The 57,671-nt window shown below is 66.2% G+C and carries 48 protein-coding genes and 1 tRNA gene (2 of these 49 running past the window's edge); 31 read left to right on the top strand and 18 right to left on the bottom strand.

Annotated features, from left to right (window positions below):
- Together U0025_RS23695 and U0025_RS23700 are read left to right on the top strand one after the other, a co-directional pair.
- Window positions 1–975 carry the 3' portion of a sugar-transfer associated ATP-grasp domain-containing protein gene (locus U0025_RS23695; protein WP_004210210.1) on the top strand. 117 nt of this gene lie to the left of the window's left edge, so 975 of the gene's 1,092 nt are visible here — the last part of the coding sequence; its start codon lies beyond the left edge, outside the window; the stop codon is at window positions 973–975.
- Window positions 972–2,069 carry a glycosyltransferase gene (locus U0025_RS23700; protein WP_004210211.1) on the top strand — a complete coding sequence of 366 codons (1,098 nt, stop codon included), beginning with the start codon at window positions 972–974 and terminating at the stop codon, window positions 2,067–2,069. The genes U0025_RS23695 and U0025_RS23700 overlap by 4 nt, the downstream gene beginning before the upstream one ends.
- Here U0025_RS23700 and U0025_RS23705 read toward each other — a convergent pair.
- Complete coding sequence (locus U0025_RS23705) at window positions 2,066–3,115, bottom strand: AraC family transcriptional regulator (RefSeq protein WP_004210212.1); 1,050 nt, start codon at window positions 3,113–3,115, stop codon at window positions 2,066–2,068. The two genes, U0025_RS23700 and U0025_RS23705, sit on opposite strands and share 4 nt — an antisense overlap.
- A 125-nt stretch (window positions 3,116–3,240) precedes the next feature.
- Between U0025_RS23705 and U0025_RS23710 the strand changes: the two genes are divergently transcribed.
- From U0025_RS23710 to U0025_RS23735, 6 genes are all read left to right on the top strand, one after another.
- Window positions 3,241–4,218 (top strand): enoyl-CoA hydratase/isomerase family protein, encoded by a 978-nt coding sequence (locus U0025_RS23710; protein WP_004210213.1) that lies wholly within the window; start codon window positions 3,241–3,243, stop codon window positions 4,216–4,218.
- 14 nt (window positions 4,219–4,232) lie between these two features.
- On the top strand, window positions 4,233–5,219 hold the full coding sequence (locus U0025_RS23715; RefSeq protein ID WP_004210214.1) for a helix-turn-helix transcriptional regulator: 987 nt from the start codon (window positions 4,233–4,235) through the stop codon (window positions 5,217–5,219).
- A 13-nt stretch (window positions 5,220–5,232) separates the two neighbouring features.
- Window positions 5,233–6,558 (top strand): aromatic ring-hydroxylating oxygenase subunit alpha, encoded by a 1,326-nt coding sequence (locus U0025_RS23720; protein ID WP_004210215.1) that lies wholly within the window; start codon window positions 5,233–5,235, stop codon window positions 6,556–6,558.
- 6 nt (window positions 6,559–6,564) lie between these two features.
- Window positions 6,565–7,758, top strand: a complete 1,194-nt coding sequence (locus U0025_RS23725) for an FAS1-like dehydratase domain-containing protein (RefSeq protein WP_004210216.1) — start codon at window positions 6,565–6,567, stop codon at window positions 7,756–7,758.
- A complete protein-coding gene (locus U0025_RS23730) occupies window positions 7,755–9,401 on the top strand; it encodes a class I adenylate-forming enzyme family protein (RefSeq protein ID WP_004210217.1) in 1,647 nt (548 codons plus the stop codon). Before U0025_RS23725 ends, U0025_RS23730 begins: the two co-directional genes overlap by 4 nt.
- 83 nt (window positions 9,402–9,484) lie before the next feature.
- Window positions 9,485–10,453 carry a nucleoside hydrolase gene (locus tag U0025_RS23735; protein ID WP_004210219.1) on the top strand — a complete coding sequence of 323 codons (969 nt, stop codon included), beginning with the start codon at window positions 9,485–9,487 and terminating at the stop codon, window positions 10,451–10,453.
- Here U0025_RS23735 and U0025_RS23740 read toward each other — a convergent pair.
- On the bottom strand, window positions 10,450–10,764 hold the full coding sequence (locus tag U0025_RS23740; protein ID WP_037491990.1) for a Rieske (2Fe-2S) protein: 315 nt from the start codon (window positions 10,762–10,764) through the stop codon (window positions 10,450–10,452). The genes U0025_RS23735 and U0025_RS23740 overlap by 4 nt on opposite strands.
- 151 nt (window positions 10,765–10,915) lie before the next feature.
- On the opposite strand from U0025_RS23740, the gene U0025_RS23745 reads away from it, so the two are divergent.
- Genes U0025_RS23745 through U0025_RS23755 form a run of 3 tightly spaced genes read left to right on the top strand, consistent with a single transcriptional unit; the run spans window position 10,916 to window position 13,859 of the window.
- Window positions 10,916–11,383: a hypothetical protein gene (locus tag U0025_RS23745; protein ID WP_004210222.1), complete on the top strand. Its 468-nt coding sequence runs from the start codon at window positions 10,916–10,918 to the stop codon at window positions 11,381–11,383.
- Window positions 11,380–13,098: an FAD-dependent oxidoreductase gene (locus U0025_RS23750; RefSeq protein ID WP_004210225.1), complete on the top strand. Its 1,719-nt coding sequence runs from the start codon at window positions 11,380–11,382 to the stop codon at window positions 13,096–13,098. Before U0025_RS23745 ends, U0025_RS23750 begins: the two co-directional genes overlap by 4 nt.
- On the top strand, window positions 13,095–13,859 hold the full coding sequence (locus tag U0025_RS23755; RefSeq protein ID WP_004210226.1) for an SDR family NAD(P)-dependent oxidoreductase: 765 nt from the start codon (window positions 13,095–13,097) through the stop codon (window positions 13,857–13,859). The genes U0025_RS23750 and U0025_RS23755 overlap by 4 nt, the downstream gene beginning before the upstream one ends.
- Window positions 13,860–13,942: 83 nt before the next feature.
- Here the strand turns inward: U0025_RS23755 and U0025_RS23760 are convergent, their stop codons facing one another.
- From U0025_RS23760 to U0025_RS23795, 8 genes are all read right to left on the bottom strand, one after another.
- The gene (locus U0025_RS23760; RefSeq protein ID WP_004210228.1) at window positions 13,943–14,806 is read right to left on the bottom strand and encodes a Rossmann-like and DUF2520 domain-containing protein; all 864 of its coding nucleotides are present in this window, start codon (window positions 14,804–14,806) and stop codon (window positions 13,943–13,945) included.
- Window positions 14,807–14,838: 32 nt separating this feature from the next.
- Window positions 14,839–15,699 (bottom strand): class I SAM-dependent methyltransferase, encoded by an 861-nt coding sequence (locus U0025_RS23765; protein WP_004210230.1) that lies wholly within the window; start codon window positions 15,697–15,699, stop codon window positions 14,839–14,841.
- Between the two features lie 68 nt (window positions 15,700–15,767).
- Window positions 15,768–16,967 (bottom strand): CaiB/BaiF CoA transferase family protein, encoded by a 1,200-nt coding sequence (locus U0025_RS23770; protein ID WP_004210232.1) that lies wholly within the window; start codon window positions 16,965–16,967, stop codon window positions 15,768–15,770.
- Window positions 16,964–18,076, bottom strand: coding sequence for a CaiB/BaiF CoA transferase family protein (locus U0025_RS23775; protein WP_004210234.1), 1,113 nt, complete (start codon window positions 18,074–18,076; stop codon window positions 16,964–16,966). The genes U0025_RS23770 and U0025_RS23775 overlap by 4 nt, the downstream gene beginning before the upstream one ends.
- Window positions 18,073–20,160: a hydantoinase/oxoprolinase family protein gene (locus U0025_RS23780; RefSeq protein ID WP_004210236.1), complete on the bottom strand. Its 2,088-nt coding sequence runs from the start codon at window positions 20,158–20,160 to the stop codon at window positions 18,073–18,075. Before U0025_RS23780 ends, U0025_RS23775 begins: the two co-directional genes overlap by 4 nt.
- The gene (locus U0025_RS23785; protein ID WP_004210238.1) at window positions 20,157–21,962 is read right to left on the bottom strand and encodes a hydantoinase B/oxoprolinase family protein; all 1,806 of its coding nucleotides are present in this window, start codon (window positions 21,960–21,962) and stop codon (window positions 20,157–20,159) included. Before U0025_RS23785 ends, U0025_RS23780 begins: the two co-directional genes overlap by 4 nt.
- Before the next feature lie 9 nt (window positions 21,963–21,971).
- On the bottom strand, window positions 21,972–23,381 hold the full coding sequence (locus tag U0025_RS23790; RefSeq protein ID WP_004210239.1) for an aromatic ring-hydroxylating oxygenase subunit alpha: 1,410 nt from the start codon (window positions 23,379–23,381) through the stop codon (window positions 21,972–21,974).
- Window positions 23,378–24,670, bottom strand: coding sequence for an amidohydrolase family protein (locus U0025_RS23795; RefSeq protein ID WP_037490918.1), 1,293 nt, complete (start codon window positions 24,668–24,670; stop codon window positions 23,378–23,380). The genes U0025_RS23790 and U0025_RS23795 overlap by 4 nt, the downstream gene beginning before the upstream one ends.
- A gap of 179 nt (window positions 24,671–24,849) precedes the next feature.
- Here U0025_RS23795 and U0025_RS23800 point away from each other — a divergent pair, with 179 nt between their 5' ends.
- From U0025_RS23800 to U0025_RS23810, 3 genes are read left to right on the top strand one after another with little or no spacing between them, the layout of a single operon-like run.
- Window positions 24,850–25,167: a 2Fe-2S iron-sulfur cluster-binding protein gene (locus U0025_RS23800; protein ID WP_004210242.1), complete on the top strand. Its 318-nt coding sequence runs from the start codon at window positions 24,850–24,852 to the stop codon at window positions 25,165–25,167.
- Window positions 25,164–26,444: a cytochrome P450 gene (locus U0025_RS23805; protein WP_004210244.1), complete on the top strand. Its 1,281-nt coding sequence runs from the start codon at window positions 25,164–25,166 to the stop codon at window positions 26,442–26,444. Before U0025_RS23800 ends, U0025_RS23805 begins: the two co-directional genes overlap by 4 nt.
- Before the next feature lie 5 nt (window positions 26,445–26,449).
- Entirely contained in the window at window positions 26,450–27,289 is an 840-nt protein-coding gene (locus tag U0025_RS23810; RefSeq protein WP_004210245.1) for an SDR family NAD(P)-dependent oxidoreductase, read from the top strand.
- Here the strand turns inward: U0025_RS23810 and U0025_RS23815 are convergent.
- Window positions 27,271–28,476 carry a TetR/AcrR family transcriptional regulator gene (locus U0025_RS23815; protein ID WP_312312942.1) on the bottom strand — a complete coding sequence of 402 codons (1,206 nt, stop codon included), beginning with the start codon at window positions 28,474–28,476 and terminating at the stop codon, window positions 27,271–27,273. The two genes, U0025_RS23810 and U0025_RS23815, sit on opposite strands and share 19 nt — an antisense overlap.
- Window positions 28,477–28,702: 226 nt before the next feature.
- Here U0025_RS23815 and U0025_RS23820 point away from each other — a divergent pair, with 226 nt between their 5' ends.
- From U0025_RS23820 to U0025_RS23850, 7 genes are all read left to right on the top strand, one after another.
- Window positions 28,703–30,967, top strand: coding sequence for a TonB-dependent receptor (locus U0025_RS23820; RefSeq protein WP_004210248.1), 2,265 nt, complete (start codon window positions 28,703–28,705; stop codon window positions 30,965–30,967).
- Window positions 30,968–30,990: 23 nt separating this feature from the next.
- Window positions 30,991–32,082, top strand: coding sequence for a tyrosine-protein phosphatase (locus U0025_RS23825; RefSeq protein ID WP_004210249.1), 1,092 nt, complete (start codon window positions 30,991–30,993; stop codon window positions 32,080–32,082).
- Window positions 32,083–32,202: 120 nt separating this feature from the next.
- Complete coding sequence (gene astD / locus U0025_RS23830; protein ID WP_004210250.1) at window positions 32,203–33,615, top strand: succinylglutamate-semialdehyde dehydrogenase; 1,413 nt, start codon at window positions 32,203–32,205, stop codon at window positions 33,613–33,615.
- A 362-nt stretch (window positions 33,616–33,977) separates the two neighbouring features.
- Window positions 33,978–36,704 (top strand): TonB-dependent receptor, encoded by a 2,727-nt coding sequence (locus U0025_RS23835; RefSeq protein ID WP_004210252.1) that lies wholly within the window; start codon window positions 33,978–33,980, stop codon window positions 36,702–36,704.
- A gap of 105 nt (window positions 36,705–36,809) precedes the next feature.
- Entirely contained in the window at window positions 36,810–37,502 is a 693-nt protein-coding gene (locus tag U0025_RS23840) for a DUF6250 domain-containing protein (protein WP_004210254.1), read from the top strand.
- Window positions 37,503–37,525: 23 nt separating this feature from the next.
- Window positions 37,526–40,234: an exo-rhamnogalacturonan lyase family protein gene (locus U0025_RS23845; RefSeq protein ID WP_004210255.1), complete on the top strand. Its 2,709-nt coding sequence runs from the start codon at window positions 37,526–37,528 to the stop codon at window positions 40,232–40,234.
- A 14-nt stretch (window positions 40,235–40,248) separates the two neighbouring features.
- Entirely contained in the window at window positions 40,249–41,571 is a 1,323-nt protein-coding gene (locus U0025_RS23850; protein ID WP_004210257.1) for an oligogalacturonate lyase family protein, read from the top strand.
- A 21-nt stretch (window positions 41,572–41,592) separates the two neighbouring features.
- Here U0025_RS23850 and U0025_RS23855 read toward each other — a convergent pair whose 3' ends face one another.
- Window positions 41,593–42,162 carry a helix-turn-helix domain-containing protein gene (locus U0025_RS23855; protein WP_004210258.1) on the bottom strand — a complete coding sequence of 190 codons (570 nt, stop codon included), beginning with the start codon at window positions 42,160–42,162 and terminating at the stop codon, window positions 41,593–41,595.
- 133 nt (window positions 42,163–42,295) lie between these two features.
- Between U0025_RS23855 and U0025_RS23860 the strand changes: the two genes are divergently transcribed.
- The 3 genes from U0025_RS23860 (at window position 42,296) to U0025_RS23870 (ending at window position 44,628) form a co-directional block, all read left to right on the top strand.
- On the top strand, window positions 42,296–42,967 hold the full coding sequence (locus U0025_RS23860; RefSeq protein WP_037490921.1) for a murein L,D-transpeptidase catalytic domain family protein: 672 nt from the start codon (window positions 42,296–42,298) through the stop codon (window positions 42,965–42,967).
- 239 nt (window positions 42,968–43,206) lie between these two features.
- On the top strand, window positions 43,207–43,938 hold the full coding sequence (locus U0025_RS23865) for a hypothetical protein (protein WP_004210260.1): 732 nt from the start codon (window positions 43,207–43,209) through the stop codon (window positions 43,936–43,938).
- Between the two features lie 27 nt (window positions 43,939–43,965).
- A complete protein-coding gene (locus U0025_RS23870; protein WP_323156744.1) occupies window positions 43,966–44,628 on the top strand; it encodes a hypothetical protein in 663 nt (220 codons plus the stop codon).
- Between the two features lie 5 nt (window positions 44,629–44,633).
- Here U0025_RS23870 and U0025_RS23875 read toward each other — a convergent pair whose 3' ends face one another.
- Together U0025_RS23875 and U0025_RS23880 are read right to left on the bottom strand one after the other, a co-directional pair.
- Window positions 44,634–45,308 (bottom strand): hypothetical protein, encoded by a 675-nt coding sequence (locus U0025_RS23875; RefSeq protein ID WP_004210264.1) that lies wholly within the window; start codon window positions 45,306–45,308, stop codon window positions 44,634–44,636.
- Window positions 45,309–45,504: 196 nt separating this feature from the next.
- Window positions 45,505–45,702 carry a hypothetical protein gene (locus tag U0025_RS23880; protein ID WP_004210265.1) on the bottom strand — a complete coding sequence of 66 codons (198 nt, stop codon included), beginning with the start codon at window positions 45,700–45,702 and terminating at the stop codon, window positions 45,505–45,507.
- 293 nt (window positions 45,703–45,995) lie between these two features.
- Here U0025_RS23880 and U0025_RS23885 point away from each other — a divergent pair, with 293 nt between their 5' ends.
- Both U0025_RS23885 and U0025_RS23890 read left to right on the top strand, forming a co-directional pair.
- Window positions 45,996–46,532, top strand: coding sequence for a DUF4136 domain-containing protein (locus U0025_RS23885; protein WP_004210267.1), 537 nt, complete (start codon window positions 45,996–45,998; stop codon window positions 46,530–46,532).
- Window positions 46,533–46,545: 13 nt separating this feature from the next.
- Window positions 46,546–47,178 (top strand): YidH family protein, encoded by a 633-nt coding sequence (locus tag U0025_RS23890; protein ID WP_004210268.1) that lies wholly within the window; start codon window positions 46,546–46,548, stop codon window positions 47,176–47,178.
- 39 nt (window positions 47,179–47,217) lie between these two features.
- On the opposite strand, the gene U0025_RS23895 is transcribed toward U0025_RS23890, so the two are convergent.
- Window positions 47,218–47,847: a DNA-3-methyladenine glycosylase family protein gene (locus tag U0025_RS23895; RefSeq protein ID WP_004210270.1), complete on the bottom strand. Its 630-nt coding sequence runs from the start codon at window positions 47,845–47,847 to the stop codon at window positions 47,218–47,220.
- A 76-nt stretch (window positions 47,848–47,923) separates the two neighbouring features.
- Here U0025_RS23895 and U0025_RS23900 point away from each other — a divergent pair, with 76 nt between their 5' ends.
- Complete coding sequence (locus U0025_RS23900; protein WP_004210272.1) at window positions 47,924–48,241, top strand: 2Fe-2S iron-sulfur cluster-binding protein; 318 nt, start codon at window positions 47,924–47,926, stop codon at window positions 48,239–48,241.
- 9 nt (window positions 48,242–48,250) lie between these two features.
- Here the strand turns inward: U0025_RS23900 and U0025_RS23905 are convergent, their stop codons facing one another.
- Together U0025_RS23905 and rlmB are read right to left on the bottom strand one after the other, a co-directional pair.
- Window positions 48,251–49,018, bottom strand: coding sequence for a hypothetical protein (locus tag U0025_RS23905; protein WP_004210273.1), 768 nt, complete (start codon window positions 49,016–49,018; stop codon window positions 48,251–48,253).
- Window positions 49,019–49,103: 85 nt separating this feature from the next.
- Window positions 49,104–49,844, bottom strand: coding sequence for a 23S rRNA (guanosine(2251)-2'-O)-methyltransferase RlmB (rlmB, locus tag U0025_RS23910; RefSeq protein WP_004210274.1), 741 nt, complete (start codon window positions 49,842–49,844; stop codon window positions 49,104–49,106).
- Between the two features lie 103 nt (window positions 49,845–49,947).
- Between rlmB and U0025_RS23915 the strand changes: the two genes are divergently transcribed.
- The 4 genes from U0025_RS23915 (at window position 49,948) to katG (ending at window position 55,255) form a co-directional block, all read left to right on the top strand.
- Window positions 49,948–50,033 (top strand) — tRNA-Tyr (locus U0025_RS23915).
- Between the two features lie 85 nt (window positions 50,034–50,118).
- Window positions 50,119–50,439, top strand: coding sequence for a DMT family transporter (locus U0025_RS23920; RefSeq protein ID WP_004210275.1), 321 nt, complete (start codon window positions 50,119–50,121; stop codon window positions 50,437–50,439).
- A 161-nt stretch (window positions 50,440–50,600) separates the two neighbouring features.
- On the top strand, window positions 50,601–52,886 hold the full coding sequence (locus U0025_RS23925) for a glycoside hydrolase family 3 N-terminal domain-containing protein (RefSeq protein WP_004210276.1): 2,286 nt from the start codon (window positions 50,601–50,603) through the stop codon (window positions 52,884–52,886).
- Between the two features lie 131 nt (window positions 52,887–53,017).
- Entirely contained in the window at window positions 53,018–55,255 is a 2,238-nt protein-coding gene (katG, locus tag U0025_RS23930) for a catalase/peroxidase HPI (protein ID WP_004210278.1), read from the top strand.
- A 316-nt stretch (window positions 55,256–55,571) separates the two neighbouring features.
- Here katG and U0025_RS23935 read toward each other — a convergent pair whose 3' ends face one another.
- On the bottom strand, window positions 55,572–57,671 hold the 3' portion of the coding sequence (locus U0025_RS23935) for a TonB-dependent siderophore receptor (protein WP_004210279.1). The gene runs 99 nt beyond the window's last position; the window shows 2,100 of its 2,199 coding nt (coding positions 100–2,199); its start codon lies off the right edge, out of view — the gene reads right to left on this strand; its stop codon occupies window positions 55,572–55,574.

Below are 57,671 nucleotides of genomic sequence, written 5' to 3' on the forward strand. Positions count from 1 at the left end.
GCGAGCGGGCGCAGTGGCTGGGCGGCGTCGGAACGGCGCCTGCTGTGCGATGCGGTGCGGGCGCAGGGGATCAGCATGCGCGATCGCAAGGGGCTGCATCGGCTGCTCAATCCCGGTGCCTTCCCGGCCGAGGCCAATCCGCTCAAGAACAAGCAGCTTTTCGCCCGGAAAGCTGCTGCCGCCGGCTTGCCGCTGCCCGACAGCTTCACGCTGGAGACGAGTGATATCGCCAGCTGGCTGCATGGCCAGAGCGTCATCATCGCCAAGCCCAGCTACTGCTCCAAGGGGCAAGGCGTGGTGCGTTTCGCAAAGAAGGGCGGGCGCTGGGAAGGCGCGGAAGGGCCGATCGCCGACGATGCGCTGCGCGCGCGCCTGCTGGCGATCTGGGCGGCCGGCGGGGTGATCCAGCGCTGCCTGGCCACCCATGAAGCGCTGGCGGACATGTCGCCGGGCGCGCTGCCGACCTTGCGGGTCGTTACCTGTCTGGACGAGGTCGGCACGCCCGAGGCCTGCGCGCTGGCGCTGCGCCTGTCTGCCGGCGGCGGGCGCCCTGTGGATAATTTCAACGCCGGCAATCTGGTGCTGTCGGTCGATGCCGACGGGCGCTGCGGCCCTGTGTGGCAGGCGGCACCGGACGGCGCGCCGATCCGCTTCGACCGGCATCCGCTGACCGGTGCGCCCATTAGCGGCCGGCCGGTGCCCGATCTCGATGCCGCCGTGGCGCTGGCGTTGCGGGCGCATCTCGCCTTTCGATCGGGCTTTACCGTGATCGGCTGGGATATTGGCCTGACGCCGGACGGCCCGGTGCTGGTCGAGGGCAACTGGAACCCCGGCACCGACATCATGCAACTGGTGAGCGGCCGGGGGCTGGCCGACAGCCGGCTGGGCGCGCTCTATTGCCATCATCTGCGCCATTTGCCGCCGCAGCGCTGGCAGGCGGCCGGCGCGATCGAGCGCGACGCGCGCCGGGCGTGATCATCCTCTATGTCCATGCGCTGGCCGCGACCGGCGTGGTGCGCAATGTCCGTATCCTGGCCGCCGAACTGGTGGCGCGCGGTTTGGCGGTCGAACTGGTGACGGCGCTGCCGGGTGGCGAGGGCGTGACCGGCGTGCCGCATCATGCGCTGCTGGCCGGGCCAAACCCGTCGCGCCCGCGCGAAAAGCTGCAGGCGATCGCGGCGCTGCGGCGGCATTTGCGATCGCGGGGGCAAGCGACGCTGATTTCGGCGGGCAATCATGGCCATGGCACCGCCTGGGCGGCGAGCCAGGGGCTGCGCGACGTGCGGCGCATCTATCGCATCAGCAACGACATCATGCGCAATGCGGCGGGGGCGCCATCAGGTGGGCTCGGGCGCCTCAGCCGCACCGCGATGGCGCGGCTGCTGGCGCGCGACGCCGATCATCTGGTGCTGGTGTCGCCGACCCTGGCGGATACGCCTGCTTTTGCCGGCGCGGCGCGGGCGGGCAAGGTGGCGGTAATCCCCAATGGCATCGATGCCGATGCCGCCCGCTTCCTGGCGGACGGGCCAGTGCCGCATCGCTGGATGGGCCGACAGCCGCCGGTGATCCTCGCGATCGGCCGGCTGGCGCCGCAGAAGAATTTCGCGACCTTGCTCGCGGCCTTTGCACTGCTGCGGCGGGAGCGACCCGCGCGGCTCATCATCCTGGGCGAAAGCCGCGACCGCGCCTGCGACAGCCTGCGGGCGCAGGCGAAGGCGCTCGGTATGGCTGATGATCTCGACCTGCCCGGCACGGTCGACAATGTCTTTCCCTGGCTGGCCCATGCCGATGCCTTTGTCCTGCCCAGCTGGTGGGAGGGATCACCCAATGTCCTGTTGGAAGCGATGGCCGTGGATGTGCCGATCGTCGCGTCGCGTAGCGCCGGCAACGCCGTCGACCTGCTCGATGATGGACGGTGCGGCCTGCTGGTGGACCCCGCCGATGCGGCGGCGATGGCCGATGCGCTGGCACGGCAGCTCGATCTCGCCACCGCGATCCGCCCCGGCGACCGGATCGATCATTTCGGCCTGGAGGCGCTGTCCGATGCCTGGGTGCGGCTGCTGCGCTAGGCGTTACGAAACTGCCGCGGCGTCTGCCCGGTCCAGCGCTTGAACGCACGGCCGAAGCTGGTCTGTTCGGCATAGCCCAGCCGCTCCGCCACCTCGTCGATCGGCATCGGCGTCTGGCGCAGATAGATGCGGGCGAGTTGCTCGCGCTGTTCCTCGACCAGATCGCTGAAATGCAGGCCATGGGCGGCAAGCCGGCTCTGCAGCGTCCGCACCGACAGGCCCATCCGGTCGGCGCAGCGCTCGATCGCACATGTCCCCGCCGGCAGCGCGCCGCGCACATAGGATCGCGCCCTTTCCGCCATGTCGGCATGGTTGAACAGGCGCAGCCGACCCAGATAGCCGCCGACCAGCCGATAGGTCAGCCGATTGGCCGTCGCGATCGGCGTGTCGAGCAAGGCGGCGGAAAAGCCGATCGCGTTGCCCGGCGCGCGCGGGCGGACGGCCGTGCCCAGCAACGCCTCTATCTCGATCAGTTCGCGCGGGCTGGGGTCGGCGGAACATTGCACCCAGGCGGCACGGAAGCGCTGGCCGCTGACGGTCCGCAACAGCAGCAGGATCAGCATCATCGCCTGATAATTGGCCTGGTCGTTGAAGCCGAGATCGGCGCCGACCACCCAGCGCAGTTCGGCCATGCCGCCATCGTCCACCAGTTCCAGCTGCGCCTCGGGCGAATGGGCGACCGGCAGATAGCGGATCAGGCTGGCGATCGCGGCGCGCAGGTCCGGCGCGGCGCGGCAGACGGCGGTGACGCTGCCGAAAATGTCGGCATCCTGGGTGGCGGCAAGGTGCAGGCCGAACAGCGGATCGTCGAACAGCAGGCTGCAATATTCGAACATCGCCGCCACCTGCTGGCAGGCGATATGGCTGTCGGGATCGGCCAGCACCATCGGGTCGAGGCCATGCTGGGCGAGAATGCGGCGCGGCGCCCCACCGCGCGCGCGGACATAGTCGGAAAAGCCACGCAGATTGGCCGCGCGCATCTGGCCGGCGGCCGGTACCGCTTCCAGCGGACCCTCCAGCCCGAAGAAAAAATCCTGCTCCTCCATCGCGCGCCTGTCTGCCTGCTTGCTACTTCGCTGCGTATCATATCGATAAAGCTGCGCCTAATGCCAATACGCCATCGCCGCCCCGTGCCAGCCTGCCGGGCATAAGAAGGATGGGAGAGGGCGGCATGGCCAGGGCAAGCGCGGCAGCGCTGAAGCGCGAGGCGGCGCAGTTCGTGCATTATGAGAAGGACCGGGCGCGCAAGATCGCGACCATCACCTTCGACCGGCCGGGCAAGGCGAACACGACGACGATCGGCATGCGCCTGCTGTTCGGCGAGATCGTCCACAAGGCGAATATCGACGATGATGTGAAGGTGCTGGTGATCCGTGGCGCCGGCCAGGATCTGGGATCGGGCGGCGACATCAACGAACATGGCGACATGTATCTGCATCCCGGCGCGGAGGATGATTTCCTGCCCGACCTGGAGATTGACGATCCCGACGTGCGCTATCCGCCGCCCGGTTCCTATCGCTTCCTTCATGGCCTGACCGACCATTATGCCAAGGGCTATGCCGGCAACCGGCCGCTGCAGGAATTCAAGAAGATCAGCATCGTCGAGGCCAAGGGCTATTGCTATGGCTGGCATTTCTACCAGTGCGCCGACGCCGACCTGATCGTATCGTCCGACGATGCGCTCTTTGGCCATCCCTCCTTCCGCTACGCCGGATGGGGGCCGCGCATGTGGCAATGGCTGGAAATGGTCGGCATCCGCCGCTTTTCCGAAATGCTGTTCACCGGCCGCCCCTTCACCGCCGCCGAGATGATGGACTGCAACTTCGTCAACGCCGTCGTGCCGCGCGACGCGCTGGAGGCGGAGACCGACAAATATGCCGATGCCTGCGCCCGCACTCGGCCGCTCGACGTGGTGGTCGCGCAGAAGACCTTCATCGAGGCCTATAAGCAATATCGCGGCGAATATATGGGCAGCCTGCTCACCGGCTGGCTGGAAGGCATGCTGCCGCTGATGAAGAGCGACCGGCCGACCGATATCGATCTGGGCGCCGGCGGCTTCGACCAGGGCATTGCCCATACCGTCAAGAATAACGACCTCAACTACCCCCCGGAATGGCGGCTGAGCCGCGCCGGGCGGGCACAGCGCTGAAAGGAGCGGATGCGATGATCGAGACGCTCTTCGCCCTTGACCGGGGCAATTATCGCGAATGCCAGCACCTGTTTCGCGGCGAACGCGAGCAGGAATATTATCGCGGCGATTACTGGATGGAGGAAGGCTCCGTCATCGACGTGGAGGCGCGGCGCAAGTCCGCCGGCCCCAGCGCCGCGATCCTGCTGCGATCGGCCACCCGCCTCTTCTTCCGCCGCACCCGCCAGCATATCCGCGAGGATGGCACCGACCTCACCGTCCTGTGGTTCGTGAAGCGCGGCCGGCTGGTCTTTTCCAACCAGCTTGGCAGTCGGGCCGCCCAATATGGCGATTTTCTGATGACGCGCTCGACCACGCCCTTCCTGATCGAATGCCAGCCCGATGCGCAGGGCGTACATGAGGTGCTGCATGTGACGGTGCCGACCCATGTGCTGCGCGGCTTCGTTGATTGCGATGCCGGGGCGGGCATATTGCTGCCGATGCAGCGGGCGGAACTGGGGATCGCCGATGGCATCCTAGCCGGCCTGTTCCAGCGCGACGCCGATGTGGCGGAGGAAACCACGCGGACGCTGGTGGAGGCGGCGCTGGCGGTGATCGGCCAAGGGTTGCGCCATGATCTGCGCGCGGTGCCGCCGCGTCCTTCCGTCGCGGAGAAGCGCTTTGCCGATGTTCGCCGCTTCGTCGAGGTGCATCTGTCCGATCCGGGCCTGTCCGCCGCGATGACGGCCAAGGGCTGCGGCATTTCACCGCGCTATCTCACCACCCTGCTCAAGCAGAATGGCACCAGCTTTTCCGACCTGATCTGGCAGCGCCGGCTGGAGCAGGCGCGGGCCTGGATGGCGCGATCCGACGCAGCGAGCATCTCGATCAGCGAGATCGCCTATGCCGTCGGCTTCAAGAGCCCGGCTCATTTCAGCCGCATGTTCAAGCGCGTCTATGCCCGCAACCCCAGCGACTATCGCGCGGAGGCTGCGCCGCCGCCGCCGGTTGCGCTGCATTGAGCGGCAGGGACACATGACCATGCAAGGGAGCATTACTGAGCCACCGGTCCTGATCGGCAACACCGCCTATGTCTCGCAATCCTATGCCGATGCCGAGGCCGCGAAACTATGGCCCAAAGTCTGGCAGGTCGCCTGCCGGGAAGAGGAAATCCCTGAGGTCGGCGACTATGTCACCTATGACATTGTCGACGACTCGATCATCGTCGTGCGCGCCGCGCCCGACCGGATTGCCGCCTATTTCAACGTCTGTCGCCATCGCGGTAGGCAACTGACCGAAGGCTGCGGCAATGCGAAGCGGCTGGTCTGCCCCTTCCATGCCTGGAGCTGGGATCTGGACGGCAACAATGTCGGCGTGGTCCGCAAGGATGCCTGGGGCGACTGCCTGAAGGCCGATGACCTGCGCCTGCGCGACGTGCGCGTCGACAGCTGGGGCGGCTGGGTGTTCGTCTGCATGGACCCGGACGCGCCGCCGCTGCGTGACTATCTGGAGCCGGCGGCATCAATGCTCGACCCGTTCGAGCTGGAGCAGATGCGCTATCGCTGGCGCCAATGGCTGCATTTTCCGTGCAACTGGAAGGTCGCGATCGAGGCGTTCAACGAGGGCTATCATGTTGCCGGCACCCATCCGCAACTGACCAGATATTCGCCCAAGCCGACCTGGAGCGACGGGCGTGGCATCCATGGCGTGTTCGGGTCGCAGGCGCGCGAGGGCACGGGTGGCGCGACCGCCGGCGCGGCGGGCGCGGCGGACATGCGCCAGGGGCTGGCGGATTCGCTCAACCAGCTCTGGGAGGAAGTGAACGGCACCACCACCGAAACGATGGTGCGGGTCGCCAATCTGCTGGTCGAGGAACTGCCCGAAGAGACGCCGCCGGGCGAGGTGCAGATGCACCTGATGCGCCGCACGGTGGAGGAGGACGCCAAGCGCGGGGTGAACTGGCCGCGCATCGACCCGGCCCATTTCGCGGCGGCGGGCAATGTCTGGCACATCTTCCCCAACACGGTCGTGATCCACGGACCGACCTTCGCGCTCTGCTATCGCGCACGGCCCGACGGCCATGATCCCAATCGCTGCATCTTCGAGGTCTATACGCTCGAACGCTTCCCCGAGGGCACCGAGCCGCGCCCCGCCAATCTCCACAAGCCCGACATGGACGAGGCAAGCTGGCGCAAGGTGCTGTGCCAGGATTTCTCGAACATGGGGGCGGTGCAGCGCGGCCTGCGCTCGCGCGGCTGCGACGGGCTGCGGCCCAGCCCGGTCGAGGAACGGGCGATCATCAATTTCCACCGCGTGCTGGCCGACTATCTCGGCACCGGCGCGCCGCAAGTGATCGAGTAGGACATCATGGCCGATATGGATGTGCAGGACAGCAAGCTGACGCTGGATACCAGGGATGTCGACCAGTGGGTCGGCAAGCCGGTGATCTTCGCCGAGATGTGGGATCCTTGCAACGCGACCGACATTCGCCGCTGGGTGCAGGCGATGGATTATCCCAACCCGATCCATTGGGACGAGAATTTCGCCCGCGCCTCCCGCTTCGGCGGCATCGTCGCGCCGCAGAGCTTCACCGTGGCGATGGACTATGGCCATGGTTGTCACCCGGCCTGCGTGGGCAAGGTGCCGGGCACCCACCTGATCTTCGCCGGCGAGGAATGGTGGTTCTACGGCACCCCCGTCCGCCCCGGCGACAAGCTGGTGCAGAGCCGCCGCTTCGACGGTTATTCGATTGCTGACACCGGCTTTGCCGGCCCGACCATGTTCGCGCGCGGCGACACCATCCACCGCAACCAGCATGGCGCGCTGGTGGCCAAGGAACAGGCGACTGCGATCCGCTATCTGGTCGAGGAAGCGAACAGGCGCGGCGTCTATGCCAAGGAGAAGCGGAGCCCCCGGCGCTGGACCAAGGCGGAACTGACCGACATCCACAAGGCGCGCCACGACTGGATCCTGTCCAACCGCGACGGCCATTCGCCCGCCTATGCAGATGTAAAGGTGGGCGATCGGCTGCCGCGCCGGGTGATCGGGCCGCATTCGGTGGTCAGCTTCGCCAATGAGTGCCGCGCCCATCGCCAGAATATCTGGGGGACTTGGGCGTGGAACGCGCCTGAAGGCATTCATGATCCCGCGACCGAGGATGCCGGCTTCGGCGCCGACATGAGCTATGACCATGAAGCGCGCAAGATCGACCCGCGCATGGGTGATGGCCTCTATCACGGCCCGTCATCGGGCCATATCAATGCCGAAAAGGCGGAGAATGTCGGCATGGGCGGCGCCTATGGCTATGGCGCGTCGATGAATGCCTGGCATCTCGACACGGTCGCCTATTGGGCCGGCCATGGCGGCTATGTCTGGCACAGCAAGACCCAGTTCCGCTCCCCCGCGTTCGAGGGCGACGTCACCTGGGTCGATGGCGAGGTGGTGGAGAAGATCGACCGTTCCCCCTTCGGCATGCCGGTGGTCAAGGTCCGCACGGTGATGACCACCCAGGATGGCGAGGAGATATTGAAGGGCACGGCGCAGGTGGAGTTGCCCTATTGAGCGCGCCGCTTTCGCTGATCCATGGCCCTCCGCTGGCGCAGGAGCCGGGGCAGGGCGCGCAGACCATCCCCGCCTATCTGGATGCGGTGCGGGCGCGGCACGGCGCGCGCGACGCGGTCATCATGCGCACCGCGCAGCAGCGCATCTGCTGGAGCTATGACGAACTCCATGCCCGTTCCGTCGCGGTGGCCAGGGCGCTGATCGCGGCCGGCCTCGGCAAGGACGGCCGGGTCGGCGTGCTGATGGCGAACCGGCCCGAATATCTCGCCAGCGTCTTCGGCATCGCGATGGCGGGTGGCGTCACCGTGGCGCTCAGCAGCTTTTCAAGCGCGGAGGAACTGGAGCATCTGGTCCAGGCCTCGGCGATCGGCATCCTCCTCTTCGACACGCGGGTGATGAAGAAGGATTTTGCCGCCATGCTGGCCGGCATCGACAAGGGGCCGTTTCTCCATCGGCTGGTCCAGCTCGACAGCGTGACCGATGCCGATCCGGCAGCGCCGGGCTATGAAGGCTGGGATGCTTTCCTTGCCAGCGGCGCGGCGGTGCCCGATGCGCAGGTGGCGCAGCGCGCCGCCACCGTCACGCTGTCCGACCATGGCGGCATCTTCTTCTCGTCCGGCACTACCAGCCTGCCCAAGGGGATCGTCCATGCCCAGCGCGCCTTCTGCATCCAGTGGTGGCGCTGGCCGCGCGTCTTCGCGATGCGCGAACCGGTGGTGAGCTGGACCGGCAATGGCCTGTTCTGGTCGGGCAATATCAGCCTGGTGATCGGCACCGCGCTGTCGACCGGCGGGACGGCGGTGCTGCAACCGGTGTTCGATGCCGCCGCCGCACTCGACGTGATCGAGCAGGAGCGCGTCACCTTCCTCACCGGACGGCCGCACCAATGGGCGCGGGTCCAGGCGGCGGACAATTGGGCCAGCGCGGATCTTTCCAGCCTCAAATATGTGACCAAGGGTGAGCTGATCGGCGAACATCCGACGGTCGACACCGGCTGGACCACGCCCATGGCCTTCGGCACGACCGAGACGATGACGATCTGCACGGCGTTCGATGCGGATACGTCCGACGCCGATTATGGCGGCAGCGCCGGCGCGCCGCTGCCCGGCAACAGCCTCAAGATCGTCGATCCGCTGACCCGCGCGATCCTGCCGGTCGGCCAGCATGGCGAAATGTGCATCAAGGGGTCGACCCTGATGACCGCCTATCTGGGCAAGGCGCCGGAAGAATGTTTCGACGCGGAAGGCTATTATTGCACCGGCGACGGCGGACGGGTGGATGAACAGGGGCGCTTCTTCTGGGAAGGGCGCCTGACCGACATGATCAAGACCGGCGGCGCCAATGTTGCGCCCGAGGAAGTGGACGCGGCGATCGCCACCTTCCCCGGCGTCAAGCGCAGCCAGACCGTCGGCGTGCCCGACGAGTTGCTGGGCGAGATGGTGGTCGCCTGCATCGTCCCGGTCGATGGCGCGCGGGTGACGGAAAGCGACCTGATCGCCCATCTCAAGGCGCGCATGGCCAGCTTCAAGGTGCCGCGTCGGATACTGCTGCTGGACGAGGCGGATTTTGCCCTGACCGGCAATGAGAAGGCCAAGGCCGCCGACATTCGCGCGGTCGCGGTCGCGCGGCTCAGCCATCCATAGCTCTGGCCTATGGGCACCCCGAAAATCGCTATTTGACCCTTTGGCCGCCCCATGCCAGCCCTCGGCCCAGACAGGGGAGAGGCATGCGGACAGAGATCGATCGGCGCGGATTCATCGCAGCGGGCGCCAGCCTGATGATCGGCACGGCCGCCCGATCCGCGCTGCCGGTGATCCGGCAGGCGCCCAAGGCGCGCATCATCATCGACAATGATTTCGCCGGCGATCCCGACGGCCTGATCGCGCTCGCGCATCAACTGGCGACGAAGGCGGCCCGGCCAGTGCTGGTCACGACATCGGCGCTCGACGCGAAGCTGGCGGCACTGGGCGGACAGCCGGCCGGCGCAACCGCCGCGGCGGGCAAACAGGCGGCGATCGACCTGATGCATATCATGGGTCTGACGAACCTCTGCCCGGTGATCGCGGGCAGCGAGCGCTTCGGCGTCGCCGGGGCACAGGCGTCGGCGGCGGCACGGGCGATCGTGGCGGAGGCGATGCGCGACGATCCGCTGCCGCTCTTCTTCACCTGCGGCGGGCCGCTCACCAATCTCGCCCAGGCGCTGCAGCTGGAGCCGGCGATCGCCGATCGCATGACCCTGGTCTGGATCGGCGGCGCCGATTATCCGCAGGGCGGCAGCGAATATAATCTGTCCACCGATCTGGAAGCCGCGCGTGCCGTGATCGAACGGAGCCGCATGCCGATCTGGCAAATTCCCGCCGGTGCCTATCGCCAGTTGCAGATGTCGGTGGCGGAAATGACGGCGACCTTGCGGCCGATGTCGGCGACGACCGCATGGCTCTATGGCCGCTATGCCGATCTGCCGCCCTTCGTCCAGCTGGGCGGCGCCATCACCCTGGGCGACAGTCCGATGGTGTTGCTGACGTCCGTGTCTGCGGAGAGCAGCGCCTCCTCGATCATCGCCGGTCGGCGCCTGCTGGACGATTCCCGCTATGGCGCGGAAATCCCCGGCCGCTCGATCCGCCTCTTCACCCAGCTCGATGCCCGGCTGGCGCTGGCGGATTTCCTGGCCCTGATGCAGCCGCGCAGGGACTAGCGCGCGATCTCGATCCGGTCGTCCACAATCCGCAATTCATAGACTCTGATGGGTGCCTTGGCCGGCGGGTTCATGGCGCGGCCGGTTTCCAGATCGAACCGCGCGCCATGGACCGGGCAGGCGATCCAGCCCGCGCGCACCCGGCCGCAGGCGAGCGGCTCGTCGGCATGGGAGCAGCGATTGGCGACCGCGAACAGCCGGCTATTGCTGTGGCACAGGAGGATGCTCTCGCCGTCGACATCGACGGCCTTGGCAGTGCCTGGCGGCACATCGTCGACATGGGCGACGGCGGTGAAGGTCAGCATGGTCATGGCCCCATTCATCATGGGCCGGCGGGCGCGGCAATTGCCCGCAACCCGATGCGCGCACCGGTGCAAGCGGCGCTGCCGCACGGGTCATTCCGCTTCACTGCCCCGCCTTCGATAGTGGCCGGCAGAAGAACAGAGCGGGAGAGGGCGATCCGTGCGCCGGGACTATTATCAGCATGCCTATGTGACCACCGACTGGCGCCGGGCGATGGACGAGATCGGCGCGCTGCACGGCATCGGCCATTATATGGAAATGCCCAACGCGCTGTTCGACACCGGGCAGGACCGGCAGGCAGTGGCCCATTTCGCGCTGGCGACCAGGGATGAACTGCAGTTCGAGATCATCCAGCCTTTGTCGGGCGACATCGCCGTCTATCAATGGGGCCTGCCGGCGGAGGGCTTTGGCCTTCATTATCATCATCAGGGCCGGCATTTCGCCGATCGCGCCGCCTTTGACGCGGCAGTCGCGGCGGCCAAAGCGCGCTGGGCGATGCCGATCGCCTGGGACACGATGGGCGGCACCTATGCCTATTTCGATGCGCGGGCGGATCTGGGCCATTATCTCGAATATTTCTGCTTCCCGCCCGGATCGCATCTCGAAGCGGTGCCGAGCTTCGGATGATGGAGAGCTTCGACCTCATCGTCGTCGGATCGGGCGCGGCCGGCGCCATGGCAGCCTTGCGGGGCGCGGATCTCGGCCTCTCCGTCCTGATCGTGGAGAAGGCGCATCAATTTGGCGGCACGTCCGCGACCTCGGGCGGGGTGATGTGGGTGCCGGGCCATGGGCTGGATGGCGACCAGGGCGACAGCGCGGCCGAGGCGTTGCGCTATCTGCGCAGCGTCATCGGCGTATCGGTCGATGCGGAACGGCTGGCCGCCTATGTCGACCGCGCGCCGGAAATGCTGCGCTTCCTGAAGGACAGCGGCGTGCCGGTGATGGCGGCGGCCTGGCCCGATTATTTCCCCGATGCACCCGGCGCGCGGGCGGATCGTTCCATCATCTGCCCCACCTTTGACGGGCGGCAATTGGGGGATGATCGCTATCCGCTGATGCGGGCGCAATATAGCCGGTTCACGCTGTTCCGCCGCTATGCGATGGACCTCAGCCAGACCTTCGCCCTGATGATGCAGCAGCGCGGCTGGCGCTGGACGGCGGCAAAGATGATCGCGCGCTACTGGCTCGACATCGGCACGCGGCGGCTGTCGGCGCGGGATCGGCGCTTCACCCAAGGGGCGGGGCTGATGGGCGCGCTCTACAAGCAGGTTTTCGCCCGCGGTGTCGAACTGCGGCTGGAAACCGCGCTGGAGGGGCTGACGCTCGCCGCCGACGGCCGCGTGTCGGGCATCACCGTCCGCCGCTTCGGGCAGGTGCAGCAGATCGCCGCGCACCATGGCGTGGTGCTGGCGGCCGGCGGCTTTGAATGGAATCAGGCGCTGCGCGAGCGTTTCTACCCGGTGCCCGGTCTCGCCCGCCACAGTTCGACCCCGGAGGAGGGCAATCGCGGCGAGGCGCTGATCGCGGCGGAGGCGATCGGCGCCTCACTCGCCCATACCGATCAGGGCTGGTGGATACCGACCATGACCCTGCCGGCGCCGGGCGCCGCCAATTTCCACGAAATCCATCAGGCCGCTTTCGATGTCGGCCGGCCGTGGAGCGTGTGCGTCAACCGGCTGGGGCTGCGCTTCGTTAATGAGGCGACCGGCTATGACCGGTTCGGCCAGGCGATGGTGGCGGATCAGGTGAAGACCGGCGCCAACATGCCCTGCTGGCTGATCTTCGACGCCAAGTTCCGGGCAAAGTTCAGCGCCGGCGGGCTGATGCCCACGGTCCATACGCCCGATCATCGCATTCCCGGCCATTGGTGGGACCATTATGTCTTCCGCGCCGGATCGATCGAGGAACTGGCGCGCAAGATCGGCATCGCGCCGCAGGCCTTGAGCGAAACCGTGCAGGTGATGAACGGCTATGCGCAGACCGGCGTCGATCCCGAATTTGGCCGGGGCGGCAATATCTATGATCGCTTCTTCGGCGATCCCGGCGTCACCCCCAACCCCAATCTGGGGCCGATCGATACCGCGCCCTTCTATGCCGTGCCGATCGACAATGGCGATCTGGGCACCAAGGGCGGGCTGCGCTGCGACGCACAGGCGCGGGTGCTGGATGGCGGCGGTCGGCCGATCCCGCATCTCTATGCCGCGGGCAATTGCGCCGCGAGCCCCTTTGGCGACTGCTATCCCGGTGCCGGCGCGACGATCGGTCCGGCGCTGACCTTCGGCTTTGTCGCGGCGGAGGACATTGCGGCGCGAGCGCACGAGCAGCAGAGGATGACGGCATGACGGAACAGAAGGTCGCGATCGTCACCGGCGCGGCAGGCGGCATTGGCGCGGCGATCGTGCGCGCCCTGTGCGCCGATGGCGTGGCCGTGCTGGGCACCGGCCGCAGCGCGGACAAGCTGGCGGCGCTGGCGGCTGCGCTGCCGCAGAACGCCGCCTTTGCCTTCGTCGCGGCGGACATTGGCGATGAGGATGCGCCGGACAGGATCGTGGCGGAGGCACTGGCACGGTTCGGGCGGGTCGATCATCTGGTCAACAATGCCGGCGCGGGGGTGTGGGCGCCGGTGCATGACACCAGCGACGCCATGCTGGACGAAGTGATCGGCCTGTCGCTGCGCGCGCCCTTCCGCCTGTGCCGGGCCGTCCTGCCGCATATGGGCATGGGGTCGGCGATCGTCACCATTGGTTCCACCTTCGGCATCATGGGCGGAATGGATGGCGGCATCTATTGCGCGGTGAAGGCGGGGCTGATCGGCCTCACCCAGACGATGGCGGCGCAATATGGCGAACAGGGCATCCGTTCCAACATCGTCGCGCCGACCGTGGTGCGCACGCCGATGACCGACGCCGCCTGGGACTATCCCGCCTTCCAGCGGATCAACCAGGGGCTGACGCCTTTCTATCGCGATTGCGCGCCGGAGGACGTCGCTCATGTTGTCGCCTTCCTCTGTTCCGACAAAGGCGAATATATCAATGGCCAGGTGATCGCGGTGGATGGCGGCTGGTCGACCACCCGGATGATCAACAGCCGCTTTGCCGGCTAGAGCGTTCTGAAATCGGCTGGAACAGCCGATGGCTCGCAGAATGCGAAAAAACAAAAGACAATTGGAGCGCTGGCCGATTCAATCTAATCGGCCAGCGCTCCAAGATCGTCGCGCAGCGCGTCGTCGTCCCGGTCGAGCGCATCGAGTGTCGCCAGCGCCATCGCGCGATAGGCCAGCATCAGGTCGGGTGCGTCCGCGCTCAGCGCCGTCAGGTGATTGCCGATCGTCGCCCGGTCGCCGCGCAGCAGCGGGCCGGACAGGGCATCGATCCCGCGATCCAGGCTGTTGTCGAGCGCGGCCCGGACCAGTGGCGCCAGCAGCGCGCCGGGCTCCACCACGCCGGCCGTCGCCAGTGCGTCGGAGGCACCGGCGATCAGCGTCACCAGATGATTGGCCGCATGACAGAGCGCGGCATGATAGAGCGCGCGATGTTCTTCCGCGACCTCGACCGCAACGCCACCCAGCAGCGCGACCAGCCTGCGTGCCGCCGCGATAGAAGGCGCATCGGCGCCGGTGATGGCGAAGCGGGCGCCCTGCATTCGCGCGACTTCGGCGGCCGGATCGCCGGTGAAGGTCATGGCGGGATGAACGGCGGCGGTGATCGCGCCCTGCGCTCGCAGCGGGTCAAGCAGCGCCGCGCCGCTGCGCCCGCTGACATGGCAGATGGTGGCAGACAGCGGCATAGTGGCCAGATCCGCGATCACCGCCGGCAGGGCGTCGTCCGCCACCGCCAGCAGGATCAGGTCGCAATTGGATGACAGCGAAGTTGACAGGGCAACGGCCTGCGCACGGCCAATCGCCTCGAGCGCAGCGGCGGCATGATCCGGATTGCGACCCTGCACCAGGATCGGCGCAGCGCTGTGCGGCGCCAGTGCCAGCCCCAGCGCGCGCGCGACCCGGCCGGTGCCGATGAGGCCGATCTGGCGATAGGCGGGATGCTCGGTCATGGCGCGCCTATATCCCGGCCGGTGCGGCTACTCTAGCCCGGATTGGTGGCGGTCACGATCCAGGCGGCGCCGTCGATCAGGATCGCCGTCTCGCCGGGCCGCGCGGCGAAGGCCTGGCGCACCGCCTGGGCGGCGCGATCCCGCACATCGGCAGGCTGATCGGCGAGCGCGCGGGAGAGCGGGCCGACCTCGAACGCCATGGCGAGCGCATCGTCCAGCGCGGCCTCGCGATTGGCGCCCTGCCCGAAGGGGATGACGCCATCGATCGGGGCAAGGTCGATTTCGGCAAAGCCGGCCTCGGTCAGGATGCGCGTCACCCGTACCGGATCGCCAAAGGAGAAGGGGCCGGGTGCTTCGGGATCGGGCGGCGCCAGCGGCGGCACGATGTCGCGGATCGCGCCCATCGGCAGGCGCACCCAGTCATTGTCCGCCGCCGCGCGCCAGCAGACGAAGGCGATCCGCCCGCCCGGCCGCAGCCAGCGCCGCATATGCGCAAAGCTGACCACGGGATCGTCGAAGAACATCACGCCGAAGCGCGAGAAGAGCAGGTTGAAGCCGTGGGTGGTCAATGTCGCGCTGCCGGCATCGGCCAGCGCGTAGCGGATCGGCAGGTCGGCGGGTTGCTGCGATTGGGCGAGCGCGATCAGCGGCCCGGAAATGTCGAGGCCCAGCACCTCGCCGGTTGCGCCGACCTGGCGGGCAAGCGCGATGCTGCTGGTGCCCGCGCCGCATCCCACGTCCAGCACGCGCTCGCCTGGCCGGGCGGCGGCCGCTGCCATCGCCGCATCGCCAAAGGGCGCGAGCATGGCGTCGAGCCGCTGCCGATGCGTGACCCAGCGCTCCCCGCTCGATCCGTTCCAGTCCGACACCTGATAGACATTGGGCTGCGCCATCTTCTTTCCTTTTTGCGAATCGTTCGCAAAAATCTAATGGCTGGCGATCAACTTGCAAGAGCGGCTGATTACCAAATGACGCGACGGGCGATCAGGTCGTCAATTTCGCTGTCACGCAATCCCAATATCTCGCTATAGACCAGATGGTTATGCTCGCCGAGCAACGGCGCGCCACGGGTGATGCTGGCCTCGTCCGGTGTCATGCGCCAGCCCGGCCCGATGATCGGTCGTGGCTCGCCCTTGGCGTCGCTGACCATGCGATAGGCATCCAGCGCCCAGAGCGCCTCGCTGCCGATCAGGTCGAGCGAGGACTGGCTGCGAAAGGCTGGCACGCCCGCCAGAAGCAGCGCCTGCGCCATCGCTTCGGCGTCCCATTCGGGACTGCGTTGGGCGATCGTCGCGTCGAGCGCGTCCCGATTGGCGATGCGGGCGGCCGAATCGGCGAAGCGGGGATCAACGGCCAGCACCTGCGCGTCGATCGTGGCACAGAAGGCGCGCCATTCCCGGTCATCGGCGATGGCGAGACTGATCCATTGCCCGTCGGCGCAAGGATAGCAGCCATGGGGCGCCATGGCGGCATGGGCGTTGCCCGTCACCTGCGGCAACTCGCCGGTCAGGCCATAGGCGAACAGGCTGTCACCGACCATCATCGACAGCGTCTCGACCGCTGAAAGGTCGATAAACTGGCCCTCGCCGGTCGTTTCTCGATGGTGGAGCGCGGCGATGATCGCCAGTGCGGCGGCGGCGCCGACGGTCGAATCGCCATAGCGGATATTCATCCCCGCCGGCGTCTCGCCCGCATGGCCGACCAGCGCATTGAGCCCGCCCAGCGCCGCGAAAGAGGGGGCATAGCCGGTCTGGTAGCCGAGCGGCCCGTCGCGCCCGTACATTTTGATCGAGAGCTGGATGATGTCGGGGCGGATCGCACGGACATCCACATAGCCCAGGCCCGATCGCTCCATCGCGCCGGGCCGCAGATTGTCGATCAGCACATCGGACGCGGCGATCATCGCGCGCAGATGGGCCATGCCCTCGTCCGACTTCATGTCGAGCTGGACGCTCAGCACCTCCTGATTGATGCTGCGGAAATAGGGGGCGCTGTCGATATCGGCCCCGCCATAGGCGCGCATCTCGTCCAGATTGGCGCGGCTTTCGACCTTGATGACCTCCGCGCCGAGGAAGGCGAGCAGCTTGCCGGCATAGGGGCCGGCCCAGACCTTGGCGATCTCCAGCACACGGACACCGGCGAGCGGTCCGCCCCGGCTCATCGCAGCATCGCCTGATCGGCGCCGGGTGCGGGGGCCGGGCTGTGCAGCACCACCGGCGAGGCGCTCATGCGATAGGGGACGGTCGGATGCAGCGCACCGCCCAGCGACTGGAAGAAGCCGCGATGCCGATATTGGACATGGTCGATCAGGTCGGCGGCGCTGTTGACCTGCACCAGCGGCACGCCCGCCTGCTGCGCCGCCTGCGCCACGACATCCTTGGCCTGGGTCGCGATCCAGGCGCGGAAATGCCGGCGGAAATCGGTGACCCGGTCGCGCGTGCAATGATATTCCAGCCAGTCCTCCGGGAAGGCATCGGCCCAGTCGGGATCGCCCATCAGCGCACACAGCCCGCGCCAGTGCGCGCGCGTCGTCATCAGCAGATAGACATGGCCGTCGGCGCAGACGAAGGCGGCGCCCGGCCCGCCCATGTCATAGCGAGTGCGTTCCGGCCCCGGTTCCGCATCCCCGGCCAGCATCCGCCCCAGCACGCAGTCGGCGCGCGACAGTTGCACGGCGACCTCGCTGATGTCGATCGCCTGTCCCATGCCGGTCCGCCGCTTGCGCAGCAGCGACGCGGCGGTGCAGAGCGCGGCCTCCAGCCCCGCCTCATAATCGCTCATGAACCGGCCTGCGCCCATCAGCGGCGGCCGATCAGGTGCGCTCTCGCTGGGCGTGTGCCAGGCCCAGCCGCCGGCATTCATAACGTTGATCGGGCGCGCGACCTGCCAATGGGGCGGGGCGTCCTGGCCAAAGGGCGTGATCGCGCAATGGACGATATCGGGCTGGCTCCCCAGCGCCAGTCCGTGCTGCGTCGCCCAGTCCGGCCCATGATCGTCGATTAGCGCATCGGCGCGCGCCAGCAGCCGGTCGAGCAGGGCGCGGTCCTGCGGCGCATCGAGGTCGAGCTGCACCGATTTCTTGTTGCTGTTGAGGTAGCGGAACAGCGTGCTCTGCCCGTCATGAAACGGCCCCATGGCGCGGGTCGGGGCGCCGCCGGGCGCTTCGACCTTTATCACCTCCGCGCCGAAATCGGCCAGCAACCGGGCGGCAAATTCGCCCGTCACCCGCTCTGCCGTCTCCACGATCACCAGCCCGGCCAGCGCCGTCACGACTGGCGCACCAACAGATAGTCGCCGACATCATCGACCCGCGCCTGCCAGCCGGGATAGACGGCGATGGTGGTGAAGACCTCCTCGATGATCGCCGGGCCGGTGACGCGGGCGCCGGGGATCAGGTCCGGCCCCTTGTGGATCGCGACATCGGCAAAGCCATCGCCCAGATTGGCGCGGCGATGGGCATGGGGCGCGGGTTCCACGACCGGCGCGGTGAAGCCGCCACCGGCGGGCGGCATCGGCGTTTCGACCTGGGCGGTCAGGCGCACGCCGGTGATTTCCGGCACCTCGCCTTCGCGGACATGGCCATATTCGGCCAGATGCCGCGCGTTGAAGGCGGCGATGGCGCGGGCCGACAGCGTCTCGTCGACAAAGCCCAGATCATCCAGCCCCCGGCCTTCATGCAGGTCGAAGGTCAGCGCCCAATTCTGCCCGGCATAGCGCATCGCCACCCGCCAACGGGCCTGCACCGCCTCGGCGGCAAAGCCGGCTTCGGCAAAATGCGCGGCGGCATCGGCGGCCAGGTCGGCCCACAGGCCGCGCAGCCGGTCGAGGTCCAGCGCATCGGCGGGCGCGCTGCACGATCGTTCCTCGTCGATCGCCGGATGGGCGACCAGCGTGCCGAGCGCGGAGAAAGTGGGGGAGGCGCGGGGCACCAGCACCTGGTCGATCCCCAGATCCTGCGCCTGGATCGCGGCGAAGGCCGGGCCGTTGCCGCCATAGGCGAGCATCGCCATGTCGGTCGGATCCATGCCCTTGGCCGCCGTCGTGCGCCGCACCGCCTGGGTCATATTGGCGTTGACCAGCCGCCAGCAATCGAACGCTGCCTGCTGCGCATCATAGCCCAGCTCCGCGCCCAATGCCGCGAACGCCTCCGCCACGCCCTCGTCGCGCAGGCGGAAACTGCCGCCGGCAAAGCCTTCGCCGGTGGAGAGGATGCCCAGCATCAGCAGCGCGTCGGTCACGGTCGGCCGCAAGCCGCCCCGGCCATAGCAGATCGGCCCCGGCGCCGCGCCGGCGGAGGCAGGCCCGACCTTCAGTTCGCCCTTGTCGACATGGCAGATCGATCCGCCACCCGCGCCCAGCGTCTCCACCTGCACCATCGGCACACCGACCAGATAGCGATGATGCATGTTCCATCCCGCTTCGGCCGGCGCGGCGCCGTCCTGCACCACCGACATGTCGTAACTGGTGCCGCCCATGTCGACGCACAGCAGGTTGCGATAGCCCTTGGCGCCGCCGGTCCGCGCCGATGCGATGACGCCGCCGGCCGGGCCGGAAGCGAGCAGGCGGATCGGCGCGGCTTCGATGTAAGCGCGGGTCATGACCCCGCCGGACGCCTGCATCACCATCAATTGCTTTGCATAGCCGGCGTCGGCGAGCCGACTGACCAGTCGTTCGAGATAGGCGTTCACGCGCGGCGCGACATAGGCGTTCACCACCGTCGTGCTGATCCGGTCATATTCCGGCGCGCGCGACAGGATGCGGTGCCCAAGCGAGACGGGGATGCCGGGCATCTCCTCCGCCACGATCTGCGCCACCCGATCCTCATGATCGCCATTCACATGGGCGAAGATCAGGCCGATCGCGACGGATTCGACCCCTTGCTTGCGCAGCTTGGTGCAGGCCTCGCGCACCGCCTCTTCGTCCAGTGCCTCATGCACGCTGCCATCGGCCAGCACCCGTTCGGGCACGGTCAGGCGGCGGCGGCGCGGCACTATCGGGATCGGCGGCTCCAGCCGCACGTCCCAGATGCTTTCCTTGTAGCCGCGTCGATATTCCATCTCGTCGCGGAAACCCTGGGTGGTGATGAGGCCGGTGACGGCACCGTCCATCTCGATCAATATATTGTCGGCGACGGTGGTGCCGTGGACGATCGCCTCGCAGCGCTGGAGGAAGTCGCCCAGCGACAGCCCCTCCTTGCCGGCCAGCGTCTCCAGTCCTTCCATCACGCCAATCGAGCGATCCTGTGGGGTGCTGAGATTCTTGTGCAGGATGACCTGACCGTCCTTTGGCCCATCCTTCAACAGGGCGAAGTCGGTGAAGGTGCCGCCAATATCGATGCCGACGCGATAGCTCATGCCGCGATCCGCTCCCCGCGCAATGCTGCCGTGGCGGCATGGTCCACCGCCAGGCTGTAATCTTCGATGGCGCCGGTCAGCACCACGCCATAAAGGTCGCGGGCGGCGGTGATGCTCACCAGTTCGTCCAGCACATCCTCGCACACCGCCTGCGGATCGCGGCGCAGCGCCGGGCCGAAGCCCGCGCCGCCGCCATGCTGATAGGCAATGACGGCCCCCGCCGGCAGTTGCGCCCGCGCCGTCAGCTCGACCCGATATTCGTCGGGCGTCCCGACCTGAAAATGATTGAGATAGGGGGTGCCGTCGGCACCACCGGCGAGGCCACTGATCGGATGATCGTGGCTGACCATCCAGGCCATCGCCATCGCCGGTTCCAATATCCGTTTCACGTTGCGGCTACCCGGCATACCACGCCACTGGCCCGCGCCGCCGCTGTCGGTGACCAGTTCGCGGCTGATGTTGATGACCGGGAAGCGCGCCTCGCCATCCTCCGCCTGCGACAGCAGCAGATTGCCGAGCGAGACCGGGCAGCTGCCCCAGCCATCGATACCCTGCACGGCGGATACGTCCATCGACCGGCAATCGACGCCCTGGTCCATCCACATCTGGCCGCCCGCGTCGAAGCCGATCACCGCATTGGGCATGCCGATCTTGTAGACCTGCGGCGCGGACCGGTCCGGCGCGACCTGCGACAGGGCGACGCACACTGCCTCGGTAATCTCGCAGGCGGGGTGGAAGGAGCCGAGCGCCGCCGGGCGGTTGGGCGCGGGGTGGGCGATGCAGCCTTCGGGCAGGATGATCTCGACCGCGTTGAACAGCCCTTCATTCTTGACGATGTCGGGATCGATGCTGGCGGCGATCTGGGTCATGATATAGCCGCGCGAATTGGCAAAGGTGTTCCACACCCCGACCAGATCCTGCCGATCGTCGGTGCCGTTGAGGTCGACGGTCAGCTGGTCGCCGGCCACGGTGCAGCCGACCTGGACGCGGATATCCCTGGTCCCCATCGTGTCATGATCGATATGGACGGTCGCGCCATAATGGCCGTCGCGCCAGGCGGAGACGGTGGCGCGCATCTGCCGTTCCGACTGGTCGATCGCATGATTGACCGCGGCCCGCACCGCGTCGGCCCCCCATTTGTCGAGGATCGCGCGGATCGATACGGTCGCCTTCTCGACCGCGCCGATCATCGCGGCGAGATCGCCGGCGAAGCTGGGGAAACGGTTGTTGCGTTCGAGCAGGTGGATGGCATCGCGCCGCTTCTGCCCGCGATGGACCAGCTTCAGGCAGGGGATGGCCAGGCCTTCGGTGAAGATGTCGGTGGCGTCGAGGGTGAAGCCGCCCGGATCCTTGCCGCCGGTATCGCCCTGATGCGCCTGCAGCGCCTGCACCAGCACCAGTTCGCCCGCCGCGTCATAGACCGGGGCATAGACATTATAGTCGGGCAGGTGGCCCCCGCCATAATCGGGGTCGTTGCCGACGAACACATCACCCGGCCCCCAGTCATAATCCTGCTGCTGCATCAGCCCATAACGGACGGTGAGCTGCGACACGAAGGTCAGATGCGGCGTGCCGATCGACCCCATGGCCAGCCGGCCATGGGCATCGACGATCGCCGCATTGCGCTCGTTCGACTGGTTGATGATCGGCGAGGAAGCGGCACGGCCGAGATGGGTTGTCGCCTCATAGCAGACGGTTTCCAGCGCGCCGCGAATGATGCTGGCCGTGACCGGATCGATCACCGTCGCGGTCGGCAGGGGCGGGCGCTTGGCGGCCAGCCGGGCGTTGAGGGCAAAGGACATGAGCCTGCCTCAGCGTCCGGGCCGCAGCGGCGGCATGGCGACATAGCGGTCGACCGCCTGCTCGAAATGGCGGATGCGGATTTCCTGATAATTGCCCAGCGTCAGGCCGCGCTTGGCGCTCGCCTCTATCCCTTCCTGTTGCAGGAACAGATTGTCGGTATCCTGATCGAGAATCCTGCCAAAGCCCGCATCCATGCCCGGCGCCTCGCAGAAGCTCTGATCGTCGGTCAGCAGGATCGGTTCGGCCGGTTCGGGGCGGGCGCCACCATCCGGCACCGGCCGCAGGAAGAACACCTCATAGATGCAGCGGCGATGGTCCCTTGGGTCCGGGCGGAAGCGATAGACCATCGGCAGCGACACGCCGGGGAAGAGATAGGTGTTGGGGAAGAGCGTGTAGGAGAAACAGTCGAGCATCTCGCTGTCGGATGTGGCGCTCAGGTCGCTGCCGGTCGCCGCGCCGAACATGGTGCGGAACAGGTCGGCCATCGCCTGGCGCGCGGTGCCGTTGCCCACTTGCGGCCGATCCTCGCTCAGCACGGACGCGTCGCCGACGGTGAACTGGTCGAGAATATCCTGCTCGGAAAAGCGCCCCTCCAGATGCGGCGATGCGACGCCCAGGCAGGAGATGAAGCGGTTCACATGATTGCCATAGACATCATATTGGCTGTTCGCGTCGGCATTGGACGGGGCGACCTGCGGGTGGGTCTCGATCACATGATAGGCCTCCATGAAGGCCTCGATCGTCAGCTTCCAGTTGGCCGGAAAGCTCTTCTGGACATGGAGGTGGATATAGCGATCCTCCAGCTTCCACGCCTTTATATGGGCCAGCGCCTCGGCGCCCAGATACTCTTCCAGGTTGGGCGCATCCGGGTCCATGTTGATCCACACGAACCCGCCCAGCGTCTGCACGCGGACCTGCGGCAGGGCGTTGTTGGCCGGGTCGACATGGGGGAAGTCCCAGGGGCAGGTGATGCTCTTGCTGGACCCATCCACGTTCCAGCTCCAGCCATGGAAACTGCATTTGAACTCGCTGGCACAGCCTGCCGATCCCGAGGCGCGTAGCTTGGTGCCGCGATGCAGGCAGGCGTTGTAATAGGCACGGATTTCGTCCGCCGCGACGCGGGTGATGATGAAGCTGTGGCGGCCGATCTCATAGACCTGATAGTCGCCGACCTCCGGTATATGCTCTTCGCGGCAGGCGAATTGCCAGCTGCGCGTCCACAGGCTTTCCATCTCGCGCCGGGCAAAATCGGGGTCGATATAGCGATCGGTGGAAATGTCCTCGCTGCCCAGGAAGGCGTAAGATTCACTGCGCACCCAGCCGGGCGCGGCGATCCTGTCGCGGGCGATGATGTCCTGCGTGCTGATCGCCGGGCAGCGGGCGTCGCCCGCCGCCATCGGGCCGCTTTCCATGTTCATGCAACTCTCCGTTGGGCGGGCGTGGCACAGTCGGTCAGGCCGGGCGCGATGCGGTGGATCGCGCCGTCCTTCATCACCATGGCCAGCCGGTTTTTGTCTTCGAGGATGGTGACGTCGGCCAGGGGATCGCCGTCCACCAGCAGCATGTCGGCGAGCGCGCCGGGCACCAAAGTGCCCAGATCGCCCTGGTCGCGCATCGCCTGCCCGCCATTGCGGGTGGCACAGGCCAGCGCGCCGGCCGCGTCATAGCCATAATAGTCGATCATCAGCTGGATATCGCGGGCGTTGGTGCCCTGCGGGTTCCAGGCCAGGCCATAATCGCCGCCGATCAGGTGGCGGATGCCGCGCTTGCGCAACGCGCTGTGCGTCTCGACCGATGCCTCGATCAGTGCGGGGATGCCCATCGCGTCGCAGGCGGCCCGGCTGATCCACGGCTCGCCATGATGGATCATCGCGTGGAACAGCCCGATCGAGGGCGCGATGACAATCCGGTCCTTCGCTTCCTCCAGCATGTCGAGCAGTTCGCTGTCGGCATATTCGACATGGAACAGGCCATCGCCCCCGGCGCGGACGCAATATTTGCTGCCCTCTATCGACCGGCTATGGGCGTTCACCTTGCGGCCGAAGGCATGGGCGGTGTCGACTGCCATCTGCACTTCCGCGAAACTCATCGGCGTTACATGGGCCGGGCTGCCGGGATAGAAGGGGTCGCCCGAGACATCGAGCTTGATATTGTCGCAGCCCTCGCGGATCGCTAGCCGCACAGCGCGGCGCATCTCCTCCGGCCCGTCGACGACACAGGAAATGCCGATGCGCGGATTGTGCAGCCTGCTTTCGTCGCCCATGCCGCCGGTGACGGTGATCTCGGTCGATCCGGCGCGGATGCGGGGGCCGGGGATATGGCCGGCATCGACCGCGTCGCGCACCGCCACGTCCAGCTTCAGCTTGGCGGCCGATGCGCCATAGCAGCTGGTGAACCCCTGATCGATCAGGCGCCGGGCCATGCGCGCGGTGATGAGCGTATGGGCTTCGGGCGAGGGCGCGATCAGATCCTCGGTCGAGGCCGCGTCGCCAAAGGAGATATGGGCATGGCCTTCGGTGAGGCCCGGCATCAGCGTCTTGCCGCTGCCGTCGATGACCTGATCGGCCGGCGCACGACCGGCGGTGGCATCCGGCCCGACCGCAAGGATGCGGTTGCCTTCAATCAGTAGGTCGCCGACAAAGGCGGGGCTGCCGGTGGCGTCCCAGATGGTGGCGTTGGTGATGAGCGTGGTCGACACGGACGGCATCCTCTTCTGCCCGCCAGACTAGGCTGCGGCCGCCCGCCGCCCAATGACTGCACGCGCACTTGGCATGTCCTCTCGCCGCCGCCCGGCCTGCCGCGCCAGTCAAGCGGCTGCGCGGCGCCATGCCTTTCCGCGTCCGGCGCCATCGGCCATCCTGCCCCTTCATGAGGAGAAGGATGTCGATGGTGCGGGTCACCTTTGTGGATGTGCATGGCGTGGAGCAGGCGGTTGCCGGGGAGGGCGACCTGTCGCTGATGGAACTGGCCAAGGCGAACGGGATCGACGGCATTGCCGCCGACTGTGGTGGTGCCTGTTCCTGCGCGACCTGCCTGGTCCATGTCGATCCGGCCTGGGTCGATCGCACCGGCGCGCCCGACGATGTCGAATATGCGATGCTCGACATGGTGTCCGATGTCGCCGGCGACACCAGCCGCCTCGCCTGTCAGATCCGCCTGACGCCGGCGCTCGACGGCCTGCGCGTCGTGGTGGCGCAGCAATGACGCAAGGCACCCTGGCGCCCGAAGCGCGCAGCCTGCTCGACACGGCGTCGATGACCGATCCGATCATCTCGGCGCGGCCGCGCGCTTATTATGCGGCGATGCGGTCGTTCGACCCGGTCCATTGGGACGAGAAGCTCGGCATGTATCTGGTGTCTCGCTATGAGGATATTGCCACGATCCAGCAGGATCCGATCACCTATTCGGTCAACAAGGGCTATCACACGCAGCAGGCCAAGGGCTTCCAGCAGGAGTTCCAGGAGATATTGGAGCGAGACGGCGGCGGCTATTTCCCCGACGCGATCATGTCCGATCCGCCCTATCACACCCGCATCCGCAAGCTGATGGAAAAGGCGTTCAGCGCCCATCGCGTCAAGGAACTGGAGCCGCGGATCGAGAAGGTGGTGATCGACCTGATCGACAGCGTCGCCGACCGGGGCGAGGCGGACGCAGTGCAGGATTTCGCGGTGCCGCTGACGGTGCGGATCATCTGCGAGCAACTCGGCCTCGACTGGAACATGAAGGACCGCATCGCGCGCTGGTCGATCGCGGTGACGGCCCAGATCGGCCGGATGCAGGATCGGGAACAGATGCTGGGCCATGCGCGCGAGATTTGCGACCTGCAGCACTATCTGATCGCCAAGATGCGCGAGCGCGAGGCCGACCCGCGCGAGGACATGATTTCCGACCTGGTCCATGCCCGCGATGCCGAGGGGCAGGCGTTGACCTTTGCCGAGGCTGTGTCGCTGATCCGGGCGCTGCTGATCGCCGGCAATGAGACGACGGCGACCGCGCTCGGCAATCTCTTCTACATCCTCGCGACCCGGCCGGAGATTGCCACCTTGTTGCAAGCGTCGGTGGACGACGACCGGTTGATGAACCGTTTTGTCGAGGAGTTGCTGCGGATCGAACCACCGGTGCGCGGCCTGTCGCGCATGACCACGCGCGAAGTGGAACTGGGCGGCAAGACGCTGCCGGCGGGCGCGCATCTGCTGCTCATGTATGCCTCCGCCAACGATCAGGAGGATGTGTTCCCCGATCCACGCCGCTTCGATCTCGACCGACCCAATATCGGTCGGCACCTGTCCTTTGGCGGCGGCGTCCATCGCTGCATCGGCCTCGCGCTCGCGCGGATGGAGATAAAGGTCGCCGCGCGCGAGATCGTCCGGCGGATCGGCGATATCGAACTGGCGATCGCGCCCGAGGAGATACGCTATCTGCCCACGGTCGCGACCCAGTCGATCGAGCGGTTGCCGATCCGCTTCACCCGGCGGGGTTGAGGCGCATGGCAGGGGAACTGGCGGGCAAGGTCGCCATCGTCACCGGCGGCGCGGGCGGCATCGGCCGGGCCACGGTGGAATTGTTCGTCGCCGAAGGGGCGAGGGTGCTGATCGCCGACCGCGATGGGACGGCCGGCACCGCGCTGGCGGCCGCGCTCGGGCCATCGGCGCTGTTCATGGCCGTCGATGTCGCCGACCGGGCGCAGGTGCAGGCGATGGTCGCGCGCGCGGTCGATGCCTTTGACGGGTTGCACATATTGTTCAACAATGCCGGGATCAGCTGCGCGCCCTTCCCGCATTTCCTGGATGACAGCCTGGCCGATTTCGACCGGGTGATGGCGGTCAATCTGCTGGGGCCGATGCTGGGAACGCAGGCGGCGGCCCGGCACATGAAGGATCATGGCGGCGGCGTCATCCTCAACAACGCCTCGATCGCGGGCCTGCTCGCCGGACAGGCGATGATGAGCTATCGCGCGTCGAAGGCGGGACTGATCCAATTCTCCAAGTCGGTGGCGATCGACCTGGCGCAGCATGGCATCCGCGTGAACTGCCTGGTGCCCGGCCATATCCGCACCAGCCTGTCCTCCTTCAGCGCCCAGGGGGCAGAGGCGGACCGGGCGGCGCGGGTCGATGCCGCGATCGACGCGGTCTATCTCTCCAACCAGCCCTTGAAGCGGCGTGGCGTACCGGACGACGTGGCGCAGGCGGCCCTGTTTCTGGCCAGCGACCGCGCGCGCCAGATCACCGGCATCGCCATGCCGGTCGAGGGCGGGGTGGTTGCCGGCGATCCGGTCAACCATCTGGAGGATATATTGGCGGCGCGGGCTCAGGCGCTTTCCGACTGAGCCGCGTCCGCAGCGGCGCGCACCATCGTGCGCAGGTCCAGCATGGCCTGTGCGCCGGCTCTGGCGGCTTCGGCCGGCGTCAGGCCGAAACAGGTCTTGCGATGGCCCGATATGACGCCGGAAAAGAGCGCGGCCTCCAGCGGCGCGACATCCCGGCCCAGGATCGCGCGGAGCAGACCGCCACTGGTACGGCCGCGCCGATAGCGCAACTGGGGTGCGAAATCGCGCAGGTCGCCGTCGCGCGCGGCGGCCAGCATCAGTTCGTCGATCGCCGGCAGTATGCGGTCGTTGCGGGGCGGCGGATTAGAATAGCGCGCGAGCAACTGCTCGTCGGTCAATGTCACTGCCTCCGGCACGGTGCCGCCGCCCGATTCCACCGCCTTGCGATAGATCATCTCGAACGCCGCGCGGACCAGCTCGGCGCTGGACCGGAAATTATAGGAAACGACGCCCAGCGTCAGGCCCGCCCGCGCGGCGACGGCGCGATGGGTCAGGGCCGCCATGCCCTCCTGCGCCAGCACATCGGCCGCCGCCTCGGCAATCTGTTCCATCGTGCCGCTGCTGATCGTCTGTTCGGGCAGGGCAAGGTCGGCCTGTTCGCGGGCGAACTGACGCCAATGGCCGGCACGCACCGGACGCCCGCACAGCCAGTCGTTCCAGCCCGCGCACATGTCGTCCAGCGCGGCGCGGTCGACCGGTCGGCGCCAGCGCATCAAATGCAGCGTCGCTTCGCCATCGAACAGATAGGCGGTATGGGCGCCATGCCCCCCATGTCCGCAGCGGGTGCAGACCTCTTCCCAGAAACTGCGCCACATCGCTGCCCAGCGTTCGCAGACCGGCACATAGCGATCCTCACGCGCGGCGATCAGCTGGCATTCGCGCCAGGCGAAAGCCAGCCGGCGTTCCTCCTCGCACCATTGGTCGATCAGCGCGGCGAGCAAGGGCGCGAAGGCGTCACGCGACATGGGCACGCCCCCCTCCAGCTCCGCCAGCCGCGCCGCGCACCAGCGTTCCGACTCGCGTTGGGCCTGCTCATGTGCGGAAAGAAACAACTGTTCCAGTGATCCGAAGTGATGATAGATTCCGGATACGGGGGTCTGGGCCAGGCGGCTGATCGCGCGGGCCGATGTGCCGCTCGCGCCATCACGTTCCCATATGTCGAGAACGGCTTCAATAAGCCGCTCCATCGCACCGATTTCCGAGGTTTTTTCCGAATTTTCAGCCGTCGCCATAGCGTCCTTTATGCCATATCCCGCCGAACTGGCAAAGGCTGCGTCGGGGCGATATCCGTGTCTCGCCGCTGTCATATTGCCGCTGTTCCTGTCATCAAACTGAGATGCATATGTAACTGCGACTGCATACAGACGTTCTAACTGCCCCTCCGAATTCAACATCATTCGGGGGATACGCATCATGAAATGTTCGTCTGTCCTGCGCCGTCGCGCACTCATTCTGGCCAGCACCATGCTGATGGGGGCGGGCTTCGTGGCTCAGGCCCATGCGGAGGACGCGCCGCTTGACGAAGGAGATGCCGGCCTTGGCTCGATTGTCGTCACCGCACAGAAGACCGAGACCAATCTGCAGAAGACGCCGATCGCCATTTCGGTGCTGGGCAGCGACGACCTCAAGGCGCGCAGCGTGGTGAGCCTGAAGGATCTGGGCGACGGCGCGGTGCCCTCGCTGCGCATCGCCCCCTTCGCCTCGCGCAATTCCGCGCTGACCGTCGGCATTCGCGGCATCGTGCCGTTCGACGCCAACCAGCCCAGCCGCGACGCGGGCGTCGGCATCTATATTGACGGCGTCTATCTCGGCCGGTCGCAGGGGCTGGGCACGGCTTTGTTCGACATCGAACGGATCGAGGTGCTGAAGGGGCCGCAGGGCACGTTGTTCGGCCGCAACTCGACCGGCGGCGCGCTCAGCATCGTCAGCAGGAAGCCGAGCGGCGAGTTTCACCTGAGCCAGACCATGGGCGTCATGAATTATGACGGCTACAAGGTCGAAACCCATCTCGACCTGCCCAGCTTCGCCAATGTCAGCGTCAAGCTGGACGCGCTCGTCACCAAGCGCGGCGGCACCACCGACAATCCGATGGCGGGCGAGGAGGATTATAACCAGCTCGACCAGCGCGGCATGCACGGCGCGATCCTGTGGGAACCGAGCAGCCGCTTCTCCGCCCAATATGATTTCGACACCTCCTATGACGCCAGCACGCCCTATTATTTCCAGATGCTGGGCAAGTCGGATCGTCTTCCGGTCGCGGACATGGTCGAGGTTCAGCCCGATCGGGCCAGGACCGCGGATATCGGCGTGCCGATCCAGAAGAGCATCGGCAAGACCCATGGCCATGCGCTGCATATGGACTGGCAGGTCGCCGATGGCATCAACCTGCGCTCCATCACCTCCTATCGTGAGCTGAGCCAGAGCCAATATGACAATGGCGGCGCGCATCAGGGCGCCTTTGCGCCCTATGCCAAGTTCGCGCGTTACAGTCTGGCGGGCCTCGACCAGAACCAGTTCAGTCAGGAAGTGCAGTTGGTCGGTTCGACCTCGCGCATCGATTTCGTCGCCGGCGCCTATTATTATCATGAAAAGGGCGAGGATTGGGCCTGGGCGCCCTATACCATGCAGTGGGGGGCAACTGCGGCTGACGCGCCGACCCGCCTGCCGACGCTGGAAGCCGGCCAGGTCACGCCCTATCCCGACCGTGCCAGCGACGCCAAGGCAGACAGCTTCGCCCTCTATGGCCAGGCGACCTGGACCCCGGCGATCCTGGACGATGCACTGCACCTGACCGGCGGCGCGCGCTATACCCGTGACAAGAAGAGCGGCGACCTGTTCAAGGTCAATGGCGTCGACAAGGATTTCCGCTTCGACATTTCCAGCAGCCGGATCGACCCGACCCTCACTCTGGCGTTCGACGCGACCGACAATATCCATCTTTATGGCAAATGGGGGACCGCCTATCGCGCCGGCGGCGCCAACTCCCGCTCCGTCACCTATCGCGCCTATAAACCCGAGGAGGTCGAAACCTCCGAAATCGGCTTCAAGGGCGAATTTCTCGACCGTCATGTCCGGCTGAACCTGGCGGCCTACAAGACGATCTACAAGAATCAGCAGATCGACTTCAACGCGGTGCTGTCCGAAGTGCCGGGCGGCCCGACCCGCACCACGATCGAGACCGTCAATGTCGATGGCCATGGCACGATCAAGGGCTTCGAGGCAGATCTGGTGGTGATGCCGGTCGAGGGGCTGACGCTGACGGCGGCCTATGCCTATACCAAGGGCGATCTGGCACAGGCGGCCAATCCCTTTGCCGGCAATGCGCTGCAAACCGTGTTCGTGGTCTACACGCCCAAGAACGCCTTCAGCGGCGCGATCGACTATAGCCTGCCGCTCGACTGGGCGACGCTGCGCGCCCATGTCGATGCCAATGGCGGCGATGGCTATCATTCCCAGTCCAGCGACGCGGCGCTGACCGACTCTTCCTTCCTGGTGAATGCCCGCCTGTCGCTCGCCGACATCACGCTCAAGGGCGACGCCAAGCTCCAGATTTCGGCCTGGTCGCGCAACCTGTTCAACGAACAGCACACCTTCTTCCAGACCGGCTCCTCGTCGCTGCAAATGGGCATTTTCAACGAACCGCGCACCTATGGCCTGGAAGCCACGGTCCGCTTCTAAAATAGAGGGAGAGAGGAAAGATTATGCGCAAGATGATGATCCGCGCCGCGCTGGTGGCGCTGCCCCTGACGATGTCAGTCGCAGCCTTCGCCGGCACCATCGCCGATCCGGTGGTGGAACGGGTGGCGTCCGACAAGCTGGCGATCCGCTGGAGCGATGCCGATCCGGTCGATCTGTTGCAGGCCGATCGCCCCGATGCCCCCATTGCCAATGCTACGCTGGTGGCGGCCGGGGACAAGGACGGCGTGCGGGAGGTACAGGTGGCGCCGGGCACCCGCCCCTATTTCCTGCTGCGCGACAGCAAGAGCGGCGCGGTGACGCGCGTGGCCGAGCGTGTGCTGGTGATGGAGCAATCCTCCAATTTCCGGGATCTGGGCGGCTATCCGGCGGCTGGCGGCAAGCATGTCCGCTGGGGCCGGATCTACCGCTCGGGTGGGCAGGCGATGCTGACCCCGGCCGACGTGGCGCAGGTGAAGGCGCTGGGCGTCGCCAATCTGGTCGACCTGCGCTCCGACGAGGAACGGCTGTTCGCGCCGACCAAGCTGGACGGCATTGCCTATAATGCTGTCGGCTATTCGATGGCCGCAATGATGCAGGGCATGAAGTTCGACCCCAAGAATATGGACATGGCCAAGCAGGCCGAAGCCTATGCCGGCACTTATCGCGGCATGGCGACCCAGTTGAAGCCGCAGTTGCGTATCGTCTTTGCCCGCCTGCTGTCGAAGGACGGGCCGCTGCTGTACAATTGCTCGGCCGGGCAGGACCGCACCGGCTTTGTCAGCGCGATGATCCTGTCGGCGCTCGGCGTGCCGCGCGATGTCATCTATCGCGACTATGTGCTCTCGACGCCGTCGCGCCGCCCGCAATATGAAGTGCCGCCGATGAGCGATGCCGTCGCGCAGAGCAGCCCGATCGCCGGCATGTTCGCACAGATGCAGAAGGGCGGAGCGATGGCCAAGGCCAATCCGCTGGTGCTGCCGGACGGCACGCCCTTCCTGACCTATGCCTTCGCCGAAATCGACCAGAAATGGGGTTCGGTCGATGCCTATCTGGCCCAGGAAATCGGCCTGACGCCGGTGGACATTGCCGCGCTGCGCACCGCCTATCTGGAATAGGCACCGCTTATTCCGGATCGGCATGAAGGGCGCGGCGGGATTCATTATCCCGTCGCGCCCGCAAGGCGCTAGGAGGCTGGAAAAGGGTGCGCTATCCTTGTCCCGCTTTCTGGAGGCCATATGATTTTCCGTTCGATCGACCCGGCCAGCGACACGCTCCTGTGGGAAGGGGAGGCGGCCGATGCCGCGACCTGCGCGGCGGCAGTGGTGCGCGCCCGCGCTGCCTTTCCGGCCTGGGCTGCGTTGCCGCAATCCGAACGCGAGGATCATGTGCGCCGATACAAGGCGATGCTGTCGGACCGCAGCGACGCCTTTGCCAGCGCGATCGCGCGCGAGACCGGCAAGCCGCTATGGGAGGCGAAGACCGAAATCGCCTCGATGATCGGCAAGGTCGACATCTCGATCGCGGCGCAGGCCGAACGCGCCGGATCGCGCGAGCAGGCGACCCCGTTCGGCCGGGCGGTGCTGCGCCACAAGCCGCATGGCGTGATGGCGGTGCTCGGCCCCTATAATTTCCCCGGCCATCTGCCCAACGGCCATATCGTGCCGGCGCTGCTGGCGGGCGATGTGGTTATCTTCAAGCCGTCGGAACTGACCCCGCTGGTGGGCGAATTGATGGCGCAGGCGTTTCGCGACGCGGGCCTGCCCGATGGCGTCTTCACCCTGTTGCAGGGTGGGCGGGACACCGGCGCGGCATTGATCGCCCAGGATATCGACGGCCTGCTGTTCACCGGATCGGCGGGCGCGGGCGCGCATTTCACTCGCGTCATGGCGGATCGGCCGGGCGTGATCCTGGCGCTGGAACTGGGCGGCAATAATCCGCTGGTCGCCTGGGACGGCGATGCGCAGGCGGTCGCCTCGATCATCGTCCAGTCGGCCTTCATCACCGCAGGCCAGCGCTGTTCCTGCGCGCGCCGGTTGATCCTGCCGCAGGGCGCGGCGGGCGACGCGATCCTCGACGCGACCGTGGCGCTGGCCCGGCGGCTGACGATCGGCGCCTGGGACAGCCAGCCCGAACCCTATATGGGCGCGCTGATTTCCGCTGAGGCGGCGGCTCATGCCAGGGCGCGCCATACTGCGCTGCTGACGCTGGGCGGAACTGAATTGTTGCCGCTGGAACAGCCGGCGGACCTCGGCGCGGCTTTCCTGACGCCGGGCATGATCGACATGACCGGGGTGAATGCGCCCGACGAGGAGATTTTCGCGCCACTGCTGCAGGTGATCCGCGTCGCCGATTTCGACGCGGCGATCGCGGCCGCCAATGCGACCCGCTATGGGCTGGCGGCGGGCCTCGTCTCTGCCGACGATGCCTTGTGGGACCGGTTCCTGCTGGAAAGCCGCGCGGGCGTGGTCAACCGCAACCGGCCGACCACCGGCGCCAGCGGGGCGATGCCGTTCGGCGGTCTGGGGGCATCGGGCAACCACCGCCCCAGCGCCTATTATGCCGCCGATTACTGCGCCTATCCGGTCGCCAGTTTCGAGGCGGCGCAGGTGCTGGATCTGACCGCGGATATCAAGGGCTTGGCGGGCTAGTCCGCACCGCAAGATTGACGGCGAAGGTGACAGGTCTTCGCCATTATCATGCCTGGCTTCCCGCTGCTCCGGCGGCGGGGGCATGTTGCGCTGCCGGCGCGAATCCCGCTGTCGCCACAGCCGTCCTCCATCAAGCCATTGCCTTGACAAGGTTCCATATCGTGGAACCCTGTTTCGTTATCATGTCATTCATCGATGATATGGCTCGTTTCGTCGCAAAGGCGGCGCCATCCTCGCGTGTCCATATATAGATATGAATACCCAATATATGGGATATCAAAGGGTTGTCGCGGCGGGGTCTGGTCGCGATCGACCTCAAACCCGTGCCCAAACGGGGGGGCACGCATAGGGAGGATGTTTAAGTGAGGTTTTCCAATTATCGCGCCTTGTTGTCGACGTCGGCCGTCGCCGCCGTCCTGCTGGGCGCCATGCCGGCCGCGGCACAAGACCAGCAGCAGCCCGAACAGCCCCAGCAGGCGCCCGAAGCGAGCAGCGAGGATATCGTCGTCACCGGTATCCGTTCCAGCCTTCAGGGCGCGCTCAACGCCAAGCGCAATGCAGCCCAGGTGCTGGACGCCATTTCGGCCGAGGATATCGGCAAGTTCCCGGACAAAAATGTCGGTGAAGCGCTGCAGCGCGTGACCGGCGTCCAGCTGACCCGTTCCGACGGTGAAGGCTCCGGCATCACCATCCGCGGCGCCGATCCGTCACTGAACCGCGTCGAGATCAACGGCGTCACCGCCCTGTCCACCACCGTGGGCGGCGGCCGCGACGTCGATTTCCGCGATCTGCCCTCCGAATTCGTCAACCGCCTGGAAGTGGTGAAGTCGGCCACCGCCGACATGACCGAAGGCGGCGTCGGCGGCACCGTGCGCGTCATCACCCGCCGGCCGTTCGACAATGGCGGCAAGCCATATCTGGCCGGTTCCGCCCAGGCCATCTATGCCGATATCGGCGACCATATGGACCCGCGCCTGGCGCTGATCGGCAGCGACACCTTCGCCAATGGCACGATCGGCGTGCTGGTGTCGGGCACGTTCGAGAACCGCAATGTCGAAAGCCATCAGGCGCGCACCACCGGCTGGGTCCAGCTGGACAGCGATCCCAATACGGCCGGCATGCAGGCCTATGACCTCAACAATGACGGCGTTGGCGATTTCTTCCCCGACATTCCGCGCTATGTCATCAACCGCCTGGAAACCCGCCGCTATGCGCTGAACGGCATCCTGGAATGGCGCCCGAGCGACGATTTCAAGGCCTATGTCGAAAGCAACTGGACCAAGTCGATCCAGTCGGTGACCTCGCAATATCTGCAGACCGGCACCAGCGGCGGCATCGTCGACACGGAAAACACCATCATCGGCCCGGACAATACGGTCGAATATCTGGTGATGACCAACAATACGTCGAAGGCGCAGACCAGCCAGCTGGGCGTGTCCTATCGCAACATTCTGGGCGACATCAAGCGCACCACCTATAATGTCGCGCTGGGCGCTGACTGGACGACCGGCAACCTGACGCTGACGCCGAAAATCTCGCTGTCCAAGGCCAAGGCTTATAATAACGAGATCAATGCGACCGCGGCCGTCACCGGCATGTCCAGCCTGATCGTCGACTATAGCAACGGCCAGAATGCGCCGAACATCATCCTGCCCAATGATCCGACCACCACGGCCGGCATCAACCAGCTGACCGTGCTGCGCCGTCCGCGCTATGACGACCAGACCGAGAAAATGGCCAAGCTGGACGCCGAGTACAAGACCGATGGTGGCCTGTTCACCTCGTTCAAGATCGGTGGCCAGTATCGCGACCTGACGGTCAAGAGCCGCTTCTACACCCGCACTACGACGCTCAATGGCTTCAGCGATCCGGCGGTGCAGGCACAGATCGACAGCATCGTCAGCGGCAATGCGGCGCTCGGCACCTCGCCCTTCTTCCACACCGGCAATCTGGGCTTCACCGGCGATTATAGCGGCTGGCTCAACATGACCCAGGGCGTGGCCGATGCGGTAGGCATTCCCGATCCGTTCGCGGAAGGCGGCTGCCCGGCCAATGCCGACGGCACCTGCCAGGTCTATACCGACACCTGGAAGGTCGGCGAACGCAACCTGGCCGGATATGGCCAGGCCAGCTTTGCCTTCGATGTCGGGGCCGTGCCCGTCAGCGGCGTGATCGGCGCGCGCGTCGTCAATACCAAGGTCAATACCTCGGGCTATCTCAGCACCGGTGGCGTGATCTCGCCCGTATCCTATGACAGCAACAGCACCGAATTCCTGCCTTCGATCAACATGAAGGCGGAACTCATCCCCAACAAGCTGATGGCGCGTGCGACCGCGACCGAAGTGATGGCCCGTCCGCTGCCGCAGCAGCTGGCACCGCGCTTCACCATCGACGTGGTTGGCCTGTCGGGTTCGCGCGGCAATCCGGATCTGCAGCCGTTCCGCGCCCGCCAATATGATGCGGGCCTGGAATATTATATCAACCGCACCAGCTTCGCGTCGGTCACCTATTTCCGCAAGGAAATCAGCTCGTTCATCCAGAACACGACCGAGCCCTATACCGATGCCAGCGGCGTGACCTACACCATCACCGTGCCCACCAACGGCACGCAGAAGGTGACGATCAACGGCGTGGAAGCCGGCGCGCAGATCGCGTTCGACTTCATCGACGTGCCGGTGCTGAAGCAAATGGGCGTGGTCGCCAACTATACCTATTCCAAGGATAGCGGCTATGAAGGGAAGGATTATTTCACCGGCGATTCCCTGCCCTTCCAGGGCCTGTCGCGCCATGCCTACAATATCTCGGCCTATTATGAGGATGACGTCGTCAGCCTGCGGGGCGCCTATAACTGGCGGTCCAAATATCTGATCACGGCGCAGGGCCGCGGCAATAATCCCGAGTTTGGCGAAGCCTATGGCCAGCTCGATGCGTCGCTCAACGTCACGCTGATGCCGGGCATCTCGATGTTCCTGGAAGGCGTCAACCTGCTCGACGCGACGCGCAAGGAAAATGCCAACAGCGTCGAACGCCGCACCATCATCGAGACGGTCGGCCGCCGCGTCTATGGCGGTATCCGCTTCAAGCTCTGATTGGCGCTCATGGCCTGGCCTCCCCCAGGTCATGAGACAGGCTGCGGGTCGGGACATGCCCGACCCGCAGCATCATTTTTTCAAGATCAAGCGGGACAGGTCGCCATGTTCTCTCGCCGCACCCTCCTTGCATCGCTGGCCCTGGCGCCGATCGCCGGCCCCTTGAACGCTGCTGGCCGCAAGCCGCTCTGGCGCGACGATTTCCGCCATGGCCTCAAACAATGGCAGCTGGAGGCGGTGGGCGATGCGCGCGTGACCGCGCAGGATGGCCTACTCGACATCGTCGCGCCCAAGGGGCTGACGCTCTGGTTCCGCAAGCAACTAAGCGGCCCGGTCGCAATCCGCTATGATGTGCGCGCCGTGTCGGACGGCGGCCCCTATGACGAGGTCAGCGACGTCAACGCTTTCTGGATGGCGCGCGACCCGGCGGCGCCCGGCGGATCGGCGCTTGGCCGCACCCGCAGCGGCACGTTCGAGGAGTATGACAGCCTCCGCACCTATTATGTCGGCATTGGCGGTAACCGCAACAGCACCACGCGGATGCGCCGCTATGTGGGGGAGCCGGGCCATCGCCCGCTGCTGCCGGAACATGACCGCACCGACAAGGCGGCGATGCTGGTGCCCAATCAGTGGTTTTCGATCGGCCTGATCGCCAACGACTCTCATATCGCGGTCGAGCGGGACGGGGCGACCCTGTTCACGCTCGACGATCCCGATCCCTATCGCAGCGGTCATTTCGGCCTGCGCACGACGCAGAGCCATCTCCAGGTCCGCAACTTCACCATCACCAAGATCTGAACAACATAAAAAGGGAGAGCAGCATGGATATCAGGGCGGGGATCAGCCGGCGCGACAGCCTGAAGGCGGGATTGATGGCGAGCGCGACCGCGCTGCTGCCGGGCGCGGCGCAGGCGGCAACTGGCGTGCGCGGCGGCGCCATGCCGGAAACCCCGGTGCGCTGGATCGACGATGCCGCCCCGCCGCTCTCGCTCGGCCAGACCTTTGGCGTGCCATGGCCGCGCGGCGTGCTGCGCGCGGGCAAGCCGCTGTCGGTGCAGGGCGCCGATGGCACTGCTTTGCCGTCGCAGCACTGGACCCTGGCCACCTGGCCCGACGGGTCGATCAAATGGACTGCCCATGCGCTGCCGGCGGGCACTGGCCAGCCCGGCGCGCTGCGCGTGGTACCGGGCAAGCCCGCCGCGCCGCAGGCGCCGGTGCTGGTGCGCGAGCTGGCCGACCGGATCGAGATTCAGGTTGGGGCGCTGCGCTGGAGCATCGGCCGCTCGGGCAATGCGATCATCCAGTCGGCGCAGCAGGGCGGTCGCACCGTCGTTGGTCCCCTGACGCTGGTCGCCAGCGTCGACAGCGCGCCCGAAGGCGGCACCCGCACGCCCTTCACCGGCCGCATCACCAGCGCCACGGTCGAGCAGAAGGGGCCGGTCCGCGCCGTCGTCAAGCTGACGGGCATACATGAAGGACAGGGGCGGCAGATCTTGCCCTTCACCCTGCGCCTCTACGCCCATGCCGGCGGCGACCATCTGCGCATCGTCCACAGCTTCATCTTCGACGGCGATCCGGCGAAGGATTTCATCAGCGGCATCGGCCTGACCGCTGCCGTGCCGATGGCGGGCGCCCCGCATGACCGTCATGTCCGCCTCGCCACCGCCGATGATGGCCTGTTCAGCGAAGCGGTGCGGCCGCTCACCGGGCTGCGCCGCGATCCGGGCAAGGTGGTGCGCGCCGCGCAGATCGCCGGCAAGGCGGTGCCGATGGACGCGATGGCGCCCGGCGTCGCGAAACTGCTCGATCGCATCCCGACCTGGGGCGATTTCGACCTGACCCAATTGTCGGCCGACGGGTTCGCCATCGCCAAGCGCACCCAGGACGGCCATGCCTGGGTCGATTCCGTCGCCGGCAGCCGGTCGCAGGGGCTGGGCTATATCGGCTCGCCGCAGGGCGGCGCGGCGATCGCGACCCGCTATTTCTGGCAGCGCCACCCGTCCCAGATCAGCATTCGGGACGCCGAAAGTGACATGGCGACGCTGACCGCCTGGCTCTGGTCGCCCGATGCCAAGCCGATGGACATGCGCTCCTATCGCGGCGTCCTGGGGATGGAGGGCTATGATGCCCAGAATGAAGGGCTCGACATCACTTATGAGGATTATGAGCCCGGCTGGGATGCCGCGACCGGCGTCGCCCGCACCAGCGAATTGACCCTCTGGGCCTGCGCCGCCACCCCTTCGGCCGATACGCTGGCCGCCATGGCGCAGTCGAACGCCGTGCCGCCGCAGCTGATGGTGACGCCCGACCGCATCCATGAAGCCGGCGTCTTCGGCATCTGGAGCCTGCCGGACCGCTCGACGCCGATGAAGGCGCGGATCGAGGACCAGAATGCCAATCTGGTCGACTTCTATGTCGGTGAGGTCGATCGCCGCCGCTGGTATGGGTTCTGGAACCATGGCGACATCATGCACACCTATGATTTCGACCGGCATGTCTGGCGCTACGACATTGGCGGCTTCGCCTGGGACAATAGCGAATTGTCGCCCGACCTGTGGTTCTGGACCAGCGTGCTGCGCACCGGCAATGCCGCCGCCTTCCGCTTCGCCGAGGCGCTGACCCGCCATACCGGCGAGGTCGATGTCTATCATCTCGGCCGGTTCAAGGGGCTGGGCACCCGCCATGGCGTCCAGCACTGGAGCGACAGCAGCAAGCAGCCGCGCGTCAGCAACGCCATGTATCGCCGCATCTTCTATTATCTGACCGCCGACGAACGGGCCGGCGATCTGATGCGCGATCTCGTCACGTCCGACCTGGCGCTGGAGCATGTCGAAATCGGCCGCAAGGTGCCGGGGGCGCAGCGCAATCCGCTGCCGGCCGGCGTCATTGACCTCAGCTTCGGCACCATGTGGTGCTCGGTCGCCTCGGCCTGGCTCACCGAATGGGAGCGGACCGGCGACAACAAGTGGCGCGAGCGACTGCTGAACGGCATGGATAGCATCGGTCGCCTCAAATATGGCTGGCTCGCGGGCAGCGCCCCCTATGACCTCAAGACCGGGCGCTTCATGGGGGCGGGGGACAAGATTTCCATCTCGCACCTCAATGCCGTGTTCGGTGCGCTGGAGGTGAATGCCGAGCTTCTCGACCTGCTCGACGTGCCGCGCTATCGCACCGCCTGGCTCGACTATTGCCGCTGGTTCAATGCCTCGCCGAAGGAGTGGAAGGCGAAGTTCGACCAGCCCTTCGGCCGCCGCAACCTCAAGGAAGGCCATTCGCGCCTGACCGCCTATGTCGCGCGCGAGACCGGCGACAGGGAATTGGCGGTCCGGGCCTGGAAGGAGTTTCTGGGCGGTGACGCGGGCCTCGGCCTGTCGAACGGCGATCCGCGCGTGGCGCTGAAGGGGCCGGCCTATGTCCGCCCGATCGTCGAATGGCCGGATGTCTCCACCAATGCGGCGTCGCAATGGGGCCTTGCCGCGATCGAGAATCTGGCGCTCATTCCCGACGCGCTCGCTGACGCCGCCAACTGATGAAGGGCCTTAAGATGAAGACGATGATGATTGGCCTGATGGCGGCGCTGACCGTAAGCGCGGCGCCCCCGGCGCTGGCCAAGCCCGTGGCCGAATGGGTCGACCAGACCACCGGCCACCGCGTGCTGCGGCTGACCGACACGCCGGGCAGCGCCAGCCTCTATTTCCACCAGAACAGCTATACGCCGCAGGGCGACAAGATGGTCATCTCCACCCCCGACGGCATTTCGGTGCTGACGCTGGCGGACTGGAGCATCAGGCCGCTGGTCAAGGGCAAGGATATCCAGCTGCTCTTCACCGGGCGCAAGACGCGCACGGCCTATTATGCCAGCCACAGGCGCGATGATGGCGCCGGCGCGACGACGCTCTATGCCGCCGACATCGACAGCGGCAAGGTGCGCAAGATCGCGACCGTCGATCGTGGTTCGATCGGCTCGATCAATGCGGACGAGACGCTGCTGCTCGGCCAATGGGCGGCGAGCGACAAGCCGCTCCAGCCCGACGGCACCCAGAAGCGCGCCGCGCCGGAGATCAAGCAGCAGTTCGGCCAGGCCAACTACGCCGCCAACGGCCCGGACGGAAAGCCGCTCAGCTTTGCCGAGGCAAAGGAAGTGCGCCTTAACGAGCGGTTGGAAGCGCGCATCCCGATGGAGATCTTCACCATCGACATCCGCACCGGGGAGCGCAAGGTGGTGGTCGCCTCGACCGACTGGCTCAACCATATCCAGTTCTCGCCGACCGACCCCGGCCTCATCATGTATTGCCATGAAGGCCCCTGGCACAAGGTCGACCGGATCTGGACGATCCGCACCGACGGCAGCGGCCAGCAACTGGTCCACAAGCGCACCATGAACATGGAAATCGCCGGCCACGAGTTCTTCTCGCCCGACGGCAAGTGGATCTGGTATGATCTCCAGACGCCTCGTGGCGAGGTGTTCTGGCTCGCCGGCTATGAATTGGCGACCGGGCATCGCCAGTGGTTCAAGGTCGACCGCAACCAATGGTCGGTCCATTACAACCAGGCGCCCGATTTGAAGCATTTCTCCGGCGACGGCGGCGACAGCGAAATGGTCGCCCATGCCCCGGACGGCAAATATCTCTATCTCTTCACGCCCCAGGCCATTCCCGACGTCGCCGGCATCCATGCCGACAATGCCGCCGACCTGATCGCGCCGGGCACTTTCGGCGTCGAGAAGATCGTCGACATGCGCAAGCATGACTATCGGCTGGAGCCCAACATCACCTTCACGCCCGACGGCAAATGGATGATCTTCCGTTCCAACATGGATGGCGCGCCGCAAATCTACGCGGCAGAGATTGCCAAGACGGCGGGCTGATCGGCGCGGGACGATGCCGGATCAGCCGGCATCGTCCTCGCTGTGCATGATGTCGGCGCGGGTGATGGTGCCGCCCTGGCTGTGGACCACGGCCAGCCGCTTGCGGCCCTTGTCGCGGAAGCTGATCTCGCCGCTGTCGATCGCGGGATCGGCGATCATGATGAGGGCGTCGAACACGCCACGCGCCTCGCGCAATTCGCTCAGGATCGTCAGCAGTTCGTGGGATGTGATGCGGGTGCCGCCTTCGCTGTCGGGCATCTGCTTCTCGATGATCCGGTGCAGCGCCTCGACGATCGCCAGCGTCGGATGCAACCGCTCGACAGGCACCGGCGGGGTCAGCGGCACGGCGCGAACATCGGCCAGCGCCAGATAGGGGTCGATTGCGCCGGGGCCGAAGACCTGCTCGATATTGGCAAGGGTCACGGCGTCCAGGTTGCTCGCCTCGTTGCGCGCATTCTTGACCGTGCCGGCCGAACAGCCGATCCGCTCCGCCAGCTGGCTGTCGGACAGGCCATGGGCCTTCTGGATGCGCCGCACGATGGTGGCGACCGCTTCCCGATAGATGCCGTTCGATAGCCGCGTTCCGGCCATGTCCCGCTTCTCCCGCTTCGACGTGCCCCGCCCGCCAAAAATGCCGGGCCGGACGGATGTGCGCAAGACTTTGTGCGCGGCGCCCGATTCCGGCAAAGACCTTGGCGGGGCCTGCACCCTAGTTGCACCATCCATGAACCCCGATCGTCGCCGTTTTCTCCTTTCCGCTTCCGTTCTGGTCGCGGGCGCTGTTGGCACCGCGCGTGCCTCCGCGCCGGGGCCGATGCGCGCGCTGAAACCCATGGTGCCGGCCCAGCCGATCGCGCCGCTTGCCACGCCCACCCCGCCGGCGCTGGTGAAGCCCGCTTTGTTTGCGCAGGCGCGCGCGGCGCTGGAACGGCATCCGCAGATCGTCAACCGGCACCGCATGGCGCTGGTCGATTTTGCTGCGCCCTCGTCGGAGCCGCGGCTGCATATCGTCAACCTGCTGGATGGCACCACCACCTCCTATCTGGTGGCGCATGGCAGCGGATCGGACCCGGATCATAGCGGCTGGCTGGAGCGCTTTTCCAATGCGCCCGGTTCCAACGCCTCCTGTTCGGGCGCATTCCTGACGGCCGATCCCTATGTCGGGAAACATGGCCCGTCGCAGCGCTTGCAGGGGCTCGATCCGACCAATGACAATGCGATGAGCCGGGCGATCGTGCTGCATGGTGCCTGGTATGCCGAACCCACGCTGGCCGGTGCGCGCGGCAAGCTGGGGCGCAGCCAGGGCTGTTTCGCGGTCGGCGACAGCGTCCGGTCGCAGGTCATGGCCCAGTTGGGCCGGGGCAGCCTGATCTACGCGGCCAAGCTGGTCGTCTGAATTCTGCCATAAGCGCGTCGCCCCAATCGGCGCGCGGGTCCGTGCCGCCGCTTAACCCCTTTCGCGGTGGGCACCATGGCCGTCCGGGAGCGGTGCTTGCATCGCTCCCGGACTTTATTTCTCGGTATTTTCCCTGAGCCCTATCCACGGCTTTGCCGAATGCGCCGCGCCAGCGTTGCTGTAGCATGCGGCCGTCTGCGACTCCGCTTTCCGGCGTCGCAGGAACAGGGGAAAAGAGGATGACGCGTTTTTCGACATTGTTGTCGGTGACCGCCTTGCTGGCGGCTGCCCTTCCGATCTCGCCGGCCCATGCGGCGCCGCCGCGCGATGTCGACGATCTGGTCGGCGCGCGAGGCTCTTCGGGGGAAAATGCGCTCCAGTCGCGCGGCTATCGCATCGCCAAGCAGAATGGCCTCACCAACTATTGGTGGAACAGCGCGAAGGACCAGTGCATCCGCGTCGTCACCTATAATGGCCGCTATGATGCGATCGACAGCGCATCGGATGGCGATTGCGGCCATGGCGGCGGCAATACGGCCGCAGCGGCAGTAGCCGGCGTTGCGGCGATCGGCCTGATCGCGGCGCTTGCCAGCCACAAGAAGAGCCATAATGACAGTTCGGCCCAGCATGACAGCGAATATGAGCGCGGCTATCATGACGGCCTGTATGGCGGCGACTATGATCGCAACGACAGCGAAGCCTATCATTCGGGCTTTTCGGCGGGCAATGCGGAGCGGAGCAATCGCCTCGCCGCCAACAGCCAGATCGTGCGGGGCGCGCCGGCGGCGGCGCAGCGCGCCTGTGCCCGGCGCGGCGACGAGTTCCAGAATGTGCCGGCGGGCAGTTCCGTGCCGGTCAGCGTCTATCCGCAAGGTGGGGATCGCTATGAGATCATCGTCGCGTCCGGCCATTATCGCTCGCGCTGCACTGTGACGGGCAATGGCAATGTGATGTCGATGGACCCCTATTGAACGAAAGGATGCATCATGAGGAATGCCATGATTGCGACCGTCGCGCTGTCGGCACTGGCCATGCCGGCCATCGCCCAGGCCCCGGTGCGCAGCGAGCGGGTGCAATTCGCCAGGGGGACCGCCTCCAAGGTTATCAAGGCGTCGCTCAAGGGCTATGACATGGTCGATTATCTGGTCGGCGCGCGGGCGGGCCAGACCATGAATGTCCGGCTTCAGACCAGCAACGCCTCGAATTATTTCAACGTGATCGCGCCCGGTGCCGGGGATACGGCGATGTTCGTCGGCTCGTCCGCCGGCAACAGCTTTTCCGGCCGCTTGCCCGCCAATGGCGATTATCGCATCCGCGTCTATCTGATGCGCAATGCCGCCCGCCGCAATGAAGTCGCCAATTATACCCTGACCGTCAGCGTGCAGGCGCTGGCGGCGACCGCGGCGCAGGTGATGCCGGCGGCGACCGGCCCGGCGCTGACGCCCGGCAACATGCCCGCTTATTGCCGGGGGGAAGTGTCCGGCCAATATGGCACCCGCCCGACCTATGTGAAGACCGGTGCGATCGCCAGGGCGCCCGGTGGCTTCTTCATCGACGGCACGATCGACAAGGGCAGCGAGGGGATCAAGCGCTTCCGTTGCCGCTTCGACGCACAGCGTCGCTTCGTCGACGTGATGGCGATGACGCCGGACGGCGAATAGCCGGATCAGCCGCCCAGGATCAGGAAGCTCGCCCCGCTGTTGATCAGCGAGGCGAGCAGCCAGGTGCCCAACGCTGATCGGAACGCCTTGCCGGTCGATTTCCGGGTGCGACTGCGCAGCCAGATCGTCTCGATCCGCAGATACCAGCTGATTGTCACCAGCATGATGACCAGCGCGGCAATCGCCCAGCCGACATCGCCAAGGCGCGCCAGGATTGACGCGATGCCCAGCACCAGCGCGGCCGGCCCGGCAATATAGCATTGGGCGTAGAAGGGGCGGCGCAGCGTGTCGCGGTTGAGCGCCAGGCCCTGTGCCTTCAACCGTCGCACCGCGAACATCAGCGGATAGATGGCGAAGAGGAAGGCGCGCAGCACCAGCAGGTTCATTTCCGACGCGGTGATTTCCTTGCCGATGCCGGTGGTCGCGACCTCCGGCATCTTCTGGTGCGACGCCACCTCGATCAGGTGCGACAGCAATATGGTCAGCATCAGGAACAAGGGCGGGCTCAGCATGTCGGTAAATTGCTGGTCCGGCGCATCCTCCAGTTCCTTGTCGGAATAGCGCAGCATCTGGATCGGGTGGCGGATGGTCCGCCATAGGGTGCGGGGATAGAAGACCAGCCAGCTCATCGCCTCATAGAGAAATTCTTCCAGCGACTGGAACAGGCGTAGGAAATCCATCGATACTCCCGATCATGAGGAAGGCTGGCATTCCGCCGCCGGGGCAGGGGCGTGCCGCCGGGCAGGGTTGTGCAGGCGAGCTGGGCAGGCGTTGGTGCCGCCTCGGCCGAATGTTTCCCGGTTCAGCGCAGGCCGGTTCAGCGTGAATCCGTCAGCCTGTTCAACACAGGCCCGTCCGGCTCGGATGATGGCCGCGCTAGCGGTTGCTGGCGAGCTGCTGCCCGGCGCGCGCCGCCGGCTTGTCCGCGGTCAGATCGTCGAGCCAGGGCATGGCCGGTGGCGCCAGTCTGACGGTGGGGGTTGCATCCTGCGGCGTGCCCATGCTGCTTGCCGTGGCCAGTGCCACACAAATGCCGGCGCCCGCTGCGACCATTGCAGGCCAGTCTCTTACCATCGCACACAGCTCCCTCTGCTGGGCTGCGATCGGCAGGAAAAGTTTCGCGATTGGCGCCGCGACTCACCCGTCCGAACGCTGGAATAAGGGATGATCGCGCATTCGCGGGCATCGCGCCATAGCGGATTTTCCGGGGGTCGGGCGATCGTCCCGCTTTGGTCCGACCGCGGCTCTCGGGCGCCGCTTTACGCCATTGGTTAGGGATATCCGGGGCGGTCCCTAGGGGAGAATCCCGATGGCTGGCCCGGCGTCCGCTTGGCTATGCCCAGGGATATTCAAAGGGAGGTCGCGATATGATCAGGCGCATATTCGTCACGGGTCTGCTGCTGGCGCTGGCAGGCTGTGCCACCACGCCGCGGGTCAATTATGATGCCGATCCCGCCGCCAATTTCGCCAGCTATCGCAGCTATAGCTGGGCGTCGATCAATGTGCCGCAGGGCATGAACCCGCTGCTGTTCCAGCGGGTGAAGGCGTCGATCGACACCGCCCTCGCGGCGCGGGGCTATAGCCAGGCCAACCCCGGCGAATTTGCCATCGGCTTTACCCTGGGCGCCCGCGACCGGGTGGAGGTAACCGATTTCGGTCCCTACGCCACTTATTATCGTCCCTGGGGCGGGTGGGCCGGCTGGGGCGGCTATCGCAATGTCGATGTGCGCAACGTGACCGACGGCACGCTGACGGTCGACATTTATGACACCGGGACGAAACAGCCGGTCTGGCACGGCACGGCCACGCAGGAGGTCAGCCGCAAGAGCCCCGACCAGGCGACAATCGACAAGGCGGTGACCGCCGTGCTCGCCAATTTCCCGCCGCCGATCAAGCCGAACTGACAGGAGGGGGCATATGGCCGAATCGCAGGAACCCAGGGGCGCGCCCATCCGTCCGGCCCGCAATGTGGGCGAGCCCGTGCCGCCCATTCCGTCGGTCGACATGAGCGATCCCGAAGGGGCATCGACCGCCTATTCGCATTTCCGCACCGGCCTGTCGCGCCATCGCACGGGCCTGTCGGAACATCGCACCGACCTGTCCGAATATCGCACCGACCTGTCCGGGCATCGCACTGAAATGTCGATGCGCCGGACCGGCATGTCGTTCCAGCGCACCCGGATGAGCGCGGACCGGACCCTGATGTCGGAAATGCGCACCGCGCTGTCCCTCATCGGCTTCGGCTTCACCATCAACCAGGCATTCCAGAAGATGCAGGACGCGGGCAGCATCCAGAATGTCAACGCGCCGCGCAATTTCGGCGTGGCGCTGCTGGTGTTCGGCATCGTGCTGCTGGCCGGCGGCATCGTGCGCCATGTCCAGTTCGCGACCGAATTGCGGGATCGGCGCAAGATCATGACGGAGGATGGCCTGATTCACTCCGACAGCCGCTTCCCGATCTCGGTGACGCTGGTGATTGCGCTGTGTCTGCTGGCGCTGGCGCTGGCGGCGGTGCTGGGCATCGTCTTCAACATCGCCCTGCTGGGCTGAAGCGCGGGCAGGCGGGCGGGGCCTGTGCCCCGCGGCGTCTCAGCTCTGCAGCATGTCCTGCCCGCTATTATAATGGTGCCAGGCCATGATCGCGGCGGCGCCGCGATGCGGCCGCCATGCTTCGGCGAGATCGCGGGTCAGCTTCTCGCTCGGCCGCTCGCCCAGGCCCAATATCCGCCCGACCGCGATCTGCACCGCCAGGTCGCCGGCCGGCCAGATGTCGGGGCGGCCTTCGGCGAACAGCAGATAGATTTCCGCCGACCAGCGGCCGATCCCCTTGATCTGCACCAGTTGCGCGATCGCGACTTCATCGTCGGCGGGGAGGGCATGCAGGTCCAGCGTGCCGTCCACGACCAGTTCGGCCAGGCTGCGGGCATAGCCCTGCTTCTGCCGCGACAGGCCACAGGCGCGCAACGCATCGAAATCGCGCGCCAGCAGCGCTTCGGGTGTGCAGCCCACGCCCAGCTCCGCCTCCAGCTTGCGCCAGACCGCTGCGGCGGAGGCGACGCTGACCTGCTGGCCGACGATGGTGCGCAGCAACGTCTCATAGCCCGGCTCGCGCACGCGCGGCACCGGATAACCGACGCTGGCGATCGCCGCGCCGAATGCCGGCTCCGCCGCAGCGATGAAGTCCAGGCTGACGCGCAATTCTTCCGCCGTGCTTACCATGTCCGCCTGTCCAGCCCTTGATTTCGCCGTCGCTGTCGGTCAGAGCGGCGGGGATAAGTCCAAAAGGAATGGGTAGATGCCGAAGCTGATCGTGGTCAACCGTGATGGTGCCGAACAGACTGTTGAGGGGGACAAGGGTCTCTCGGTGATGGAAGTCATTCGCGACCATGGCTTTGACGAACTGCTCGCGCTGTGCGGCGGCTGCTGCTCCTGCGCGACCTGCCATGTCTATGTCGACCCGGCCTTTGCCGACGCCCTGCCGGCGATGAGCGAGGACGAGAATGACCTGCTCGACAGCAGCGATCATCGCAACGAGACCAGCCGCCTGTCCTGTCAGGTCGTGCTGAGCGATGCGCTTGACGGTCTGCGCGTCACCATCGCGCCGGAAGACTGATCCCTTATTTCAGGGCCTGACCCGCAACGTCGCGGCCGGCGCATCGCCGGTCAGCGGCGTGATGGTCCATGTGATGCGCTTGCCCTCCGGCACGGTGGTTGCGCCATCTTCCTGATTCTGGCTGACGATCTCTGCATCGGTGGTCAGCGTGAACGTGCCGTTCAGCGCCTTGGCCGCCGCGTCGCCCGATCCGCCGCCCATGCCGGCCGGCCCCTGGCTCTTGTCGAAACCGTTGGAAAAGCCCGGTGCCTTCACCCGCACCCGGTCCGCCCCGCGCATTTCCACCGCGACGAAGGGCAGCACGATCTGCGCGTCGATGTTGAAGGGGAAGAGGAAGGCATGGTCCAGCCTTCCGCTGATCGCATAGTCGATCGCGAATTTGTGATCGCCCAGATACTGGACCGACCGGAACCCCTTTTCCTTGGTGAGCGCGCTCGCCATCGCCTGCATCTGCGCATCGTCGCCGCTGGCCTTGTCGAACTGGGGCTCGGCGGGCGGGGTGGGCGTCTTGCTCTGGCTCTGCACCACCTTCTGCAGCACGGCCTCCTCGCCCTCGGGCGGGGCGACGCCTTCCAGCGGATCCTCCTCCGCATCGCTGTTCAGGCCGCCCAGCGCCTTGTCCATGTCCGACGCCAATATCTCGCCCTTATAGGCAAAGGCGAAGCTGCGGTCGGCGCGGATGTCGAGGGTGGAGGTGAAGCTGCCGGGGGTCACCAGGCATCCGGGCAGCATCAGCAGCGCCGCCAGTGCGCCCGCCGCGCGGGACAATAGGACCATGGCGAACCCCCGTTCGTCTGCGCGACGATATGGGCGGGGCAGGGCGCCCTACCCACATCGTCGCAAGATGGTGCCCGGCGGCCGCTTACCGGCTGGTGGCGGCGTACAGGGCGATCGCTGCCGCATTGGAGACGTTCAGGCTCTCCATGCGCGGGCTGATCGGCAGCTTAGCGATAATGTCGCAATGCGCCATGGTGTTGTGGCGCAGCCCTTCGCCCTCGGCGCCCAGCACCAGCGCGACGCGCGATTCGCCGATCGCGTCGGCCAGCACGGTGTCGCAGTCGCCGTCCAGGCCGATGCGCCAGTAACCAGCTTCGGCAATCTCTTCGAGCGCACGGGCCAGGTTCACCACCCGCACCCAGGGCACGGTTTCCAGCGCGCCCGACGCGGCGCGGGCCAGCACGCCCGATTCGGGCGGCGCATGCCGGTCCTGGGTGACGATGCACAGCGCGTCGAAGGCGGCGGCCGAACGCAGGATCGCGCCGACATTATGCGGGTCGGTCACCTGGTCGAGCACCAGGATCGGGCGCTGGTCGTCTCGTCCCTGTTCCAGCACGTCGCCCAGCCAGACATCGTCCAGCGGCTCGACTTCGGCGACGATGCCCTGATGCGGCGCATCCGACGGCACCATGCGGCCCATGTCGGCGACGTCGGAATAGACGATCGGCAGCACGGGCGGCAGATCGAGCGCGCCGATCGCTTCGCGCGTGCCCCATATCTTGCGCACGACGCGGTTCGGATTGGCGAGCGCAGCCGTGATGGCATGGCGTCCGTAGAAGCGGGGGAAGGCGCCTTTCGGCTTGCCGGTACGATGTCCTCTTTTCATGTTTTCGCTCTTTTCACATCACCCCATTGACAGGCAAGCCTCCATTCGCCATTGAGCCGCCTCCAGCGCGGCGGGACAGCAAATTTCCACCGCGTAGGGCACTGGACAGGTGGCCGAGTGGTTAAAGGCAGCAGACTGTAAATCTGCCCGGGTTTCCGTACGCTGGTTCGAATCCAGCCCTGTCCACCACTGCCCTCATCGGCGCGCCGCCTCTTTCGGGTTTCCGGTCCGCGCGCCGCTCCAGCCGAGCCCGTTACCGCAAGAGGAACGCCGCTTGGCCTGGGTCATTCTCGGCATTGCCGTATTCACCGAAATCATCTGGGCATTGAGCCTGAAATGGGCCGCAACTATCGGCAGCTGGCAGGCATCGGCCGTGCCGATCGGCCTCAGCTTCCTCAACATGGGCCTGTTGGCGCTGGCGATGCGCGATCTGCCGGCGGGCACCGCCTATGCGATCTGGACGGGCCTGGGCGCCGTGGGCGTCATCATCGGCGGCATGATTCTCTATGGCGATCGGGTCAACATGGCCCAGATCGGCTTCATGGCGATGATCGTGATCGGCGTGGTCGGTACCAAATTGTCGGCCCAGGCGTGATTGCTACTCCTAATTCGCGCGACATGATTCGGCGCATGGCCTGATCGCGGGATCGGGGCGCCGCGCCGCAGGCTTATTGCCGCAGCGCAACAAAATCGGCGCAAGTCCGTTTGTCTTCGGACAAGCCCCGTTCATTCTTCCCCGGTTACGCTCTCTCCCGCATGACTCTTGATCGCCGCGACCTCCTGATCCGCACCCTGGGCGGTGTCCTCGCCCTTGGTATCCCCCGCCGCGCGCTGGCGCAGGCCGACGTTGCCCGCGTCGATGACCTCATCGCGAAGATGACGCTGGAGGAAAAAGCCGGGCAGATGACCTGCCTCGCCGACAGTTTCCGCCCCTTCAACCCACCCAACCCGGCGGCCGGCATCCAGGACGAGAAGCGTCTGGCGGACGAGATTCGCAAGGGCCGGGTCGGCTGCCTGTTCAACGGTATCGGCGTTGCCGGCGCGCGTCGCGCGCAGGAGATGGCGGTCAAGAACAGCCGCCTGGGCATCCCGCTGCTGCTGGCCGGCGACGTGATTCACGGGCTCAAGACCATCTTTCCCGTGACGCTGGGGGAGGCTTCCTGCTTCGATCCCATGCTGGTGGAAAAGACGGCGCGGGTCATGGCGGTGGAGGCGACGGCGGCGGGCCTGCACCTTACCTTCGCGCCGATGGTCGATGTCGCGCGCGACCAGCGCTGGGGCCGGGTGGTCGAGGGCGCAGGCGAGGATGTCTATCTGACCGGCCTGTTGTCGGCGGCGCGGATTCGCGGCTTTCAGGGGCGCGACCTGCGCCGCGACGATTCGCTGCTCGCCTGTCCCAAGCATTTCGCCGCCTATGGCGCGGTCGCGGCGGGCCTCGAATATGGCAGCGTCGACATCAGCGACGAGACGCTGCGCGAAACCCATTTGCCGCCCTTCGGCAAGGCCTTTGCCGCCGGCGCGCTCACCACCATGGCCGCCTTCAACGAAATTAACGGCGTGCCCGCCACCGCCGACCGCGAATTGCTGACCGACATATTGCGCGGCGAGATGCAGTTTCGCGGCTTCGTCTTCTCCGATTACACCGCCGACGAGGAACTGGTCGCCCATGGCTTTGCCGAGGATGAGCGCGACGCCGCCCGCCTCGCGGTGCTGGCCGGGGTCGACATGTCGATGCAGAGCGGCCTCTATATCCGCCATATCCCCGATCTGGTAAAGAGCGGCGCGGTGCCGATGGCGACGGTCGATGTCGCGGTGCGCCGCATCCTTTATGTGAAGACCGCGATGGGGCTGTTCGACAATCCTTATCGCTCGCTCGACGAAGAGGTCGAAAAGGCGCGCATCGGCACGCCCGCCCATCATGCACTGGCGCGCGAGGCGGCGGCCCGATCGGTCGTGCTGCTCAAGAATGATGGCGTGCTGCCGCTCGATCCCGCTGCCGGGCAGAAGATCGCGCTGATCGGCCCGTTCGGCGAGGACAAGGCCAATCTCTATGGCCCCTGGGCCTTTTACGGCGATCCCGACAAGGGCATCGACATCGCCACCGGCCTGCGCGCGGCGATGCCCGATCCCGCGAAGCTGACGGTCGAACTGGGCTGCGCGGTCAACGGCCCGATCAAGGACGGGATCGCCCGTGCCGTCGCGGCGGCGAAGGCGGCGGACGTGGTGATCCTGGCGGTCGGCGAATCCCAGGCGATGTCGGGCGAGGCGCAGTCGCGCACGATGATCGAGCTGCCGTCCTCGCAACAGGCGCTGGCCGATGCGATCGCCGCCACCGGCAAGCCGGTCATCGTGCTGCTGCGCCATGGCCGCGCGCTGGCCCTGCATGACGGTGTCGCCAATGCCCAGGCCTTGCTGGCGACCTGGTTCCTGGGGTCGGAAACCGGCCATGCGCTGGCCGACATCCTCTTCGGCAAGGTCGATCCCTCGGCCAAGCTGCCGGTCAGCTTCCCCTGGGAAAGCGGGCAGGAGCCTTTCTTCTACGACCGCAAGTCGACCGGCCGACCGACCGTGGACAATGGCAGCACCGAATATAAGGCGCGCTATGCCACCACCGACAACAGCGCCCGCTTCCCCTTCGGCCATGGCCTCAGCTACACCGATTTCGCCCTCAGCGACCTGAAGCTCTCCGACACCGCGCTGCGCTGGGACGGCGCGGTGGAGATCACCGTGCGCCTCACCAACAAGGGCAAGCGCAAGGGCAGCGAGGTGGTGCAGCTCTATATCCGCGACCGCGTCGCCAGCCGCACCCGCCCGATCCGCGAACTGAAGCGCATCCAGCGCGTGACCCTGTCGCCGGGCGATTCCACCCAGGTCCGCTTCACCTTGTCGCGCACAGACCTCGAATTTGTCGGCGCCGGCAACCGCCGTATCGCCGAGCCGGGCCTGTTCGACCTGTGGGTCGGCCAATCCTCGACCGGCGGCCTGCACGGCCAGTTCACCCTCTACGCGGCGGTGCCGACTTCTCCGCCACCAAAAGGCTGAACTCTCCGATCCACCCTCTCTCATAGGAAAATCCGATCACTGTGACGGAATCGATTCGTTTCGATCCGCCGCCGCGCAGGACTACCCCTTTTCGCGCCTTGAACAGGCAGAACAGGACAGGGGAGAGAAACATGTCCACGACCCGCATTTCCACATTCGCCTTGGCGTGCGCGCTGCTCGCCAGCCCGGCGCTCGCCGCCGAGACCAAGCCAGCCGCCGCTGCCGCGCCCGTCGTCACCGAAAAGCCGGGCGGCATGACCAACAAGGACTGGTGGCCCAACCGCCTCGACCTCACCGCCCTGCGCCAGCATGAGGCGACCCGCGCCAATCCCTATGGCGCCGACTATGACTATGTGAAGGAATTCAACAGCCTCGACCTGGACGCGGTCAAGGCCGACATCCGCAAGGTGCTGACGACCTCGCAGCCCTGGTGGCCGGCCGACTATGGCCATTATGGCCCCTTCTTCATCCGCATGGCCTGGCACAGCGCCGGCACCTATCGCGTTGGTGACGGCCGCGGCGGCTCGGATGGCGGCGAACAGCGGTTCGATCCGCTCAACAGCTGGCCCGACAATGTCAGCCTCGACAAGGCCCGCCGCCTGGTCTGGCCGATCAAGCAGAAATATGGCCGGAAGCTCAGCTGGGGCGACCTCATGGTCCTGTCCGGCAACGTCGCGCTGGAGGATATGGGCTTCAAGACCGTGGGCTTTGCCGGCGGCCGCATCGATGCCTGGCAGCCGGACGTCGTCTATTGGGGGCCGGAAACCAAGATGATGGGCACCGAGCGCTCCAATCCCGACGGTTCGCTCAAGCGCTCGCTTGCCGCGACCACCATGGGCCTCATCTATGTGAACCCCGAAGGCCCCGGCGCCAATCATGATCCCAAGGGCGCCGCCGCCGACATCCGCCGCGCCTTCGGCAATATGGCGATGGATGACGAAGAAACGCTGGCGCTGATCGCGGGCGGCCACACCTTCGGCAAGGCGCATGGCGCCAAGAAGCCGGAGGAATGCCTGGGCGCGGAACCCGCCGCCGCCGGCATCGAGGATCAGGGCTTCGGCTGGAAGAACAAGTGCGGCAAGGGCAATGCGGAAGATACGCTGACCTCGGGCCTGGAAGGCGCCTGGTCGGCCACGCCGACCCAGTTCACCACCCAATATATCGACAATCTGCTGAACTTCGATTGGGTGAAGACCAAGAGCCCGGCCGGCGCGACCCAGTGGATCCCGACCGATCCCGCCACCGCCAACATGGTCCCCGACGCGCATGTGAAGGACAAGCGGCACGCGCCGATCATGTTCACCACCGACATCGCGCTCAAGGAAGATCCCGGTTTCCGCAAGGTGCTGGAAAGCTGGCAGAAGAATCCCGAGCTGTTCAGCAAGGCCTTCGCCCGCGCCTGGTTCAAGCTGACCCATCGCGATCTGGGGCCGCAGGCCCGCTATCTCGGCAAGGACATCCCGTCCGAAACCTATAGCTGGCAGGATCCGCTGCCCAAGGCGAGCTTCGCCCCCGTCAGCGCCGCCGATCAGGCCAAGCTGAAGGCCGCCATACTGGCGTCGGGCCTCACCGGGCCGGAACTGGTGCGCACCGCCTGGGCCTCGGCCGCGACCTTCCGCAGCACCGACATGCGCGGCGGCGCCAATGGCGCGCGCCTGCGGCTCGACCCGCAGCGCGGCTGGGCGGTCAACGATCCGGCGGAACTCAGCAAGGTGCTGGCGAAGCTGACCGCGATCCAGAAGGATTTCGCCAAGTCCGGCAATCAGGTGTCGATGGCCGACCTCATCGTCCTCTCCGGTAACGCCGCAGTCGAGCAGGCGGCGCAGAAGGGAGGCTACAGCATCACTGTGCCGTTCACGCCGGGCCGGGTCGACGCCGCGCAGGCACAGACCGATGTCGCCTCCTTCGCCTATCTGGAGCCCAAGGCGGACGGCTTCCGCAACTGGTATGGCCCCAAGGCAGAGGTCAGCCCGGCCGATGCGCTGGTGGACAAGGCCGATGCGCTAGACCTCACCGTGCCGGAAATGACCGTGCTGGTCGGCGGCATGCGTGCGCTGGGTGCCAATAGCGGCGGATCGAAAAATGGCGTGCTGACCACCCGTCCGGGCACGCTCAGCAACGACTTCTTCGTCAACCTGCTGACGATGGACACGGTGTGGAGCAAGTCGGCGACGCCGGGCCTCTATGACGGCAAGGACCGGGCCAGCGGCGCGGCAAAGTGGACGGCGACCCCGGTCGACCTGATCTTCGGCTCCAACTCCGAACTGCGCGCGGTGGCCGAAGTCTATGCCGAGGACGATGCGAAGGAGAAGTTCGTCACCGACTTCGTTGCGGCCTGGACGAAGGTCATGAACGCGGATCGCTTCTGAGGAATGAGCAACCCGGCGGCGCACGGCGTCGTCGGGTTCTTTGGATCGAATTGGCGGGAGCGACCAAGTTCGGACCTATTCCCCCTCCCGCAAGCGGGAGGGGGTTAGGGGGTGGGCTGGACATCGCGAAAGCCCACCCCGCTGCGACTAACGCGCTGCGCGCGCAAGTCTCGCTGCCCCTCCCGCCGGCGGGAGGGGAATGGCCGGGCGCCACCCCAAAACAACGTTGCGCCATTCCGGAAGCTGAACCTGCGTTAGCATCCATCCATCCCCAAACCAAAAGGGCGCCGCGGTCTCCCGTGGCGCCCTTTCAGCATCAGAACTTGTAGTTCGCGCTGATCGTGAAATTGCGCGGGGCGCCGTAGCGATATTGGCTGAACGAACCGGCCTGGCTGTAATATTTCTTGTCGAACAGATTTTCGACATTGGCCTGGAGCTGCAGCTGCTCGGTCACGGCATAGCGCGCCATCAGGCTGACCAGAGTATAACCGTCCTGCTGGAAACGGAAGGGCACGGCCGGCGTGGTGCCGGGGATGGTGCCGTCCGAATAGGCCTTGCTGCGATAATTGACGCCGCCACCGATGGTCAGGCCGGTCAGCACGCCGGGCAGGTCATAGGTGGTGAAGATCTTGAGCAGCTTGCGCGGCTGCGCGGTGTTCACGTCGTTGCCGTCCGGATCCTCGATCTTGAACTGGCTGTAGCTGGCATTGACGTTCCAGCCCGGCAGCGGCTGGCCGGTGGCTTCCAGTTCGAAGCCCTTGCTGGTGACACCCTCGACCGCGCGATAGGGCTGGAAGGTCTGGCCGTTGAGGATGATTTCCGGGCCGTCCATCTCGCCGACATTATCCTGCTCGATGCGGAACAGTGCGATCGAGGTCTGCAGCGCATCGCCGAAGAAGCTGCTCTTGAGGCCGATTTCATAGGCGGCGCCGTTCAGCGGATCGAGCAGGCGCTGTTCGCGGTCATACAGGTTCTGCGGCTGGAAGATCTTGGTATAGCTGGCATAGACGCGATGGTTCGACGTGATGTCGTACAATGCGCCGACATAGGGGATGAACACATTGTCGTCGCCATAGTCGCTCGGCCCGCTCCAGGCGAAGCCGCGCTGGTTCCAGCTGGCGATACGGCCGCCCAGGATGACCTTGAACGGATCGGCCACGTTCAGGCGGAACGCGCCATAATAGCCGGTCTGCTCGATCCGTTCCTGTTCGTTGCGCACCGCGTCGGTGCCCCAGACCGGCTCGGGAAAGGGCACGCCTTCCTGGCCGATCACCGGCACGTTCGTGGCCCACTCGTTATTCACGCCCGGCTGAGCGTTCGGTAAGTTGGGATTGAACTGGGTGAAGGGCGCCACATAATTGTCGGTGTGCCGCTTCAGCACGCTGTGCAGCGCGCCCAGCACGACCTCATGATCGCGGCCGAACAGCGCCACCTGGCCCTTCAACTGGGCGTCGATGCTGTTCTGGATGCTTTCACCCTTGGACTTGTAGGGGTTGGTGCCGTCCATCGTGCCGGTCGCCTTGTCGACGCCGCCATAGAGATAGAGAAGCTGCGTATCGCCGGTGGTCTTGAGCCGGTTGTAATTGGCGGTCAGGTTCCAGCGATCGCCAAATTCCTGGCGCACCGTGGCATAGATATTCTGGTTGGTGGTGTTCCAGTAGGTCCAGTCCGCCGCCGTGGTCTGCGACCGGGGCAGGTCGGTCAGCGTGCCGTCGGTGTAGAAGGTGGGCAGCGCGCCCCAGGTCGCGCCCTTGGGCTTGCTGTCCTGGTGGCTCATGCCGACGCGGATCAGCGTGCTATCGGTGACGTCTGCCTCGACCACGCCATAGAGGACCCACTTCTTGCGGTCCTGAATGTCGATGAAATAGTCGCCCTTTTCATAGCGCCCGACCAGCCGGGCGCGGATGCGGCCATCGGCGGTCAGCGCGCCGCCAATGTCGGCCGACAGGCGCCAGGTGTTCCAGCTGCCGATGCTGGCATTGACATAGCCGGTCAGGTCGGTGGCGTCGGCATGCTTGCGCACCAGGTTGACCGACGCGGACGGATCGCCCGCGCCCGACAGCAGGCCGGTCGCGCCGCGCACGACCTCGATCCGTTCATAGATGGAGACGTCGATGCTGGTCTCGCCATTGCCACCGGCCAGCGTCCAGGCGGCGGGCACGCCATCGACCTGGGTGTTGCGGATCTCGAAGCCGCGCGCGAAGAAGCTGTTGCGCACGTCGTCGACTTCGTTGGCGGATACGCCCACCGCATTGGTGATGACATCCTTCACGCTGATCAGATTCTGGTCGAGGATACGCTGCGCGGTCATGATGCTGACCGACTGCGGGGTTTCCTGCACCGTCAGGCCCAGGCCGGTCGCGGTGTCGATCTTGTCGGGCAGGGTATAGGTGCCGGTGACGACGATCTGGTCGTC

It is taken from the genome of Sphingobium yanoikuyae, assembly GCF_034424525.1.
In the GTDB taxonomy this organism is placed as follows: domain Bacteria; phylum Pseudomonadota; class Alphaproteobacteria; order Sphingomonadales; family Sphingomonadaceae; genus Sphingobium; species Sphingobium yanoikuyae.

What these genes read in the sequence shown, in the direction of transcription:
- U0025_RS23705 (WP_004210212.1), bottom strand. Translation starts at nt 3,115, where the DNA reads ATGGAGGAGCAGGATTTTTTCTTCGGGCTGGAGGGTCCGCTGGAAGCG.
- U0025_RS23710 (WP_004210213.1), top strand. Translation starts at nt 3,241, where the DNA reads ATGGCCAGGGCAAGCGCGGCAGCGCTGAAGCGCGAGGCGGCGCAGTTC.
- U0025_RS23715 (WP_004210214.1), top strand. Translation starts at nt 4,233, where the DNA reads ATGATCGAGACGCTCTTCGCCCTTGACCGGGGCAATTATCGCGAATGC.
- U0025_RS23720 (WP_004210215.1), top strand. Translation starts at nt 5,233, where the DNA reads ATGACCATGCAAGGGAGCATTACTGAGCCACCGGTCCTGATCGGCAAC.
- U0025_RS23725 (WP_004210216.1), top strand. Translation starts at nt 6,565, where the DNA reads ATGGCCGATATGGATGTGCAGGACAGCAAGCTGACGCTGGATACCAGG.
- U0025_RS23735 (WP_004210219.1), top strand. Translation starts at nt 9,485, where the DNA reads ATGCGGACAGAGATCGATCGGCGCGGATTCATCGCAGCGGGCGCCAGC.
- U0025_RS23740 (WP_037491990.1), bottom strand. Translation starts at nt 10,764, where the DNA reads ATGACCATGCTGACCTTCACCGCCGTCGCCCATGTCGACGATGTGCCG.
- U0025_RS23750 (WP_004210225.1), top strand. Translation starts at nt 11,380, where the DNA reads ATGATGGAGAGCTTCGACCTCATCGTCGTCGGATCGGGCGCGGCCGGC.
- U0025_RS23755 (WP_004210226.1), top strand. Translation starts at nt 13,095, where the DNA reads ATGACGGAACAGAAGGTCGCGATCGTCACCGGCGCGGCAGGCGGCATT.
- U0025_RS23760 (WP_004210228.1), bottom strand. Translation starts at nt 14,806, where the DNA reads ATGACCGAGCATCCCGCCTATCGCCAGATCGGCCTCATCGGCACCGGC.
- U0025_RS23765 (WP_004210230.1), bottom strand. Translation starts at nt 15,699, where the DNA reads ATGGCGCAGCCCAATGTCTATCAGGTGTCGGACTGGAACGGATCGAGC.
- U0025_RS23770 (WP_004210232.1), bottom strand. Translation starts at nt 16,967, where the DNA reads ATGAGCCGGGGCGGACCGCTCGCCGGTGTCCGTGTGCTGGAGATCGCC.
- U0025_RS23780 (WP_004210236.1), bottom strand. Translation starts at nt 20,160, where the DNA reads ATGAGCTATCGCGTCGGCATCGATATTGGCGGCACCTTCACCGACTTC.
- U0025_RS23785 (WP_004210238.1), bottom strand. Translation starts at nt 21,962, where the DNA reads ATGTCCTTTGCCCTCAACGCCCGGCTGGCCGCCAAGCGCCCGCCCCTG.
- U0025_RS23790 (WP_004210239.1), bottom strand. Translation starts at nt 23,381, where the DNA reads ATGAACATGGAAAGCGGCCCGATGGCGGCGGGCGACGCCCGCTGCCCG.
- U0025_RS23795 (WP_037490918.1), bottom strand. Translation starts at nt 24,670, where the DNA reads ATGCCGTCCGTGTCGACCACGCTCATCACCAACGCCACCATCTGGGAC.
- U0025_RS23800 (WP_004210242.1), top strand. Translation starts at nt 24,850, where the DNA reads ATGGTGCGGGTCACCTTTGTGGATGTGCATGGCGTGGAGCAGGCGGTT.
- U0025_RS23805 (WP_004210244.1), top strand. Translation starts at nt 25,164, where the DNA reads ATGACGCAAGGCACCCTGGCGCCCGAAGCGCGCAGCCTGCTCGACACG.
- U0025_RS23810 (WP_004210245.1), top strand. Translation starts at nt 26,450, where the DNA reads ATGGCAGGGGAACTGGCGGGCAAGGTCGCCATCGTCACCGGCGGCGCG.
- U0025_RS23815 (WP_312312942.1), bottom strand. Translation starts at nt 28,476, where the DNA reads ATGGAGCGGCTTATTGAAGCCGTTCTCGACATATGGGAACGTGATGGC.
- U0025_RS23820 (WP_004210248.1), top strand. Translation starts at nt 28,703, where the DNA reads ATGAAATGTTCGTCTGTCCTGCGCCGTCGCGCACTCATTCTGGCCAGC.
- U0025_RS23825 (WP_004210249.1), top strand. Translation starts at nt 30,991, where the DNA reads ATGCGCAAGATGATGATCCGCGCCGCGCTGGTGGCGCTGCCCCTGACG.
- astD (WP_004210250.1), top strand. Translation starts at nt 32,203, where the DNA reads ATGATTTTCCGTTCGATCGACCCGGCCAGCGACACGCTCCTGTGGGAA.
- U0025_RS23840 (WP_004210254.1), top strand. Translation starts at nt 36,810, where the DNA reads ATGTTCTCTCGCCGCACCCTCCTTGCATCGCTGGCCCTGGCGCCGATC.
- U0025_RS23845 (WP_004210255.1), top strand. Translation starts at nt 37,526, where the DNA reads ATGGATATCAGGGCGGGGATCAGCCGGCGCGACAGCCTGAAGGCGGGA.
- U0025_RS23850 (WP_004210257.1), top strand. Translation starts at nt 40,249, where the DNA reads ATGAAGACGATGATGATTGGCCTGATGGCGGCGCTGACCGTAAGCGCG.
- U0025_RS23855 (WP_004210258.1), bottom strand. Translation starts at nt 42,162, where the DNA reads ATGGCCGGAACGCGGCTATCGAACGGCATCTATCGGGAAGCGGTCGCC.
- U0025_RS23860 (WP_037490921.1), top strand. Translation starts at nt 42,296, where the DNA reads ATGAACCCCGATCGTCGCCGTTTTCTCCTTTCCGCTTCCGTTCTGGTC.
- U0025_RS23865 (WP_004210260.1), top strand. Translation starts at nt 43,207, where the DNA reads ATGACGCGTTTTTCGACATTGTTGTCGGTGACCGCCTTGCTGGCGGCT.
- U0025_RS23870 (WP_323156744.1), top strand. Translation starts at nt 43,966, where the DNA reads ATGATTGCGACCGTCGCGCTGTCGGCACTGGCCATGCCGGCCATCGCC.
- U0025_RS23875 (WP_004210264.1), bottom strand. Translation starts at nt 45,308, where the DNA reads ATGGATTTCCTACGCCTGTTCCAGTCGCTGGAAGAATTTCTCTATGAG.
- U0025_RS23880 (WP_004210265.1), bottom strand. Translation starts at nt 45,702, where the DNA reads ATGGTAAGAGACTGGCCTGCAATGGTCGCAGCGGGCGCCGGCATTTGT.
- U0025_RS23885 (WP_004210267.1), top strand. Translation starts at nt 45,996, where the DNA reads ATGATCAGGCGCATATTCGTCACGGGTCTGCTGCTGGCGCTGGCAGGC.
- U0025_RS23890 (WP_004210268.1), top strand. Translation starts at nt 46,546, where the DNA reads ATGGCCGAATCGCAGGAACCCAGGGGCGCGCCCATCCGTCCGGCCCGC.
- U0025_RS23895 (WP_004210270.1), bottom strand. Translation starts at nt 47,847, where the DNA reads ATGGTAAGCACGGCGGAAGAATTGCGCGTCAGCCTGGACTTCATCGCT.
- U0025_RS23900 (WP_004210272.1), top strand. Translation starts at nt 47,924, where the DNA reads ATGCCGAAGCTGATCGTGGTCAACCGTGATGGTGCCGAACAGACTGTT.
- U0025_RS23905 (WP_004210273.1), bottom strand. Translation starts at nt 49,018, where the DNA reads ATGGTCCTATTGTCCCGCGCGGCGGGCGCACTGGCGGCGCTGCTGATG.
- rlmB (WP_004210274.1), bottom strand. Translation starts at nt 49,844, where the DNA reads ATGAAAAGAGGACATCGTACCGGCAAGCCGAAAGGCGCCTTCCCCCGC.
- U0025_RS23925 (WP_004210276.1), top strand. Translation starts at nt 50,601, where the DNA reads ATGACTCTTGATCGCCGCGACCTCCTGATCCGCACCCTGGGCGGTGTC.
- katG (WP_004210278.1), top strand. Translation starts at nt 53,018, where the DNA reads ATGTCCACGACCCGCATTTCCACATTCGCCTTGGCGTGCGCGCTGCTC.